Origin of the sequence: Rhodococcus sp. 06-1460-1B (genome assembly GCF_002258475.1) — a bacterium.
Classification (GTDB): domain Bacteria; phylum Actinomycetota; class Actinomycetes; order Mycobacteriales; family Mycobacteriaceae; genus Rhodococcoides; species Rhodococcoides fascians.
In genome coordinates this window covers 1-57,187 of the sequence record NZ_NOYS01000041.1, presented here as the reverse complement: position 1 = coordinate 57,187, position 57,187 = coordinate 1, and the positions used below count along the sequence as shown (strand labels likewise).

The 57,187-nt window shown below is 64.5% G+C and carries 53 protein-coding genes and 1 pseudogene; 23 read left to right on the top strand and 31 right to left on the bottom strand.

Going from position 1 to position 57,187, the window contains the following annotated elements:
• Positions 1–158: 158 nt before the first annotated feature.
• From CH268_RS23165 to CH268_RS23155, 3 genes and pseudogenes are all read right to left on the bottom strand, one after another.
• Positions 159–1,538, bottom strand: a pseudogene (locus tag CH268_RS23165) (LLM class flavin-dependent oxidoreductase); the annotation flags it as partial.
• A 69-nt stretch (positions 1,539–1,607) separates the two neighbouring features.
• Entirely contained in the window at positions 1,608–1,895 is a 288-nt protein-coding gene (locus tag CH268_RS23160; protein WP_032408129.1) for a hypothetical protein, read from the bottom strand.
• A gap of 101 nt (positions 1,896–1,996) precedes the next feature.
• A complete protein-coding gene (locus CH268_RS23155) occupies positions 1,997–4,597 on the bottom strand; it encodes an AMP-binding protein (protein WP_094666194.1) in 2,601 nt (866 codons plus the stop codon).
• Between the two features lie 134 nt (positions 4,598–4,731).
• Here CH268_RS23155 and CH268_RS23150 point away from each other — a divergent pair, with 134 nt between their 5' ends.
• The 4 genes from CH268_RS23150 (at position 4,732) to CH268_RS23135 (ending at position 9,260) form a co-directional block, all read left to right on the top strand.
• Positions 4,732–5,391 (top strand): response regulator transcription factor, encoded by a 660-nt coding sequence (locus CH268_RS23150; RefSeq protein ID WP_032385566.1) that lies wholly within the window; start codon positions 4,732–4,734, stop codon positions 5,389–5,391.
• Between the two features lies 1 nt (position 5,392).
• Positions 5,393–6,808 carry a sensor histidine kinase gene (locus CH268_RS23145; RefSeq protein WP_255182485.1) on the top strand — a complete coding sequence of 472 codons (1,416 nt, stop codon included), beginning with the start codon at positions 5,393–5,395 and terminating at the stop codon, positions 6,806–6,808.
• Between the two features lie 123 nt (positions 6,809–6,931).
• The gene (locus tag CH268_RS23140) at positions 6,932–8,296 is read left to right on the top strand and encodes an MFS transporter (RefSeq protein WP_032372988.1); all 1,365 of its coding nucleotides are present in this window, start codon (positions 6,932–6,934) and stop codon (positions 8,294–8,296) included.
• Between the two features lie 25 nt (positions 8,297–8,321).
• Positions 8,322–9,260, top strand: coding sequence for a TAXI family TRAP transporter solute-binding subunit (locus tag CH268_RS23135; protein ID WP_052068625.1), 939 nt, complete (start codon positions 8,322–8,324; stop codon positions 9,258–9,260).
• An 18-nt stretch (positions 9,261–9,278) separates the two neighbouring features.
• On the opposite strand, the gene araA is transcribed toward CH268_RS23135, so the two are convergent.
• The 9 genes from araA to CH268_RS23090 all read right to left on the bottom strand — a co-directional run bounded on the left by araA (position 9,279) and on the right by CH268_RS23090 (position 20,060).
• Entirely contained in the window at positions 9,279–10,763 is a 1,485-nt protein-coding gene (araA, locus tag CH268_RS23130; protein WP_027496160.1) for an L-arabinose isomerase, read from the bottom strand.
• Positions 10,764–10,799: 36 nt separating this feature from the next.
• Entirely contained in the window at positions 10,800–11,477 is a 678-nt protein-coding gene (locus CH268_RS23125; RefSeq protein WP_027496161.1) for an L-ribulose-5-phosphate 4-epimerase, read from the bottom strand.
• Positions 11,474–13,147 (bottom strand): ribulokinase, encoded by a 1,674-nt coding sequence (gene araB / locus CH268_RS23120; RefSeq protein ID WP_094666015.1) that lies wholly within the window; start codon positions 13,145–13,147, stop codon positions 11,474–11,476. Before araB ends, CH268_RS23125 begins: the two co-directional genes overlap by 4 nt.
• The gene (locus tag CH268_RS23115; RefSeq protein WP_255175832.1) at positions 13,137–14,198 is read right to left on the bottom strand and encodes a LacI family DNA-binding transcriptional regulator; all 1,062 of its coding nucleotides are present in this window, start codon (positions 14,196–14,198) and stop codon (positions 13,137–13,139) included. Before CH268_RS23115 ends, araB begins: the two co-directional genes overlap by 11 nt.
• Positions 14,195–15,232, bottom strand: coding sequence for a galactofuranose ABC transporter, permease protein YjfF (gene yjfF, locus CH268_RS23110; RefSeq protein ID WP_255182484.1), 1,038 nt, complete (start codon positions 15,230–15,232; stop codon positions 14,195–14,197). The genes CH268_RS23115 and yjfF overlap by 4 nt, the downstream gene beginning before the upstream one ends.
• A complete protein-coding gene (locus CH268_RS23105) occupies positions 15,229–16,293 on the bottom strand; it encodes an ABC transporter permease (RefSeq protein WP_094666014.1) in 1,065 nt (354 codons plus the stop codon). The genes yjfF and CH268_RS23105 overlap by 4 nt, the downstream gene beginning before the upstream one ends.
• The gene (locus tag CH268_RS23100) at positions 16,290–17,921 is read right to left on the bottom strand and encodes a sugar ABC transporter ATP-binding protein (RefSeq protein ID WP_094666013.1); all 1,632 of its coding nucleotides are present in this window, start codon (positions 17,919–17,921) and stop codon (positions 16,290–16,292) included. Before CH268_RS23100 ends, CH268_RS23105 begins: the two co-directional genes overlap by 4 nt.
• Before the next feature lie 10 nt (positions 17,922–17,931).
• Entirely contained in the window at positions 17,932–18,933 is a 1,002-nt protein-coding gene (locus CH268_RS23095; protein ID WP_032368885.1) for an ABC transporter substrate-binding protein, read from the bottom strand.
• 116 nt (positions 18,934–19,049) lie between these two features.
• The gene (locus tag CH268_RS23090; protein WP_176458034.1) at positions 19,050–20,060 is read right to left on the bottom strand and encodes an aldose epimerase family protein; all 1,011 of its coding nucleotides are present in this window, start codon (positions 20,058–20,060) and stop codon (positions 19,050–19,052) included.
• Between the two features lie 207 nt (positions 20,061–20,267).
• Between CH268_RS23090 and fdhA the strand changes: the two genes are divergently transcribed.
• Positions 20,268–21,485 carry a formaldehyde dehydrogenase, glutathione-independent gene (gene fdhA / locus CH268_RS23085; RefSeq protein WP_094666011.1) on the top strand — a complete coding sequence of 406 codons (1,218 nt, stop codon included), beginning with the start codon at positions 20,268–20,270 and terminating at the stop codon, positions 21,483–21,485.
• A gap of 105 nt (positions 21,486–21,590) precedes the next feature.
• Positions 21,591–21,797 (top strand): zinc-ribbon domain-containing protein, encoded by a 207-nt coding sequence (locus CH268_RS23080; protein WP_032368853.1) that lies wholly within the window; start codon positions 21,591–21,593, stop codon positions 21,795–21,797.
• Between the two features lie 56 nt (positions 21,798–21,853).
• Here the strand turns inward: CH268_RS23080 and CH268_RS23075 are convergent, their stop codons facing one another.
• A complete protein-coding gene (locus CH268_RS23075; protein WP_094666010.1) occupies positions 21,854–23,011 on the bottom strand; it encodes a beta-ketoacyl synthase N-terminal-like domain-containing protein in 1,158 nt (385 codons plus the stop codon).
• A 191-nt stretch (positions 23,012–23,202) separates the two neighbouring features.
• Between CH268_RS23075 and CH268_RS23070 the strand changes: the two genes are divergently transcribed.
• Positions 23,203–24,810 (top strand): diguanylate cyclase domain-containing protein, encoded by a 1,608-nt coding sequence (locus CH268_RS23070; RefSeq protein ID WP_094666009.1) that lies wholly within the window; start codon positions 23,203–23,205, stop codon positions 24,808–24,810.
• 112 nt (positions 24,811–24,922) lie between these two features.
• Positions 24,923–25,825, top strand: coding sequence for an arabinofuranosidase (locus CH268_RS23065; RefSeq protein ID WP_094666191.1), 903 nt, complete (start codon positions 24,923–24,925; stop codon positions 25,823–25,825).
• Positions 25,826–25,840: 15 nt separating this feature from the next.
• Here CH268_RS23065 and CH268_RS23060 read toward each other — a convergent pair whose 3' ends face one another.
• From CH268_RS23060 to CH268_RS23050, 3 genes are all read right to left on the bottom strand, one after another.
• A complete protein-coding gene (locus tag CH268_RS23060) occupies positions 25,841–26,860 on the bottom strand; it encodes a phosphotransferase family protein (RefSeq protein ID WP_094666008.1) in 1,020 nt (339 codons plus the stop codon).
• On the bottom strand, positions 26,857–28,065 hold the full coding sequence (locus CH268_RS23055; RefSeq protein ID WP_094666007.1) for an acyl-CoA dehydrogenase family protein: 1,209 nt from the start codon (positions 28,063–28,065) through the stop codon (positions 26,857–26,859). The genes CH268_RS23060 and CH268_RS23055 overlap by 4 nt, the downstream gene beginning before the upstream one ends.
• An 82-nt stretch (positions 28,066–28,147) precedes the next feature.
• Positions 28,148–28,777 carry a TetR/AcrR family transcriptional regulator gene (locus CH268_RS23050; RefSeq protein ID WP_048319697.1) on the bottom strand — a complete coding sequence of 210 codons (630 nt, stop codon included), beginning with the start codon at positions 28,775–28,777 and terminating at the stop codon, positions 28,148–28,150.
• A 153-nt stretch (positions 28,778–28,930) separates the two neighbouring features.
• Here CH268_RS23050 and CH268_RS23045 point away from each other — a divergent pair, with 153 nt between their 5' ends.
• The 4 genes from CH268_RS23045 to CH268_RS23030 all read left to right on the top strand — a co-directional run bounded on the left by CH268_RS23045 (position 28,931) and on the right by CH268_RS23030 (position 33,118).
• Complete coding sequence (locus CH268_RS23045) at positions 28,931–30,568, top strand: class I adenylate-forming enzyme family protein (protein ID WP_094666006.1); 1,638 nt, start codon at positions 28,931–28,933, stop codon at positions 30,566–30,568.
• Entirely contained in the window at positions 30,565–31,857 is a 1,293-nt protein-coding gene (locus CH268_RS23040; RefSeq protein WP_094666005.1) for an MFS transporter, read from the top strand. The genes CH268_RS23045 and CH268_RS23040 overlap by 4 nt, the downstream gene beginning before the upstream one ends.
• A 70-nt stretch (positions 31,858–31,927) precedes the next feature.
• Positions 31,928–32,263 (top strand): DUF2834 domain-containing protein, encoded by a 336-nt coding sequence (locus tag CH268_RS23035; RefSeq protein WP_135046238.1) that lies wholly within the window; start codon positions 31,928–31,930, stop codon positions 32,261–32,263.
• A 30-nt stretch (positions 32,264–32,293) separates the two neighbouring features.
• Positions 32,294–33,118 carry a dienelactone hydrolase family protein gene (locus CH268_RS23030; RefSeq protein WP_094666004.1) on the top strand — a complete coding sequence of 275 codons (825 nt, stop codon included), beginning with the start codon at positions 32,294–32,296 and terminating at the stop codon, positions 33,116–33,118.
• A 41-nt stretch (positions 33,119–33,159) separates the two neighbouring features.
• On the opposite strand, the gene CH268_RS23025 is transcribed toward CH268_RS23030, so the two are convergent.
• Positions 33,160–33,525, bottom strand: a complete 366-nt coding sequence (locus CH268_RS23025; protein ID WP_027496177.1) for a DUF1330 domain-containing protein — start codon at positions 33,523–33,525, stop codon at positions 33,160–33,162.
• Between the two features lie 159 nt (positions 33,526–33,684).
• Between CH268_RS23025 and CH268_RS23020 the strand changes: the two genes are divergently transcribed.
• A complete protein-coding gene (locus CH268_RS23020) occupies positions 33,685–34,584 on the top strand; it encodes a 3-hydroxyacyl-CoA dehydrogenase (RefSeq protein ID WP_094666003.1) in 900 nt (299 codons plus the stop codon).
• 113 nt (positions 34,585–34,697) lie between these two features.
• On the opposite strand, the gene CH268_RS23015 is transcribed toward CH268_RS23020, so the two are convergent.
• The gene (locus tag CH268_RS23015; RefSeq protein WP_094666002.1) at positions 34,698–35,915 is read right to left on the bottom strand and encodes a PucR family transcriptional regulator; all 1,218 of its coding nucleotides are present in this window, start codon (positions 35,913–35,915) and stop codon (positions 34,698–34,700) included.
• A gap of 113 nt (positions 35,916–36,028) precedes the next feature.
• Between CH268_RS23015 and CH268_RS23010 the strand changes: the two genes are divergently transcribed.
• The 6 genes from CH268_RS23010 (at position 36,029) to dctA (ending at position 43,196) form a co-directional block, all read left to right on the top strand.
• Positions 36,029–37,693, top strand: a complete 1,665-nt coding sequence (locus CH268_RS23010) for an FAD-binding dehydrogenase (RefSeq protein ID WP_027496180.1) — start codon at positions 36,029–36,031, stop codon at positions 37,691–37,693.
• Positions 37,690–38,625 carry an MBL fold metallo-hydrolase gene (locus CH268_RS23005; RefSeq protein ID WP_255182483.1) on the top strand — a complete coding sequence of 312 codons (936 nt, stop codon included), beginning with the start codon at positions 37,690–37,692 and terminating at the stop codon, positions 38,623–38,625. The genes CH268_RS23010 and CH268_RS23005 overlap by 4 nt, the downstream gene beginning before the upstream one ends.
• Before the next feature lie 126 nt (positions 38,626–38,751).
• Complete coding sequence (locus CH268_RS23000; RefSeq protein ID WP_094666001.1) at positions 38,752–39,786, top strand: ABC transporter substrate-binding protein; 1,035 nt, start codon at positions 38,752–38,754, stop codon at positions 39,784–39,786.
• A 59-nt stretch (positions 39,787–39,845) separates the two neighbouring features.
• Entirely contained in the window at positions 39,846–40,835 is a 990-nt protein-coding gene (locus CH268_RS22995; protein WP_080729059.1) for a FecCD family ABC transporter permease, read from the top strand.
• Positions 40,832–41,611 carry an ABC transporter ATP-binding protein gene (locus CH268_RS22990; RefSeq protein ID WP_027496184.1) on the top strand — a complete coding sequence of 260 codons (780 nt, stop codon included), beginning with the start codon at positions 40,832–40,834 and terminating at the stop codon, positions 41,609–41,611. The genes CH268_RS22995 and CH268_RS22990 overlap by 4 nt, the downstream gene beginning before the upstream one ends.
• Before the next feature lie 154 nt (positions 41,612–41,765).
• Entirely contained in the window at positions 41,766–43,196 is a 1,431-nt protein-coding gene (gene dctA, locus CH268_RS22985) for a C4-dicarboxylate transporter DctA (protein ID WP_048319612.1), read from the top strand.
• Here dctA and CH268_RS22980 read toward each other — a convergent pair.
• The 7 genes from CH268_RS22980 to CH268_RS22950 form a co-directional block, all read right to left on the bottom strand.
• On the bottom strand, positions 43,118–44,398 hold the full coding sequence (locus CH268_RS22980) for a PP2C family protein-serine/threonine phosphatase (RefSeq protein WP_072692246.1): 1,281 nt from the start codon (positions 44,396–44,398) through the stop codon (positions 43,118–43,120). The two genes, dctA and CH268_RS22980, sit on opposite strands and share 79 nt — an antisense overlap.
• A 17-nt stretch (positions 44,399–44,415) precedes the next feature.
• Positions 44,416–44,850, bottom strand: coding sequence for an ATP-binding protein (locus CH268_RS22975; protein ID WP_032368860.1), 435 nt, complete (start codon positions 44,848–44,850; stop codon positions 44,416–44,418).
• Positions 44,847–45,236 (bottom strand): STAS domain-containing protein, encoded by a 390-nt coding sequence (locus CH268_RS22970; RefSeq protein WP_027496186.1) that lies wholly within the window; start codon positions 45,234–45,236, stop codon positions 44,847–44,849. The genes CH268_RS22975 and CH268_RS22970 overlap by 4 nt, the downstream gene beginning before the upstream one ends.
• Positions 45,237–45,267: 31 nt before the next feature.
• Complete coding sequence (locus tag CH268_RS22965; protein WP_141214482.1) at positions 45,268–45,618, bottom strand: STAS domain-containing protein; 351 nt, start codon at positions 45,616–45,618, stop codon at positions 45,268–45,270.
• 157 nt (positions 45,619–45,775) lie between these two features.
• A complete protein-coding gene (locus tag CH268_RS22960; protein ID WP_094666000.1) occupies positions 45,776–47,368 on the bottom strand; it encodes a phytoene desaturase family protein in 1,593 nt (530 codons plus the stop codon).
• Entirely contained in the window at positions 47,365–48,735 is a 1,371-nt protein-coding gene (locus tag CH268_RS22955) for an APC family permease (protein ID WP_052053773.1), read from the bottom strand. Before CH268_RS22955 ends, CH268_RS22960 begins: the two co-directional genes overlap by 4 nt.
• A gap of 171 nt (positions 48,736–48,906) precedes the next feature.
• Complete coding sequence (locus tag CH268_RS22950) at positions 48,907–49,344, bottom strand: SRPBCC family protein (RefSeq protein WP_027496188.1); 438 nt, start codon at positions 49,342–49,344, stop codon at positions 48,907–48,909.
• Positions 49,345–49,581: 237 nt separating this feature from the next.
• On the opposite strand from CH268_RS22950, the gene thiD reads away from it, so the two are divergent.
• The 3 genes from thiD (at position 49,582) to CH268_RS22935 (ending at position 52,335) form a co-directional block, all read left to right on the top strand.
• Complete coding sequence (gene thiD / locus CH268_RS22945) at positions 49,582–50,373, top strand: bifunctional hydroxymethylpyrimidine kinase/phosphomethylpyrimidine kinase (protein ID WP_094665999.1); 792 nt, start codon at positions 49,582–49,584, stop codon at positions 50,371–50,373.
• A 154-nt stretch (positions 50,374–50,527) separates the two neighbouring features.
• Positions 50,528–50,833, top strand: a complete 306-nt coding sequence (locus CH268_RS22940) for a membrane protein (protein ID WP_027496190.1) — start codon at positions 50,528–50,530, stop codon at positions 50,831–50,833.
• A complete protein-coding gene (locus tag CH268_RS22935) occupies positions 50,830–52,335 on the top strand; it encodes a Mur ligase family protein (RefSeq protein WP_094665998.1) in 1,506 nt (501 codons plus the stop codon). Before CH268_RS22940 ends, CH268_RS22935 begins: the two co-directional genes overlap by 4 nt.
• An 11-nt stretch (positions 52,336–52,346) precedes the next feature.
• On the opposite strand, the gene CH268_RS22930 is transcribed toward CH268_RS22935, so the two are convergent.
• The 6 genes from CH268_RS22930 to CH268_RS22905 all read right to left on the bottom strand — a co-directional run bounded on the left by CH268_RS22930 (position 52,347) and on the right by CH268_RS22905 (position 55,795).
• A complete protein-coding gene (locus CH268_RS22930) occupies positions 52,347–52,562 on the bottom strand; it encodes a hypothetical protein (RefSeq protein WP_032364706.1) in 216 nt (71 codons plus the stop codon).
• A 28-nt stretch (positions 52,563–52,590) separates the two neighbouring features.
• On the bottom strand, positions 52,591–52,848 hold the full coding sequence (locus CH268_RS22925; protein WP_174557318.1) for a lipopolysaccharide assembly protein LapA domain-containing protein: 258 nt from the start codon (positions 52,846–52,848) through the stop codon (positions 52,591–52,593).
• An 88-nt stretch (positions 52,849–52,936) separates the two neighbouring features.
• A complete protein-coding gene (locus CH268_RS22920; RefSeq protein WP_008718579.1) occupies positions 52,937–53,107 on the bottom strand; it encodes a CsbD family protein in 171 nt (56 codons plus the stop codon).
• A 114-nt stretch (positions 53,108–53,221) separates the two neighbouring features.
• Complete coding sequence (locus tag CH268_RS22915) at positions 53,222–54,028, bottom strand: transglutaminase-like domain-containing protein (protein WP_027496193.1); 807 nt, start codon at positions 54,026–54,028, stop codon at positions 53,222–53,224.
• A gap of 84 nt (positions 54,029–54,112) precedes the next feature.
• Positions 54,113–55,132: an LLM class flavin-dependent oxidoreductase gene (locus CH268_RS22910; protein ID WP_027496194.1), complete on the bottom strand. Its 1,020-nt coding sequence runs from the start codon at positions 55,130–55,132 to the stop codon at positions 54,113–54,115.
• Positions 55,133–55,213: 81 nt separating this feature from the next.
• Positions 55,214–55,795 carry a TetR/AcrR family transcriptional regulator gene (locus CH268_RS22905; RefSeq protein WP_230074079.1) on the bottom strand — a complete coding sequence of 194 codons (582 nt, stop codon included), beginning with the start codon at positions 55,793–55,795 and terminating at the stop codon, positions 55,214–55,216.
• 93 nt (positions 55,796–55,888) lie between these two features.
• Here CH268_RS22905 and CH268_RS22900 point away from each other — a divergent pair, with 93 nt between their 5' ends.
• Complete coding sequence (locus CH268_RS22900; RefSeq protein WP_032383940.1) at positions 55,889–57,031, top strand: acyl-CoA dehydrogenase family protein; 1,143 nt, start codon at positions 55,889–55,891, stop codon at positions 57,029–57,031.
• Positions 57,032–57,187 lie beyond the last annotated feature (156 nt).

The window sequence follows — 57,187 nt, the reverse complement described above, 5'->3', positions numbered from 1 at the left end:
GGCTCGTCGAGTGCGTGGGCGTGCATCTCGGTGAGCCAGTTTTCCAGGGCGTCTGCCGTGTCGGGTTTGGCGGTGAGGGTGACCAGGAGTCCGACATTGCGGGGTGCGACGCGAATGGTCGTCGGCGGGGCCGGCCGGGGACCGGTCGTCGCGGTGGGCCGAAATGCCGCGCCGGGATGGTCGTCACGCAGCCGCGGCTGCCCCAGCACCAGTTCTCGCAGGGAGGTGGCCTCGGTTCGGTTGGTGTCGGGAATCAACCCGCGGCGACGGAGTTCGGGGGTGATCAATTCACCGAAGTCGCGGAACGTCTCGAAGTTGGTGACGCGAGCGATGTTGAAGCCGTCGACGTCGGCGATCTCGATCCACTCCTCGAAGTGATCGACGATCGTCTTCGGTGAGCCCACGATGCTCGCGCTCATGCCGCCCACGCACAGCCACTCCGCCAGTTTGCGCGGTGTCCATACCAATTCGCTGTCGACCCGAGTGAGCATGTCGCTGAACGCACGGATGCCGTCGCCTCGGAACTGGTCCAACGGCTTGTCGGGGTCGGCTCCCGAGAGATCGACTCCGGTCCATCCGCCCCACAGTGCCAGAGCGGCGTCGACCTGGGCGTGCTTCTGAACCTGCAGCAGTTTTTCGTGCGCGGCCTCGTCGGTCTCGGCGACGATGGGGGTGAGCATCATGATGATCTTCAGGCTTCGCGGATCGCGTCCCTGCTCGGCGGCCAACATGCGGTACTGGTCGACGATGGGGCGAACGTCGTGGGGGTTGACTCCGACGAGGAAGACCGCTTCGGCGTGCTTGGCGGCGAACTTGCGCCCCCGGGCCGACGCCCCGGCCTGGAACAGGAACGGCGTGCGTTGCGGGGACGGTTCGCCCAGATGCGCACCGGGAACGGTGAAGTACTTACCGGCATGGTCGATGTCGTGCACCTTGGACGGCTCGGTGTAGACGCCACGAGCGCGGTCGCGCACCACCGCGTCCTCTTCCCACGAGCCCTCCCACAGCTTGTAGCAGACCTCCATGAACTCGTCGGCGATCTCGTACCGCTCGTCGTGCGAGATCTGCTGCGTCAGGCCGAGATTGACTGCCGCGCTCTGCTGGTAGGACGTCACGACGTTCCACGCCACCCGGCCTTTGGTGAGGTGGTCGAGTGTCGTCATGGTCTTGGCGAACTTGTACGGCAGCTCGTAGGTGGACGAGACCGTCGCACCGTAACTCAGCGTCTTCGTCGCCGCGGCCATGGCCGAGATCGTCAACAGCGGATCGGCTACGGGCGCCTGCGCAGCGGTACGCAGTGCGGCGTCTCGGTTGCCGCCGTACACGTCGTAGAACCCCAGGACGTCGGCCAGGAAGAGGATGTCGAAACCCGCCGCTTCCAGCGTCTGGGCCAATTCCACCCAGTACTCGATGTCGGTGTAGCGGTGAGTCTGGTCATCGGCGTCGGTCCACATGCCGGGGTTCTGGTGCACCACGCACGCCATGTCGAAAGCGCTCAGTACCAGCTGCTTGCGTGCGGTGTCGGGCCCTGCGTTCATGTTCGGCTCTTTCGATCAGCGGGTCGGAGTACTGGGGTGAACCTGCTGCTCATCGCAGGTCGGTCGACATCAGACCTTGGAGGCGAGCACGTCGAACGACTGCACCGACGGCGCGTGCGCGAGCAGGTCGTCGGACAGTCGGGTGAGCACCCGATGGCCGTCCTGGCCGAGGGGCACCTTGCTTTCGGACGAACCGAAGATTCCGAACTCGGTGTTGGTGATTCGATACGCGTACCACGTCGCGGTCTGCGGATCCCGCGCCACCGATCCGAGTGCTTCGCCCAGGATCGCGGCGACCTCGTCCTGCTTTCCCTCTCGTGCGACCAGGTGGATCAGAGTTCCGTTGTTGAGCGCCATGCGGTGCGACTGTCCTCACTGTTGGGCAGACCGACGTCTACCACGGCTCGAGCATCGCCATCGAAGCTAACCCGTCCGAGTCCGTGCAGCGACGGTTCGAATCACCCTGATTCGAAGCCTGGCCAGCGGTCGCCGAGCGTGCGAAAGCGGCGACTCGAGTTGGCCGATGTCGCGGTGGGGCTCCTCTTGGCCTGTCGAGCGCGGTTCCTGACACGTCTGTGCAGAGCGAGTGCGAGGTCGACCGCCTGCCAGTACAGAATTCCGACGATGATCGACAGAACGAATGCCAGCACGGGGTGGTCGTCGCGGAGTGGCAGGTAGACCTGAAAGTGGGTCAGGTAGATGTAGAGCGAGGCGCTCGCCAACACTCCTGCCACCCGGCTCAGCATGATGGGGAATGGAATCGAAGACAGCCATACCAACATGCACAGGCCGACAGTGACGATGACTTCTCGTTGTGTGTCACCGAAGAAGAATCCGGGCACCGTGCCAACGATGGCCGCCGTCACCCACAGCTGCTGCCGGACAGTGTTCGCTTGCGCCGCAGCCCAACCCAAGGCGAACAACCAGAAGACCACCGACGCGGTCAGAATGCGGTTGGGGCTGTCGTCGATGTCGATCAGGCCATAGCGGGCGACGAGACCCAGGCCCACGAGTCCCATCGGGAACCAGAACGGTTGACAGCGCTCGAGACGATCGACGAACGGCACGAAAAGCAAAGCAGCTACGGCGAGAACGATGTACACGATCGCTTCGACGAACCAGTACCGCCATTCCGCAGACCACCCGTCCGGGCCGAGGATTCCGTTGAGCAGAAATGCACTGGTGATTCGATAGTCCCCGGTGAGGGCGATGACAGATCCGATCCAGAGCATGCTAGGAACGGCTATTCGGGCGACGCTGCGCAATACACGCCGCAAGCGCTCGTTGCGGTCGGCTGCGCCGAGGTGAAAGCGGGCGAAGTTGTAGCCGGCAATTCCGAGCAGTACGTGTGCTCCGCCGAGTACCGCGAACAGGTGGATGTGCGAGCCGACGATCAGAACGATCGCCAGGGCGCGCAGCAGGACGTTCGTCTCCACTCGGCGCCAACCGCGGCGCATGCGCGGGCCACGATCCAACTGCCGCACCGGTGTGGTGTGCCAATTCTCCGGGAGATGGCCCAGCATGGCCTCGAGGCGCAGGGACATACGGACGTAGGACAGGGAGTCGCCGCCCGAACTCACGAACGTACTGTCATCGTCCACCCGCGAGCAGTGCAGGATCTCGGCGAACAGCGCCTTCACGTCAGAGGTGGTCGAGACGGCGTCCGCAGGGTCGAGTTCGTGCCGGTTCGCGATGTCCGCGACCGCTCGCAGATCGGGTTTGCCGGTGGGCGTTCGCGGCAGTTCGTCGACGAGGCACACTCGGACCGCGGCGTCGGGGAGGCTGCTGGTCCGAGCGGCCGTGCGGCGGACCTTGTCGACTTCTCCGCCCTCCACGACGACGACCAGCTCGTCGACACCACCGGTGCAGCACGCCGTCAGCCCGTGCTGTGCGAGTGCGGACTCGACGTGCTGCAGGTCGATACGCAGGCCGAACACCTTCGCGAATCGACTTCGGCGCCCCACCACCTCGTAGAACCCGTCGTCCGTGAGCCGCGCGAGGTCGCCGGTGTGTAGTTCGCCCGCGAGGGTGTCACCGAGGCGAAGGTCGTCGGGACCCTCTGCGTAGCCGAGCATGACGTTCGGCCCGGAGTAGACGAGTTCGCCTGTCCCACTAGGGGAGTCGTCGACTGTCTCCAGGCGGAAGGAACCTCCGGGAATCGGACGGCCGATTGTGTGCGGGTGGGTGGCGGCGAGATCGGATGGCAGATAGGCCATTCGGGCGGTTGCCTCGGTCTGCCCGTACATGACGAACAGATCCCATCCCCGACGTCGACCCAGCTCGGCATATTTCCGGACGCGATCCGGCGGCATCTTGCCACCGGCCTGCGTGATGTAGCGCAGCTCGGGCAGATCCAGCCCTTCGAACCCCATCCGGTCGAGTAGATCGAAGGTGTACGGCACGCCGGCGAACGTTGTTCCGCGCTGAGTCCGCACGAGGTTCCAGAAGTTGGGATCGGTGACGGAAGAATCGGTCAGAATCAAGGCGGCACCGCGTAGAAGGTGGCTGTGCACGACCGATAACCCGTAGCAGTAGTGCATGGGCAGCGTCGTCACCGCTCGGTCGGTGGCGCGGATGCCGAGATACTCCGCGATCGACTCGGCGTTGGACTGCACGTTTCGGTGCGAGAGTCGGACGAGCTTGGGCGAACCGGTCGAGCCGGACGTGCTGAGCAGCAACGCGAGGTCGGGGTGCAGGTGATGCCCAGGTTGTCGGTCATCCTTCTCGATGACGCTGTGGCCGTCGACGGTGCGTACCACCACATCGGGCCGGTAGGCGTCGATCAGGCCGTCGAAGTGGCCGGAACTGTCGCCCGGAGCCAGCAGTACCGGATGCCCGGCCCGCAGCGCCGCCAGATAGGTGACAATCACGTCGATGTCGTTGGAACCGGCGATCATCACGAGACAACGCGTCGTCCCGAGTTCCGATACCCGACGCTCGACACGTTCGTCGAGGTCACGGTAGGTAAGCGTCTCGTGTGCCGCGATCAGGGCAGCTTCGTCACCGAAGCGGCCGAGGTCGCGCGCGAAGCGCACACCGGGTCGGTCGAGGTACGTCATCTCGCTGAGCACCGACGGAGTCTATATAAGGAATGCCGAACCTAACTAGAGGTCCTGTAGTGCTTACATCGCTCGGTATTGTCTTGGTCGCTCCACGGGGGCGAGGCGGCCGATCGTGGCCTAATCTCGAGGCGATGCGAATAGCGGTGGTGGAGGACGACGACGGCGTCGGCGACGCGTTGGTGGACGCGCTGACCGAGGTGGGGCACGACCCTGTCCGGATGCGCCGCGGTGCCGACCTGCTGCTCGGGTACCACGGCATGGGTGTCGTTCTCCTCGATCTCGGCTTGCCCGACATGGACGGCCTCGAGGCGCTTCGTAAGCTGCGGACCCTGAGTTCGGTGCCCGTGGTGGTGCTGACCGCGCGGGACGACGAGCGGTCGGTGGTCCGAGCGCTGCGCGCGGGCGCGGACGACTACGTCGTCAAGCCCGCTCGGTTGGGGGAGTTGCACGCGAGGCTGGAAGTGGCAGCGCGGCGACGGAGCGCAACGAGTGATGCGGCGGTGGATCGGCTCGAGTTGGGCGACGTGGTCGTCGATCTCGTCGGGCGCAGTGTCGAAGTCGACGGGCGAGACATCGGGCTGACCACCAAAGAGTTCGACCTGCTTGCGCACCTGGCGACTCGGCGTGGTGAAGCGGTGAGCCGCGAACAGCTGATGGATGCGATCTGGGGCGATGCGTACGTGGCGATCTCGCGATCGCTCGACGTGCACATGACGACGTTGCGTGCCAAGCTCGGCCGACCCGGGACCATCGCCACGATCCGCGGCTTCGGCTACCGCTGGGACGGCTGACGTGCGGCGCCGGGTTCTCGTGGTGCTTATGGTCTACTCGGCCGTCGTCGTTCTCGCGCTGTCGGTTCCGCTGGGATTGTTGCTGGGGCGCGAACGCGCCCAACGATTCGGTGAGAATCGAGCTGCCGCTGCAACGTACTTCGCGGAACTGAGCTCCCGGGAGGACGAGTCGGGTGATTCTCGAATCCGAGAGTCGGTGCAGCGCTACAACGATCTGTACGGCGAGGGGATCGTGGTGGTCGACCGCACCGGAGCGGTCCGTGCTGCATCGGGTCTGGATACGACGCGCACGGACGTTCAACAGGCGGTGGCCGGTGCCCTGCGCAATCAACGCGGTGGCCTTCCGTCGAGTGTGACGCCGTGGTCGCCGTCGTCGGTACTGGTGGCAGCACCGATCGGTGGGGGAACGCAGGTCGACGGTGCCGTGGTGATCGCAGCCTCCGCCGACGCGGCCCGCCGGGATGTGGCGATCGGGTGGGCGGTGATCGCTGTCGGTGCGCTGCTGATCTTGGCCACGGTGGCGCTGATCGCTGCTGCGTTGTCGCGCTGGGTCGTTCGTCCACTGACGTCGTTGTCGATGCGAGTCCAATCGTTCGGCGACGCCTTTCACGATCGCCGGCCTCTCGACGACTCGCCACGTCTCGAGTCGGACGCACACGTCGGTCCGCCCGAGGTTCGAGCGCTCTCGCGTGCGTTCGACGCGATGGCAGACGATGTGGAGAACGCGACCGCTGCGCAGCGTCGTCTCGTGGCCGACACCGCCCATGCATTGCGTAACCCGTTGGCGGCATTACGAATTCGACTGGACGTGTTGGGAATGCGGGTGCCCGAATCGGTCGCCGAAGCGCACCAGCGAACGACACTGGAGGTCGATCGGCTCGACTCCGTCGTCGAGGATCTTCTCGTTCTCGCTGCTGCCGAGACGCCGGTCCTGCATCGCGAGACCGCGTGCGACGTACTGTTCGTGCTCACCGACAGAGTCCGATTCTGGTCGAGCGCACTGACAGTGGCCGGGCTGACCGTCCATGTCGCGGATCCCGACCCGGGAGCCGATCACACTGCTGCGGTACCGGAGGAAGACCTGGTGCGCATGCTCGACGCGATCCTGAGCAACGCGACCAAGTACGCCGGTTCGGGAGCGGATGTCGACATCGACTGCCGAGCCGGCGACGATCACGTCGTGGTGTCGATCACCGACACCGGCCCAGGTGTATCCGCTGCCGAATTACCGATGATCGCGGACCGGTTCTTTCGGGCATCGAGTGCTCACGGGACCGGAACGGGGCTCGGCCTGGCAATAGTCGCGGCCCTGATCGAACGAGTGGGAGGACGCCTCGAGGTCGACGCTCATCGACCGTCCGGTTTGATCGTCCGAATGCTGCTCCCGCGTCACGGCTCGAGCGGGTCCTTGTCCTAAGGGAGTGTTAGGAAACGCGAAACAGCTTGGTTCTGGCTGTGCTGGGGGTCACAGTAGAAGGACTTCGGTTGCCGTCACGCGTTCGGCGACCCACCCGCAAGCTATCTGTGGAAGGACCTGCCCATGGCCAACGAGGCCACTTCGACCGCTGGTTCGTCTCGTGCGAACCCGCCGGTCTCGTCTCCCGCAGCCACCCGCCGCGCCGTCTACAACACACTGCGTGGGTCGTCGGGCAACCTCGTCGAGTGGTACGACGTGTACGTCTACACCGTCTTCGCGACGTATTTCGAGAATCAGTTCTTCGACTCGGCGGACAAGAATTCGACCATCTACGTCTACGGGATCTTCGCGGTCACGTTCCTGATGCGTCCGGTCGGTTCGTGGTTCTTCGGACGCTACGCAGACCGGAACGGTCGCCGAGCCGCACTGACATTCAGCGTCTCGCTGATGGCGGCCTGCTCGATGGTCATCGCGTTCACCCCCGGCCGGGAGAGCATCGGTGTATGGGCCGCGGTCATTCTGATTCTGTGCCGTCTGGTGCAGGGCTTCGCCACCGGTGGTGAGTACGGAGCGTCGGCGACATACATGTCCGAGGCCGCCACTCGTGAGCGTCGCGGATTCTTCTCCTCGTTCCAGTACGTCACGCTGATCGGTGGCCACGTTCTGGCGCAGGTCACGCTGCTGCTCATGCAGGTCTTCTTCGAGCGGGAGCAGATCGAGGACTTCGGTTGGCGCATAGCGTTCTTCATCGGTGGCGTCGCCGCAGTGGTTGTCTTCTGGCTGCGCCGCAGCATGGACGAGTCCCTGACGAAGGATCAGCTCGAGGCAGTTCGTAGCGGTGCTGATCAGGCGTCCGGATCTCTCAAGGAATTGGTCGGAAAGCACTGGCGCGCTCTGCTGATCTGTTTCATGGTGACCGCCGGTGGCACCATCGCGTTCTACACCTACAGCGTCAATGCACCCTCGATGATCAAGGCAGCGTACGAGGACCGCGGAATGACCGGGACCTGGATCAACCTGTTCGGGCTGATCTTCCTGATGTTGCTGCAGCCCATCGGCGGTTTGATCAGCGACAAGGTGGGACGTAAGCCTCTGCTGGTCTTCTTCGGCGTCGGCGGCGTGCTCTACACCTACGTGCTCATCACGTATCTGCCGTCGGCGACGTCGGTGGTGCAGTCCTTGGCGCTGGTCTGCGTCGGCTACGTCATCCTCACCGGCTACACCTCGATCAACGCGATCGTCAAAGCCGAATTGTTCCCCTCGCACATTCGCGCCTTGGGAGTCGGCCTCGGGTACGCGCTGGCGAACTCCGCGTTCGGTGGTACCGCTCCGTTGATCTACCAGGCCGCGAAGAACGGTGGGCACGTCGGGTGGTTCATCCTGTACGTGACCGTCGTCATCGGCATCTCGCTCCTGGTGTACATCTTCGTGCTGCGGAACAAGACCGAGACCGTCCTCGACAGGGAGCAGGGCAAGGCCTTCGCGTGACCTGTGACGACTTACAGTGAGTGACATGCTCCGGCCCGCTGCGTTGTTCTCTCGAAGAACAGCTCTGCGGGCCGGTGTCGTGTCGCTGACCGCAGTGGCCATGGGAGCCTGCGCCACGGACCCGCCGATGCAACTGCGCCTGGCGGCGGGCGAGGTGGGCGGCTTCTTCTGGGAGTTCTCCGGCTTGCTGTCCGACGCGGCTGCCGGACTGTCGGAGGTCGAGGTCGTGCCGCTCACGACATCCGGTTCTCTCGACAACCTCGACGCGTTGATCTCCGGTCGTGCCGAACTGGCGATGACACTGATCGACGCCGCATACAGCCACCCGAGTACCGACCTGGCTGCGGTCGGATGCGTCTACGAGAACTACTTCCAGGTCGCTGTGCGGGCGGACTCGACCATCCTCGCAGCGAGTGATCTACGGGGACGACGAGTGAGTACCGGCGCGCCCGGATCGGGGGCGACGGTTCTCTCGCATCGGATCCTCGACGCGGCCGGCGTCTCGGGACCGGATGCAGTTCGTGAAGTTCAATTGTCGATGAAGGCGGCTGCGACCGCGTTGTCCGACAACGAGATCGACGCGGTGATGTGGGCGGGTGGATTGCCGACCCCGGCTTTCGCCGACCCGAGTAGCGAGATCCGCTTGCTCGAATTGGGCAGTCTCGTTCCGAACCTGCGTCGGGCGTTCGGCACCGCGTACGAGGCGGTCCCGGTTCCGGCGAACGTGTACGGCTCGCACCCGGAGGTGACGACCGTCGGAATTCCGAATCTGCTGTTGGCCCACCCCGATGTGCCGAACCGAGTTGTCGCCGCACTGGTGAGCGTTCTGCTCGACCGATCGTCGGCCCTGGTCCCCGGGCAAGCGATCGGCAGCCAATTTCTCGACGCACGCTCACTGGTCATGACAGGCGGTATTCCTCTGCACCCGGGGGCCGAAGAGGAATACCGCGCTCGACACGGTTAGACGGCGGGCACTACCAGCTCACAACCTCGCTGCGAGTCGGTGGTACGCCGCGTTCCATCGGAGAGTCTGCTGAAACCCACGCGTCGTGGTGCCGGAATCGATGGCGAGCAGCTCGACACCGATCATGTCCGAGAATGCCTCCAGCACAGGCAGACCGATGGCGGTACTCAACACCGTGTGGTGGGGTGCGCCTGCGGTCAACCACGATTCGGCCGACACCGACAGTGAGGGCTGCGGTTCCCACACTGCGCATGCCACGGGTAGTTTCGGCAGCGCCTCGTCGGGCTCGACCACGTCGATCACGTTGGCCGTCAATCGGAATCGCTCACCGACGTCGGACAGTCCGACGACGACGCCATGCCCCGGATCGGCCGTGAATCGCAGCCGCACCGGATCCTCGCGGCCGCCGATCGAGAGTGGATGAATTTCCAGTGTCGGACGAGACGTCGTGATGGACGGGCACACCTCCAGCATGTGTGCACCGAGGATCTTCTCCTCACCGGGGACGAGGTGGTAGGTGTAGTCCTCCATGAAGGACGTACCGCCCTCCAGTCCCTCGGCCATGACCTTCATGCCGCGCAACAACATCGACGTCTTCCAGTCGCCCTCGCCGCCGAAGCCGTAACCGTCGGCCATCAGTCGCTGCACCGCCAATCCTGGCAACTGACGCAGGCCGCCGAGGTCCTCGAAATTGGTGGTGAACGCCTTGAACCCGCCGTCGGTGAGGAACTGCCGCATTCCCGCTTCGACGCGTGCGCCGTAGCGGAGGGAGTCGTGACGATCCCCGTCCTTGTCGAGGCTCGGTGAGAGGTCGTAGAGCGACCGATACTCGTCGACTAGTTCCGAGACGGCCGACTCGCTGACGCTGTCGACAACGTCCACGAGATCATTGACGCCGTAGGTGTTCACGGAGACGCCGAAGCGCAGCTGTGCCTCCACCTTGTCGCCTTCGGTCACTGCGACGTCGCGCATGTTGTCGCCGAAGCGGGCCAGTTTCAGCGAACGCAATTCGGCCCGGCCGAGTGCCGCGCGCGCCCACTGTTCCGCCCGCGTCCGTACCGACGGATTGTCGACGTGGCCCGCGATGGTGGTGCGCAGTACGCCGACCCTGGACTCGATGTGCCCGAACTCGCGATCACCGTGCGCAGCCTGGTTCAGATTCATGAACTCCATGTCGATCGTGGACCAGGGCAACGACATTCCGGCCTGCGTGTGCAGGTGCAGCAGTGGAACATCGAGCGCGTCCAGGCCTGCGATCCACATCTTGGCCGGCGAGAAAGTGTGCATCCAGGTGACGACGCCGATGCAGTCCTCGGCGGCGTTGGCCTCCCGCATGCACCGCAGGATCGCGGACGCGTCGAGCAGCACCGGCTTCCAGACGACGGATACCGGCAGTGCGCCGTCGAGTTTGTCTGCGATCTCCCGTGATTGGACTGCCACCTGCTCGAGCGTCTCGGGACCGTAGAGGCCTTGACTGCCGGTGAGAAACCATACTTCGGACATGGAGAATGTACCTTCCGTGGAAAAATGTGGCGCTGATCAGCGCTGGCCGTAGACGTTCTGGTAGCGGTCGTAGAGTGCGTCGACCGACGTGCGGGGGATGGGAAGCGGTTGTCCCAGTTGATATGACAGGTGCACCGATCGGGCCACGTCCTCGCACATGACCGCCGCTTTCACCGCAGATCGGGCCGACGAGCCAACCGCGAAGACGCCGTGGTTCTGCATGAGTACTGCCGGAGAGCGGCTGTCTGCGAGGGTGTCGACGATGCCGCGCCCGATCGAGTCGTCGCCGATCACGGCGAACGGACCCACCGGAATGTCGCCGCCGAATTCGTCGGCGCACATCGTGGTCACGACCGGAATGGGTTCTCCTCGTGCGGCCCACGCCACCGCGTAGGGCGAATGAGTGTGCACCACACCGTTGATATGGTCGAGGTGCCGATAGACGTATGCCTGCGCCTCGGTGTCCGAGGACGGCGCGTGGTCTCCTTCGACCACTCGACCGTGCAGATCGCACACCACCATGTTGCCCGGTGTCAGGTCGTCGTAGGAGACGCCGCTCGGCTTGATGACCATGAGGTCTCGACCGGGAACGCGCGCGGACACGTTGCCCGCCGTCCACACGACCAGTCCGTAGCGCACCAGTTCCGCATGCAGTGCGCACACGTCCTTGCGAATCTCCTCGACGACCTCGCGAACATCGTCGACAACTGTCATTTCGCTTCCAGCTTCCTCGTCAGGGCTGCGCGACGCAGTGATCGCAGCCGGCGCATCGTCGGTACGTCCCGACCGAAGCGATCGTGCAGTTCCAGGTAGATCTCGTACAGCGAGTCGTATGCCTCCGAGCGGGACTCGTCCGGATTGAATGCACCGCGGCGGACCTTGCCCATCGACTTCGACGCCACCGGCACGTCCGGGTAGCAGCCTGCGGCCACTGCCGCGTGGATGGCGGAGCCCAAGGCGGGGCCCTGCGCGGACGCGATGACGGACAACGGCATTCGTAGCACGTCGGCGTAGATCTGCATCAGCAGTGGGTTGCGGGCCAGCCCTCCCGCCACGACGAATTCGTCGACGGGAACGCCGCTGTCGCGGAACGTCTCGACGATGACGCGGGTGCCGAATGCCGTGGCCTCGAGCAGTGCGCGGTACGTGTCCTCGGGCCGCGTCGCAAGCGTCGATCCGATGACCAGACCGGACAGTTCGTGATCGACCAGGATCGACCGATTGCCGCTGTGCCAGTCGAGCGCGACCAGACCGTGCTCGCCCACCTCTTGGGCCGACGCGAGCCGCGTCAGGTATTCGTGCACGGACTCGCCTGCGGCAGTTGCCGCTTCACTGTAGGACGCGGGAACTCCGGTGCGGGTGAACCACCCGAAGATGTCGCCGACCCCGCTCTGGCCCGCCTCGTACCCGTACGACCCCGCGACGATGCCGCCGTCGACGACGCCGCACATACCCGGAACGTCGTTCAACACGGTCGAACTCATGACGTGGCAGGTGGATGTTCCCATGATGGCGACCATGCGGCCCGATTCGACGGCACCCGCAGCCGGGGCCGTGACGTGCGCATCCACGTTTCCGACCGCGACGGCTATGCCCTCGGGCAATCCCGTCCATGCCGCGGCCTCGGCGGTCAACGTGCCTGCACGCGAGCCCAATTCGCCCAGTGGTTGGTCGAGCTTCTCGGCTACGAACCCACCGAACCCGGGCGCGAGCTCGGTGAGGAAATCGACGGAAGGGTACTTGCCGTCCTGATAGATGCCCTTGTATCCCGCGGTGCAGGCATTACGCACGTAGTTTCCGCACAGTTGCCAGACGATCCAGTCGGCCGCCTCGACCCACCGGTCCATGGCCTCGTAGATCTCGGCGTCCTCCTCGTGAATCTGCAGCGCCTTGGCGAATTCCCATTCCGAGGAGATCAAGCCGCCGTAGCGGGGGAGCCAGCTCTCACCGCGACGGGCGGCCAGTTCGTTGATCCGGTCGGCCTGTCCCTGCGCCGCATGGTGTTTCCACAGTTTGACGTATGCGTGTGGGCGATCGACGAACCGCGGGTCTTCGCTGAGCGGCGTGCCGTCCGCGTAGGTCGGCACCATGGTGCATGCGGTGAAGTCGGTCCCGATGCCCACCACCTGCTCCGGCGCGATGCCCGCGGCGGCCATCGCAGCGGGGACGGCGCGGCGTAGGACGTCGCGATAGTCGTCCGGCACCTGCAGAGCCCACGCGTCGGGAAGTCGCACGGTACTGCCGGGCAGGGTCTCCTCGAGTACGGCGTGGCTGTATTCGTGTACGGCAGATGCAATTTCGGCACCATCGGACACACGGACGACTACGGCACGGCCGGAGAGAGTGCCGTAGTCCACTCCTACCGTGTAGCGGTCATTGGACATGCGATTCTCCTTGTTGCGGTGCAACGGTTGTGGACGGTTTCGGTGCAGTGGTGCTGGACGATCGAACGACGAGTTCAGGATCGATGGACGCCTCGGGTGCGGCAGTGTTGTCCAGTGCCGCGCGCAGGACGTCGATTGCGCGTCTGCCGACTTCGGTGAAGTCCTGGCGGACCGTCGTCAGTGGTGGGATCAGGAAAGCAGCCTCGGGGATGTCGTCGAATCCGACGACGGCGAAGTCCTCGGGCACACGGCGGCCGCTCTCGTGGAAGGCGCGCAGCAAGCCGAGGGCCATCTGGTCGTTGGCGCAGAACGCGGCCGTGACGGTGTGGTCCTCGGCGAGGCGGAGCCCGTTCTCGTAGCCGCTGCGTGCGGACCAGTCGCCGCGGAGGACCGGTGTCCACGCCAGCCCGGCCTCGTCGAGCGCATCCTGCCACCCTTGTTCACGGCCGCGGGATTCGGTCCATCCCTGCGGGCCGGACAGATGCACGATGCGTTGGTGACCTGCCTCGATCAGGTGTCGGGTGGCCAACCGAGCGCCGCCGATCTGATCGATGCCCACAGTCCAGGTCGAGGTGGAGGGGTCACCTTCGACGACCACGACGGGAACGACGGACTCCTCCGATCGAGCCGCCGCCACAGCGTCGTCGGTGGCGGCGATCAACACGATGCCCTCGACGCCCTGGTCGTGCAGGTGATGCAGTGCGCCGACGAGTTCGTCGTGTGTCAGCGTTGCGAGACTGACTGCGCTGACGGAGAATCCGGCATCACGTGCCGCGCTCTGCACGGTGCGATGCGTGGTGCTCGGCCCCCAGAACCCGCCTTTGGAGCCGATGATTCCGATCGACGCGGAGCGTTTGGTGGCCAGTGCCCTGGCGGCACGGTTGGGACGATAGCCCAGTTGGTCGATGGCATTCTGTACCCGGTCGCGGGTTTCGGGGCGTAAGTTGTTCTGACCGTTGATGACCCGCGAGACCGTCTGATGGGATACCCCGGCCAATCGGGCGACGTCGGTCATGACGGGTGCCTTACCGTCGATCCCTGTGTTGGTCACCTCTTTCTCGCCGTCAGCAGACGTTGGGCGAGAACGAACACCAGGAGCAGCACTCCGATCGTGATTCGCGTCCACCACGAGCTCAGGGTTCCGTCGAAGGCGATGAAAGTCTGTATGGCACCGAGGATCAGGACCCCCACCAGCGAGCCGAGGACGTACCCGCGCCCACCGGTGAGCAACGTTCCGCCGATCACCACCGCAGCGATGGCGTCGAGCTCCATGCCGACGGCGTTGAGGCTGTAGCCCGACAGTGCGTAGAAGGAGAACAGTAGGCCGGCGAGCGCCGCGCAGAATCCGCTGATCGTGTAGACGCCGACTTTCACGGCCGCCACCTTGAGCCCCATCAGCAGCGCGGACGCCTCGTTGCCACCGATGCCGTAGACCGAACGTCCGAAACGAGTGCAGGCCAACACGTATGCAGCAATCGCCACCGTGACCAGCGCGATCACCACGCTCCAGGTGATGGTGTAGCCGCCGGGTAGTTCGATGACGGCGAATGCGATGGAGGAGAACGTGTCGTCGGTGATCGGGATCGACTCGACACCGATCATGTAGCACAGGCCCCGGGCGAGGAACATCCCCGCGAGTGTGGCGACGAACGGCTGAATCTGCAGGTAGTGGATGAGGGCACCCATGACGGTGCCGAGCACGGCACCGCACAGCAACACCACGGCCATGACCAGCAGCGGTGGCCAGCCCAATTGCAGTGTGCGCGCGGCGATCATCGTCGACAGTGCGACGACGGACCCAACGGAGAGATCGATTCCGCCGGTGAGGATGACGAAGGTCATCCCTACCGCGAGGACGATGAGGAACGAGTTGTCGATCAGCAGTGACAGGAACACCTGTGGATCGGCGAAGCCGCTGTAGCGGAATTCGCCGAGTCCGAACAGACCGACGAACAGCGCGAACGTGGCGATGACCGGCAGAAACCGAGACGGTGGGGAGTACCGTTTCACGCGGTCCCAGGTCGAGGGCGCGGTGCTCGGTGCTGCCGCGGTAGTCGTGGGGGGAGCAGTCATGAGGTCGCTCACGGTCGTACCGCCTTGGTGGAGTCGGTGCGGAACCACGTCCGCAGTGATGCGCGGGCTCGTGGTGACTGCAACAGGCAGACCACGATGATGACGACCGCTTTGAACAGGTAGTTGGCCTCGGAGGGGATACCGACATTGGTGATGGTGCGCGTGAGTGTGCCGATGAGCAGGGCACCGACGACGGTGCCGGCGATGGAGAATCGACCACCGGTCAGAGCAGTGCCGCCGATGACGACAGCGAGGATGGCGTCGAGCTCGATCCACTGGCCCAGACTGTTCGCGTTCACCGAGTTGGTGTTCGCAGCGATGATCAGACCGGCCATTCCCGAGCACACCGCGGCGAACACATAGACCGTCCAGACGATCGTCCGCGACTGGACGCCTGCCAATCTGCTTGCCTCCGGGTTGATTCCGACGGCTTCGACGAGCATCCCCAGTGCGGTCCGCCGGGTCAACAGTGCGGTTGCTGCCACGACCACGAGGGCGATGATCAGTGCCAGTGGAAGTCCGAGAAGCGTGCCCGACGCGAGCGTGCTGAAGGCCGGGTTGTTGACTGTCGTGATGTTTCCGTCGGTGATCAACATGGCCAGGCCACGTCCGGCGACCATCAGAATGAGCGTCGCGATGATGGGTTGAATCCCGAAGACCGACACCAGAAGGCCGTTCCACAGACCCAGCAGCAGACATACTCCCAGTGCCCAGACGACAGCCATGATCATCGTCGTGGTGGCACCCTCGTCCGATGCCGCGACGATGCGAGTACACGCAACGGCGGCAGCGATGACTGCCACTGCGCCCACGGAGAGGTCGATGCCGCGGGTTGCCACCACCAGCGTCATGCCGACGGCCACCAGAATGAGTGGCGCGGAGTTGCGTGCGATATCGACGATATTTCCGAACAGGCCACCGTTTTCGATTCGAATGTCGAGGAAATCCGGTGTCACAACGACATTGACGACGATCAGAGCTATCAGAGCCAGCAGCGGCCAGACGACCGGCTGGGCGAGGGCGGCACGTGCGCGAGCGGGCGCGCCGGCCGATGGTTCGAGGGTTTCGGTCATGATGCGACATTCCTGTCGGTGGTCGAAGTGGCGGCCGCGACGGGTTCGTCGGTGCGCACCCCGGCTGCGATGGTGGCGAGCACGTCGCCGACCGACACACCGTCGTTGATACGTTCGTCGATCTTGCGGTGATCTCGCATGACCACGATGCGGTCACTGAGGCGCAGGATCTCTTCGAGCTCGGCGGAGATGAACACCACCGACATTCCGCGCGCGGCCAGATCGGCCACCAGGGTTTGGATCTGCGCTTTGGCACCGATGTCGATTCCGCGTGTCGGTTCGTCCAGAATCAGAAGTTCGGGTTCGGTGATGAGCCAGCGGGCGAGGAGCACCTTCTGTTGGTTGCCGCCGGACAGGTTGCGCATCAACGCGTTCGGATCGGCGGGCCTGATGTCGAGTGCAGCGATGTACTCCTTGACGAGCTTGGTGCGGGTGGCACGGGGGATGGGACGAAGCCATCCACGCTTGGCCTGCAGAGCGAGCAGCATGTTGTCGGCCACCGTCAGATCGGCCACCACACCGTCGGCCTTGCGATCCTCGCTGGTGAGGGCGATGCGCTGATCGGCGGCCTGGCGTGGACTGCGAATGCGGTGCTTGGTCGCATGCACTTCGATCGATCCCGAGTCCGATCGATCGGCTCCACCGAGCAGGCGAGCAAGCTCGGTACGGCCGGACCCGAGCAGACCGGCGATGCCGACGACCTGTCCCGCATGCAGACGCAGATCGGTTGCTTCCAGTGCGCCCTTGCGTCCGATGCCCAACACTTCCACGACGGGCGTCTGTTCGTCGGAAACCATCACCGGCTCGCGGCTGTCGGGTTCGCGCAAGGTGTCCAGTTCCCGACCGATCATCAATTCGACCAACTCGAACTGCGGAGTGTCGGCGACCAGGCGCTCGGAGACGAGCTTTCCGTTGCGCAGGATCGTCATTCGGTCGGAGATCCGGTAGATCTGGTCGAGGAAGTGCGACACGAAGACGATCGAGGTTCCGTCTTCCCTCAGCCGTTCGATGACGGAGTACAGGGTTTCGACCTCGTCCTTGTCCAGGCTCGAGGTCGGCTCGTCCAGGATGAGGACGCGGGCGTCGACATCGACTGCACGGGCGATGGCGACGAGCTGTTGCACGGCGATCGGATGGTCCCCGAGGACCGACGACGGCTCGATGTCGAGGCCCAGCCGGTCGAGAGTCGTTCTGGCACGGCGGTTCATCGCTCGCGTGTCGATACCGCCGATGGCCCCCAACAGTTTTCCGGGTAGGCGTCGGGGCTCGCGGCCCAGGAGCATGTTCTCTGCGACAGTCAGATTTGGAAGTAGGTTCACTTCCTGGTAGACGGTGCTGATACCTGCAGCCTGGGCCGCGCTCGGCGTCGCGAACTCGTGTTCGGTTCCGTCGATCGTGACCGTTCCGCTGTCGATCGAGTAGACCCCGGTCAGTGCCTTGATCAACGTCGACTTACCGGCACCGTTCTCTCCCATCAGCGAATGCACCTCGCCGGGGAAGAGCCGCAACGACACCCCGTCGAGGGCTCGGACGGCACCGAAGGTGATCGAGATGTCTTTCATCTCCACGAGCGGAGTCGGCTCTGTGCTGGAGATCGGCTCCGCGGTGGGAACGGTGTCGGTATGCATGCGTCGACTTTCAGTACTGGCGGTCGGCGAGTACTGCTGCCGCCTGGTCGGGCGTGAAGGTGGTCTCCTCGGTGACGACCCTCTTGGGAACGTCCTCGCCCTTGACGACCTTGTCCGTGAGCTCCATCAGCTGCGGTCCGAGAAGTGGGTTGCACTCGACGATGAAGTCGATCTTCTTGTCCGCCAGTGCTTGCATTCCGTCCTTGACGGCGTCGACGGTGATGATCTTGATGTCTTTTCCGGGTACCAGCCCGGCTGCTTCGATGGCTTGGATTGCGCCCAGGCCCATGTCGTCGTTCTGGGCGAAGACGACGTCGATCTGGCCTCGATTGGAGTTGAGGAACGACTCCATCACCTGCTTGCCGCCGTCACGAGTGAAATCGCCGGTCTGCGACGCGGTGATCGCGATGTTCGACTGGCCGCCGATGGCGTCGCGGAATCCCTCGGCCCGGTCGATGGCGGGAGCGGCTCCGGTGGTTCCCTGCAGCTCGACCACGTTGATCTTGCCGTCGCCGGTGGTGTCCGCAGTGGCGCTGTTCTGCACCAGCCAATCGCCTGCCTTCTTGCCCTCCTCGACGAAATCGGAGCCGAGGAACGTGGCATACAGCGAATCGTCGGTGGTGTCGACGGAGCGGTCGGTGAGGATCACCGGGATGTTCGCGCGCTTGGCTTCCTGGAGGACCGGCTCCCATCCCGTCTCGACGACGGGGCTGAAAGCGATGACGTCGACCTTCTGCTGGATGTACGTGCGAATCGCCTTGATCTGGTTTTCCTGCTTCTGCTGCGCGTCGGAGAACTTCAACTCCATGCCGGCAGCGCTGGCCGCGTCCTGGATGGAGGTGGTGTTGGCCGTGCGCCATCCGCTCTCGGCACCCACCTGGGAAAAGCCCAGCACCGTTGCGCCGTCACCGCCGCCGGACGCGTCGCCGCCGCCTCCGCTACTGCACGCACTCAGGACGATCGCACCACTCAGAATGAGCGCGCTCGCCGCAAAAATTGTCTTCGACGCCATGGTGATCTCCTCAATGTCGCCACTCCACTGTGACGCGTGCAACACAGTGTGAGCGTTAACATCGGGCCGCGTCAAGACTTGAAACGTTTGAAATCCAAAAATTTGTGAGCGTTCACTCAAGCGTGAAGTGCAGAAAATCTCCACTCGATCACGGACCGGTACGTCTGGCCCGGTCGCAGCACCGCAGAGGGAAAGTTCGGGTGATTCGGTGAATCGGGGAACAGTTGGGGTTCGAGTGCGATGCCGTCGCCTTGGCGCAGCATCGAGCCGCGTCGGGACACATCGCTGCCGTTCAGGAAGTTGCCTGTGTAGACCTGCACTCCGGGCTGATCGGTCCACAATTCCAGTGTCGTTCGACTGCGCTCGGAGCTCAGGATCGCCGCACGCCGATGCCCCGTACCGTCGACGACGAAGTTGTGGTCGACACCCCGGGCGGTCAGCAACTGCGGATGAGTGGCTCGGGCCAGGTCTCCGACTCGTCCGGGCCTGCGCAGATCCAGCGCGGTGCCGTCGACGGATTCGATGGCACCGGTCGGGATTCCCTCGGTGTCGACCGGGGTGTACGTCGAGGCGAACACCTGCAGGGTGTGATCGTCGATGCCATGGCCGTCGAGGTCGAAATATGCGTGCGACGTCAGGTTCACCACCGTCGGCGCGGTGGTCGTTGCCGTCGACTCCAACCGCACGCGATCGGTCGTGACGGAGAACTGGGCCCGCGCACGGACTTCGCCCGGGTAGCCCTGATCGCCGTCGTGGCTGAGCAACTCGAATTCGACCGAATCCGGTGATCGGCCGACCACGGTCCAGTGTCGTGAGTCGAAGCCGTCGGTTCCGCCGTGCAGGTGGTTGGTGCCGTCGTTGATCGTCAGTTGCACCGCCTGCCCGTCGATCTCGAACCGGCCGTCCTTGATCCGGTTCGCGTACCGGCCGACTGTAGAGCCGAAATAGGCAGTGGACGAACGAAGCTCACGCTCGCCCGCCACGCCGACGAGAACGTCGCGGCGCTCGCCGTCTCCTCCGGTCACCGACATTCGTTGCAGGGTCGCGCCGTAGGGGAGTACCTCCACCTCTACCCCGGGCGAACGTCCGATGGTGATGGTCTCGTTGTGAGCGTCGTCGGTAGGCACCGGTCGACGATAGCGCCGAGGAGTAGCGGTGGTCCGCCGATTGCTCCGTACGACGGGCGGCGCACCCGGTATTCGTAGGTGCGCATACTATGGTGTGATGCAGGCCACATCACTGCGCGTTGGTCGTCTCGATGAGATGAAAATAGCTATCGCGCAGGCGATCTCGGTCTGTCGAACGCAGCCGGACACCGTCGAACAGGAGAAATCGTGGCAGACAACAGAGCAGTGACGTACGCCGGACCAGGCAAAGTCGAGGTTCAGGACATTGCTTTTCCAGGCCTGGAATTGACCGACGGACCCGGCGTGAATCCGGCCAACGTCGGCCGCAAATGCGAACACGGCGTGATCCTGAAGGTCGTCTCGACGAACATCTGCGGCAGCGACCAGCACATGGTCCGTGGACGCACGACGGCACCCGAGGGTCTGGTGTTGGGCCACGAGATCACCGGCGAGATCGTCGAGGTCGGACGAGACGTCGAATTCTTGAAGGTCGGCGACATCTGCTCGGTACCGTTCAACATCGCCTGCGGACGGTGCCGAAATTGCAAGGAGCGCAAGACCGGCATCTGCCTCAACGTCAACCCGGATCGACCCGGTTCTGCGTTCGGTTACGTGGACATGGGCGGATGGGTGGGCGGTCAGGCCGAATACGTCATGGCACCGTACGCGGACTTCAATCTGCTGAAGTTCCCCGACCGGGATCAGGCGATGGAGAAGATCCTGGACTTGACCATGCTCTCCGACATCTTCCCGACCGGATATCACGGCGCGGTCACCGCGGGAGTGAAACCCGGTGCGACGGTGTACATCGCGGGTGCCGGTCCGGTCGGTCTGGCGGCCGCGGTCGGCGCACAATTGCTGGGCGCGTCGGTGGTGATCGTCGGCGACATGAACGCCGACAGGCTGGCGCAGGCACGAACGTTCGGCTGCGAGACCGTCGACGTGGGCAAGGGCGCGCCGCAAGATCAGATCGAACAGATCCTCGGTGTCCCGGAGGTCGACGCTGCGGTGGACGCGGTGGGATTCGAGGCTCGCGGCCACGGCGGAGACTCGTCCCACGAAGCACCGGCCACGGTGCTCAACTCGCTGATGGACATCACCACCGCGGGCGGTGGCATCGGAATTCCCGGGCTCTACGTCACCGGCGATCCGGGCGGCGTCGACGAGGCCGCACAACGCGGCGCTCTCTCGCTCAGCCTCGGCACCGGTTGGGCGAAGTCGCTCTCGTTCGCCACCGGGCAGTGCCCGGTGATGAGCTATCACCGAGAACTGATGAATGCCATTGTCAAAGAACGAGTCTCGATTGCGAAAGCGGTGAACGCAACGGTCATCACTCTCGACGACGCCCCCCGCGGCTACCGTGAATTCGACAGCGGAGTCGCACAGAAATTCGTCATCGACCCGCACGGCATGATCGCGAGCTGACAGCGTTCGGCCCAGCACTCGTTCGAGCCACCGCCTCGGAACGCGAGGGTGGCTCGAACGACTGCTGCGCCGAGTCCGGCAGCAGTTCGAGCCACCTATGCTGGGATGATGTTCCTACTTTTCGGTTTCGGCAGCAAACGCAAACACGTCGGCCCTGGCGCAACGCGAAACTGCCCGCGGTGCCACAACACGACCCAGTGGGCGAGAATGAAGCAGTACCAGCAATTCACGCTGTTCTTCGTCCCGGTTGCGCGGTGGAAACGCGTCGAGTTCGAGGAATGCGGAATCTGCGGGGCCGGGGTGTCGATCTGAACGGGCTCGCGCGCCCGTGACGGTGCGGGCGCGCGAACCATCCGGCAGACCGTCGCTCACGCAGGAGCCAGCACCACTACCGAATTGTGTCCTCCCATTCCCAGTGAGGATTTCATCGTCAGACCTGGCTCGGCCGCGGTGAATCCGTCGAGCAACAGCGGGTGTCCGTCGGAGACCTGTGGGGCCGCAGGAACCAGTCCGCGATCGAATCCCATGACGGCAGAGATGGTTTCGACGGCCGACGCCGCGCCTTGGCAATGCCCGGTGAGCGGCTTCACCGAATACACCTGCGCGTGTGAGCCGAGCACCGTCTCCAGCATCTCCGTTTCCGCGGCATCGCACTGAGCGGTGCCTGGCCCGTGCGCATTGAGGTAGCGCACCTGGCGCGCCGTGGCACCGGCGTCCGTCAGGGCGGCTTCGAAGCAGTCCCGTACCTGCGTCAGGGCCGGGTCGATGGACGTCGCGTGGAACGCGTCGTGAGTCATCGAACCGCCCAGTACCCGCGCGTACGCAGCATCGCTACGGTTGGTGAGTACGAAAGCTGTTGCTGCTTCGCCCATTCCGAACCCACGACTACCTTCCTGGAACGGTCGGCAGCCCTCCTGAGGTTCCACGTCGACCACCCCGACGCCGAGCGCGACGAAATGGTCGATGTTCTCCGGCGTCAGAGACAGGTCGGTGGCGACGAAGACGACGTCGTCGACGAAGCCGGTATCGAGCCACATCTTGGCGGTGAGAAGGCCGGCGTTGCCCGACGCGCACATGGCCGAGACGTTCATCGCCGGGCCGTGAAAGCCGTGCTCCTGCATCAGCAGTGATACCGGGGTCGACGGCATCAGCGTCAGGTAGTCGCGCACCCGCCGCACACCGCCGTCCTCCATATAGAAGTTGCGCCACTCGTCCACTTCACCCAGGACGACCGCATGCACCAGACCGACCCGCCGACCGGGCCGCCAGCCCCGAGCGAGTGCGTCGTCGATGGCCTCGCGTGCGGCGCCGCGCAGTGCGCGGCCGAAGCGGCTGGTGCCGTCGTCGGTCTGTCCGCCGTCGGGCACTTTGGCAAGCCACACCGGGTTGCGGCCCGGGTGTGACCGGTTGTGGTGCAAGGTGGCGGCAGCCTTACCGCTGGCCAGACCGGTCCACAATGCGGCCGTACCCCAGCCGTAGCCGGACACTGCGCCGATCCCACTGATGTCGATGCCGTGAGATGTCATGATCGATTCCCGTTCCTTCTCGAGTTGTACGAGCCGTTTTCGGCTGGTTCCTCGATTTAGCCCCGCAAACAAGCACTGGGTCCAGTCGGAAAACGGACATAAGCATCGAACCGTGCAGAAGATTCCGGCTCGGCCCACAAAAGTGGTTGAATCGAGTGTCGACAGACCGCCTACGAACGCGAGGACCACAGATGGCCCCAGGGGAGCGCGACGTCGTCGGCGACCCCGAAGCCGATCCCGGGTCGCCCGGTCTCGCAGATCGTTATCGGGTTCTGATCGAACACTCGCCCGACGCGATCGTCGTCCACAGGCGAGGCAACCTTGTCTACGTCAACCCTGCGGGGCTCCGGTATCTGCGCGCCGACAGTCTCGGTGCGGTGGTGGGCCGTCCGATCACCGACTTCATCGCGGCCGCGTCGATCGGGCCGATGCTCGAGCGCATCGCCGCCCTGGACGTGCACGGAACCGCCAGTTCGGCCTCCGAGGCGGAGGTACTCGCCCTCGATGGATCGACTCTGACCATGGAGGCGGTCTCGGTCCGCACGGTGTGGAACGGAGAACCTGCATTTCAGGTCATCCTTCGCGACCTCACCGAACACAAGGCCGCACAGAAGGCGCTGCACTACCAAGCCGCGTTGGTCGAGCACGTCAGCGACGCCATCGTGGGGGTGTCCTCCGACGGGGTCGTGTCCAGTTGGAATCCTGCCGCGGAGTCGGTCTACCGACGGCGCGCAGCAGATGTGCTCGGCCTCTCCGTATCGAATGCGGTGGGGGTGCCCTGCGACCCGGTGGCCATTCTCGCGGCCGGCGGTCGGCTGTGGGACTCGCATCTGCGCGCGGACGGGACGGCGTTGGCGATGGTGGTCTCCGCGGCCCAGATGCCCGACGGGTGGGTGTTGGTCTGCGCCGACCAGAGTGCCGTCCGCCGGGCCGAGGAGCATTACACCGCCGTGGTGGAATCGCTGGAGGCAGGTGTCGTCGTACTCGACCACGCCGGTCGCATCACGTCGGCGAACCTCGCGGCGAAGACGATCCTCGACATCAAGGTGGGATCGGCGACGACGGGACAGTCCGCTGTGCTGCCGTTCCGGGTGTACGGCACCGATCAGCAACCCATTCGGCGACTCGAGCACCCCGTGGCCGTCACCGGCAGAACCGGGAAGCCGAGCCAGTCGGTGATCGGAGTCGAACGTCGTCGGGACGGACGACATTTCTGGCTGTCTCTGACTGCGACCATGCTCAACTTCGGCGGCCCGTCACCCTCGATCGTGGCAACGTTCGTCGACGTCACCGATGCCTATCGGACGAGCATGAAGCTCGAACACGCGGCAACACACGACGACCTCACCGGGCTTCCCAATCGCCCGCTGATTCTGGCGCGGCTCGACCAGGAGCTGTCCCGGTCGAGTCGGGAGGATGCCATGGCGGTGTTGTTCATCGACCTCGACAACTTCAAGACCATCAACGACCTGCACGGACATACGGTCGGTGATGCCGTACTCGGTATCGTGGCCGCGCGGTTGACGCGGGCTCTGCCCGACGACGCATTCGTCGGACGCATCGGCGGTGACGAATTCGTGGCTGTGGTGCCGTGCTGTGTGGGGTCGGAGGCGGACGACGTCCGGGCGGAACTCGCAACCCCGATCACGACGGCAGACCGAGAACTGACGGTGACCGCCAGTATCGGCTGCGTGACCGTCGACAGTGGTGATCCTCGCACTGCCTTGGACATTCTCGACGATGCCGACCACGAGATGTATCAGGCCAAGCCGGTGTCGCAATACTCGGCGCAGTCGTAGCGTTCGGTAACGAACAGGCACGATTGTGCACTGTTGTTACTCGTGGGGCTCGTGCGTCGTCCATACTTCAGCGGTGATCAGTACCCTGCGCAAGCACGCCCTCGCCATTCCCATGACGCTCGTCGCCGCCGTCGGGCTGTTGTTCGGCGCAGCGGGGTCGGGTAGCGCTGCGCCTGCGGTCACGTACACCATGGTGGCCTTCAGTAACGACAGTGATCGCAACATGGACGTGTACCAGTCCAGCAACGGAACGGACTTCACCACGGTCGCGACCGCCGCGTACACGCCGCCCTCCGGTGTGGTTCGTGACTCCAGCATCTTCCGAGCCGCCGACGGTATGTACTACGTGACTTATACGACGGGCGGCGGCGCGGAGATCGGCTTTGCGCGCAGCGCGAATCGGGTGGACTGGGAATTCTTGCAGAACCTTCCGATCCCGTTCTGCTGCCTGCTTCTGCCCGGGACCGGGGCGGGTACCGGCTCGGCGGGGTCCTCGGAACTCCCGTCACTGTCCCCGTTCACCACCAAGGCGTGGGCACCGGAGTGGTTCGTCGAGGGCGACCGCGTCAGCATCATCGTGTCGTTGTCTGCCGGCGGAGGGTTCGTGCCGTATCTCATGACGGCGACCGATCCCGGCCTGACGACGTGGAGCTCGCCGGTTCCGTTGGCGGGAATCCTCAACGACCACATCGACACCACGGTGGTGAAGGCCGGGTCGACCTACCACGCCTTCACCAAAGGTGAGAGCAACAAGGTCATCGAACACTGGATCGCGCCCGCTCTGGGTGGTCCCTACGTTCGGGACCTCACCTTCCGCGATTTCGGTCCATTGAAGGAAGGGCCCGCCGTCGTCGAGTTGCCCGACGGCACCTGGCGGTTGTACTACGACGACTACACGAACCAGAAGTACTTCTACTCCGACAGCGCCGACCTGAACGGCTGGTCCACACCTCAGGAGCTTCCGGCACTGTCCGGAATCGTTCGCCACATCGGCATCATGAGAGAAGCTGCCTAGCAACAGCTTCTGCGGTCAGCCCGCCGACAATGCTCGAAGGCCGGCCGCGATGAATTCTCCAGTTGCTTCGGCGGCGTTGCGTGCTCCGGCACCGGTATCGGAGCCCGACAGTGCCCGGTGGGTGATGCCCTCGCCGATCACACCGAGCTTGAAGTTGGCCAACGCCATATAGAAGCCCCAGTTGTCCACCTCACGGCCCGATCGAACGGCGTACTGCTGCACCAGATCCGCCGCCGATGGGTAGCGGCCGCTCGTCCAGGCTGCGTCGGCACCGAGAACGGCATCGAACACGGGTTGCCGGTACACGCACATCAGCGCGACATCGGTCAACGGATCGCCGAGTGTGGACATCTCCCAGTCCACCACGGCTGCAACAGAACTTACGTCCTGGGCATCGAGAATCGTGTTGTCGACCCGGAAATCGCCGTGCACGATGGACGCCGCCGATCGGGTGGGCGCCGCGGCTTCGAGGGCGCGGTGAAGTCGGTCGACGTCGGGTAGTTCCCGTGTCTTCACCGTCTGCCACTGACGCGCCCACGTGGCGACTTGGCGAGCAACGAAACCATCGGGGCGACCGAACTTTTCGAGACCCACGGCCGCAGGATCGACGGCATGCAGCTCGGCGAGCACTCGCACCAATTCGGCGGCGTTGTCGGCGACCTGCTCGTCGGTCAGATCGCGCAGATCCTCGCGTGTGCGCACGACGCGCCCGGGAACGAAACGGACCACCGTCATCGGAGCACCGAGTACGGCACCTTCTCGGTCGAAGGCCACGGTCTCGGCCACCGGCACCGCGGTGGACGCGAGCGCGTCGGTCACCGCCCACTCCCTGGCCATGTCGTGCGCCGACGGGGTCAGGCCACTGGTCGGGGGCCGACGAACCACCCACGTCGAGGTGTCGTCGTACACCTTGTACGTCAGATTGGAGCGACCGCCGCTGATCATCTCGACCGTCAGCTCACCGTCGACATCGATGCCCTCGGCATGCAGGAATCGTTCCAGAGCAACGCGGTTCATGCCCGGTAGGTCGCTCATGACTGCTCCTGTGCGGCGCGCTTCGCTGCCCCGACCGCTCGTTTGGCGATAGCCCAGCGATGCACTTCCGACGGTCCGTCGTAGACCCGGAACGGACGTACTTCGCGCGAAAGCCGTGCCAGTGGCAGGTCGTCCGATACCCCGAGCCCGCCGCACATCTGGATGCTGCGGTCCACGATGCGAAAGATGGCCTCGGCTGCGAACGTCTTGGCGATGGAGGTTTCGTTGCTCGCGTGGCCGCCGCGATCCAGCTCGAAGCAGGCCTTGATCAACAGGGCACGGGATGCGGCGATGTCGATCTCGTTGTCGGCGACCATCTTCTGGATCATGCCGAGATCGCCGAGCTTGCCGCCGAACCCTTCGCGCTTAGCCACCTGGGCGACGGCGATGTCGTGCGCCCGTCTCGAGGCTCCGAGCCACCGCATCACGTGGGTCATACGGGCGGGCCCCAATCGCACCTGGGCGTAGGCGAAGCCCTCGTCGACGGCCCCGAGAACGTTCTCGTCGGGCACGAAGACGTTCTCGAAGAACACCTCGCAGTGCCCGCCGATCATGGCTTTGTCCAGGGTGCCGATATGACGGCCGACCGTGATGCCCGGTGTGTCGGCCGGGGCCAGGAACATCGTGGCTCCGCCTCGGTAACCCGGCTTTCCGGATGTACGGGCCATGATGATGAAGAACCCTGCGCCGTCGGCTCCGGTGATGAACCACTTGTGTCCGTTGATCTTCCATCCGCCGTCGGTCCGTTCGGCCGCAGTGGTGAGGGCCGAGGGATCGGAGCCGGCACCCGGTGCCGGCTCGGTCATCGCGAATGCAGATCGTCGATCGCCGCGGGCGAGAGGGGCGAGGAATTGATCCTTCTGTGCCGGCGATGCGATGTGCGCCAGCATGTGGACGTTGCCCTCGTCGGGTGCACCGAGATTGAGTGCGATGGGGCCGAACAGGGAGTAGCCCGCTTCCTCGAACACCGGTGCGCGGTCGCTCATCGACAGACCGTGCCCGCCGTATTCGACGGGTGCGTGCGGTGCGAACACGCCCGCTTCCTTGGCTGCGGACTGCATCTCGACCCGGAGGCCGTCGCCGCCTGCGTCGGCGATATTGCCCAGAAACCGATCCTCGATCGGGAGCACGTATTCGCGAGTGAACGTACGTGTTCGGTCGATCAGCTTCTCGACGTCTGCGTCGAAGGTGAGGTCGATGGCCATTCTGCACTCCCTGGTCGATACCGACCGAACACTCGCTCGGTCTCTCGAAGACTGGCATACATGCAGGTTTCGGTCAAGGAACTCACGTCCTGTGTGCAGTGCCTCGGCCGGTAGCAGCACCGACCGTTCGGCGTGCGATATCGAGGTACACCTCGACCAGTTCGGCCGGCGTCAGCGGGCCATCGGGTCGGTACCAGGTGGCCACTCCGATGCACATCGTGGTGACGGCCCGGCCGGCATCCGCGGGGTGCGGGGTGTCGAAGACCCCGGACTCGACTCCGTCGGTGACGATGGCGTCGAGCAGTCGTTGCTCTTCGTCGCGCTTGGCGATGTAGGCGGCGCGGTTGGCCGGCTCGAGACTGCGAATCTCGGTGGAGCACACGAACGCGGCATCGCGGCGATGGATATGGAACAGCAGCAAGGACTCCACGACCGCGTCGAATCGGTACTTCGGCGACGAACCCGCCCCGTCCATGGCCGATCGAGTCCGGTGTAACAGTTCGTCCATCGACGCATTCATGATGCCGACCAGGAGGGCCTGCTTCGACGGAAAGTGGTGATACAGACCGGGAACCGACAAGCCGGCACCCGCGGCGATCTGCCGCACCGACGTGCCGTGGTAGCCCTGCTCGACGAAGATGCGCAAGGCCGACGCCAGCGCTGGGGACAGTGCCGCGCCCTCGTATGTTCGCCAGTCGCCGATCGAGGTCATGCGATCACCGTAGAGGGCGCAGCGAACTGGGCCGGGCGTTCGCACCGGGTTGACACCAAAGTTGTGATCCGCAACACTATCGAGACAGCAGACCGAACGAGTGTTCGGTCGGTCCGCATGGGCCGAAAGTCTGCTTGAGCGGAAGGGCCGTTCATGACCCTCGACAGCGCGACCGGGCCTGCAACTGTTCTCGACGCCTGGCGTAGCCGAGTCGCCGACACCCCGGACCGGCCGGCGCTGGCGTACTTCGACGCCGTGCTCACGGTGCGCGAGGTGGACGAGGCGTCCGATGCACTTGCCGCCGCACTGTTCGATCGAGGAGTGTCACAGGGCGATCGCGTCGGCATCTATCTGCAGAACATTCCGCAGTACGCCTTGACGTTCCTCGCGCTGTGGAAGATCGGGGCGGTCGCGTTGATCCTCAACCCGATGTACCGCAACCGTGAACTTCGCACCTTGATCGACGATGCAGAACCTGTCGCGCTCGTCTGCGACGAACACGATCTCGATTCTGTGGGGGCGACGTTGCGCGGCAGTTCGATTCGACTGCTCGTGAGCACCAGCGGACTGGACCTGCAGACACGCGACGACCCACGAGTCTTTGCGTCGACGTCACGCGTGACACCCCGGCCCGACGACGATCTGATGGGTCTGATCGACCGCTACCGTGGTCGATCTTTCCCCGAATTCGATCCCAGGCCGGACGATCTCGCGCTACTGGCCTACACGTCAGGAACCACGGGTCCGCCGAAAGGCGCGCAGATCTCGCACGCGAACGCCTTCGCGACTGCCCTCGATTTCGGGGAACGGGCCGGTCTCGACGACGGCGACGTCGTGTTTGCCGTCGCGCCGCTGTTTCACATCACCGGCGCAATGCTCGACGCAGCGGTGGCCCTGATCCGCGACTGCATGCTCGTGTTCGCGCATCGTTTCGACGCGGCAGTCACTCTCGACGCTGTCGTCGAGCATCGTGTCACCTACACCATCGGTTCGATCACGGTGTTCAACGCGATCTCCGCAACCGAGGGTGCGACGAGGGCCCACTTCGAGTCGGTGAAGGCGTTGTATTCCGGAGGCGCACCTATTCCGCCCGCCACCGTCGCCGCGTTCGAGTCCCAATTCGGTTGCTACATCCACAACGCATACGGGATGACCGAAACCACGGCGGGAGTCATTGCCGTGCCACCCGGCGTGCGCGCGCCGGTGGACGCGGCCAGCGGTTCACTCTCCGTCGGGTTGCCTCTTCCGCGCGTGACGTTACGAACGCTCGATCCTTCGGGCCGGCCGACACCCCCGGGACTTCCAGGGGAACTGGAGATCTCGGGTCCGCAGGTGGTTTCGGGCTACTGGCGAAATCCGGACGCGTCCGAGTCGACGATGCCAGACGGCCGTCTTCGCACGGGAGATGTGGCAATCATCGACGACCACGGCTGGGTGTATCTCGTCGACCGACTCAAGGATCAGATCAACGTGTCGGGATACAAGGTCTGGCCCAGGGAAGTCGAGGACACCCTCTACGAACATTCAGCGGTGTTCGAGGCCGCTGTGGTGGGCAGGCCGGATGACTATCAAGGGGAATCGGTGGTGGCGTACGTGTCACTCCGGCGCGACGCCACCACGACGCCGGATGAACTGATGGCCTTCGCGCGTGAACGACTGGCCGCGTACAAGCGTCCGAAATCCATCCACATCATCGACGAACTTCCCAAAACCCAGACCGGGAAGATTCGACGTGCAGCACTCAAACCTGTTCCTGTGAAAAATAATTCGATCGAAAGTGGCACTCCATGACTGTCGGATCATCGCACGACACCCGCTCGGCACCGGATATTTCCTCACGGAAGAAATCGTTGTTCGCCAGCACGATAGGCAACGTACTCGAATGGTACGAGTGGAGTGCCTATGCAGTGTTCGCGCCGTTCATCGCGGCGGCCATGTTCAGCCAGGCCGATCCTGTCTCGGCATTGCTGTCCACGCTTGCGGTGTTCGCCGTCGGATTCCTGATGCGGCCTCTCGGCGGCATCGTGTTCGGACGAATCGCGGACAAGAAGGGCCGTAAGTTCGTCCTTGTCACCACGATGCTGATGATGGCAACCGGCAGCTTGCTGATCGGCATCATGCCCACCTACGGTGCGATCGGGGCCTGGGCCTCGGTACTGCTGTTACTCGCACGCGTCATGCAGGGTTTCGCGCACGGCGGCGAGTCGGCAACGGCGTACTCCTACGTCGGCGAGATCGCACCACCGAACCGACGTGGCATGTGGGGCAGCGTCGCGTTCGTCGCCATCTTCGGTGGATCGGCTCTGGCATACACCGTGGGTGGCGTCATCACCTCCACCCTGTCGGACTCTGCTGTCGGGCAATGGGGTTGGCGCATCCCCTTCCTCCTCGGCGCGCTCCTCGCGCTGTTCGCTCTCTACCTGCGCAAGAACATGGACGAGAGCGAGGTGTTCGACTCGGGGCAGAACAAGGTCGAACAAGAACCGATCGCGCGTAAGACCGTCGTCAAAGCGATCGTGTTGATGATCGGAATGACGTCGGGAATCACGGCGGCGCACTACACCTGGACCTCCTACGTGTCGACGTTCGCCATCACGCAGCGCGGGATGAACCCGGACACCGCCTACTGGATGCTCGTCGTCGCGCAGTTGATAGCGCTGGTGTCGCTACCGTTCTTCGGTCGCCTTTCGGATTCGATCGGTCGGCGGCCGATGCTGGCGGCATTCGCCGTGCTGATGTTCGTGCTGCAGATCCCGCTGACGATGCTGATCTCGACGCAGTGGTGGTCATTGCTGCTGCCGTCGACGGTGGCGTTGCTCGTCATCGCCGTCCCGGCCTCGATTCTGTCGTCGACGTTGTCGGAGAGCTTTCCCACCCGACTCCGCACGCAGGCAATCGGATTCGCCTATTCTTTCTCGGTTGCGGTGTTCGGCGGAACGGCACCGTATCTCAACCAGCTGTTCCTCGGGTTGGATCTGGGCTGGGTCTTCGGCGTGTACATCATGTTCCTCGCTGCCCTGACCGGAGTCGCTTGCTTCTACATGAAGGAGACCAAAGGCATCCGGCTCGAGGACGTCTGACTCGGACCGGCCGACTCGGTCGAATCGAACGACACGCCGGTGGTGTTGCGCGGTGCTCTACGTTGAGGTCATGAGAACCGCAGACGCCACTCGTCGACGCCTCCTGCTGCTGCTGACCGTCATCGGCTTCGTCGTCCCCAATGCCTACGTCGTCGGCTACTTTCGCGAGCACGGGGTGAGCGCGGGCAGCGCAGCGAAGTTCTTCTCCGAATGGGTGGCGTCCACGCCGACGCGAGCCTTGACCGCCGATCTCGGTATCACCAGTATCGCTTTCGGGATCTGGTCCAGAGGGGATGCCAAAGATCACGGAGTCAAACACTGGTGGCTGGTTCCCGTCGGTACCGGCTCGGTGGGAATCTGCTTCGCGCTTCCGCTGTATCTGTTGCTGCGTGAGTATTCGCAGTGATGTCGCCGATCGAGAAAGAGGACCGCTTCGATGACAGATGACGCCCTTGCCGACTTCGAGCGAACCGAGTTCACCGCGGACGGGCGCACGGCGCCTGTCTATCGAATCGGCACCGGGCCGGCGGTCATCGTGATGTCCGAAATGCCGGGCATCACGCCGAGAGTGGCGGATTTCGCGCGCACCGTCGCCGGGATCGGATGCACCGCGATCGTGCCGCACCTGTTCGGCGTCGACGGTAAAGATCCTTCGACCGCGCCCCTGGGTGTGCTCGGGACGGTGGCGACGATCTCTCGCGCCATCGTGCCGGCGTGTATCAGTCGAGAGTTCACCATCCTGGCCACCGGCAAGTCGTCGCGAGTCGTGGTGTGGCTGCGTGCTCTGGCGGCCGAAGAACACGAGCGGTGCGGCGGACCGGGCGTCGGTGCCATCGGAATGTGCTTCACGGGCGGGTTCGCCCTGGCCATGGCCGCCGACGATCGATTGATCGCACCGGTGCTGTCGCAACCGTCACTTCCGTTCGCGGCATCGACGTCACGCAGTCGTTCCATCGACATCAGTGCCGGCGACCTTTCGAAGGTGAAAAGCCGTTGTGCTGCGGGAGATCTCACTGTTCTCGGTATGCGGTTCCAGGGCGACACGATGTGTCCCCCTACACGGTTCGAGTTTCTGAGGGAACAACTCGGCGACGCATTCGTCTCCGTGGAATTGCCCGACTCCTCGTTCAATCCGGAAGCCTTCGGACCGCCGCACTCCGTCGTGACGGAAGGACTCATCGACGAGCCGGGTCAGCCGACGCGGCAGGCACTGGACCAGGTACTCGATCTGTTCCGCAGTAAGTTGCTCGCAACGCCGTGAAGCCCCGCGGCGCGAACACGATGCGAAGCCGAAGGTCGAATTCACGACCACGGAATCGTGGCCTGCAGAACCGCCTCCTTCAACGCGGCGGTCCGTAACGCCGTCACCGTCTGATATTCGGGATCGGCCACCATCTCGCTGAACGCCTTACGTGACGGGTACTGGACCAGGAGTACTGCATCCCAGGCCTGCCCGTCCTCCGCGGCAAGTGCGGTCGAACCGTCGCCCGCGTACAGCACCGTGGCGCCGTAGCGCGGGAGGAAAGTCTCGTCCAGTGCTTTCGCGTATTCTGCGTAGGAGTCGCGACCACCCTCGGCGAACCGAAGCAGGTTGAGCATCACCACCGGACCGCCGGGATCTTCTTCGAGGTAGCGCTTCAGGTCTCTTCCGCGGGGATCGACAGCCACAGTTCGAGTATGCGTGAGCCGTCGATCCTGTGGAGTGCAAAGCGCCGTTGTCGGTCGAGTCGATCCGCTGTCGGCCCCCACGAGACGGTGGCTCCGCGCTCAGCGGTAGAACTGGGGGAGCGGGAAACCAGTAACTCGATAAAGGGAAGTGTGTCGTCAATGTCCGATGTTGAGAACGTGACCGTATTCGGAACCGGAGTGCTCGGTTCACAGATCATGATGCAGGCTGCCTACCACGGAAAAACCGTTGTGGGATACGACATTTCCGACGAACTTCTGGCCAAGCTGCCGGACCGCTGGGAATGGATGCGCGGATACTACAAGCGTGACCTGAAGACTTTCGACGAGGCGCGCTTCGACAAGGCCATCGAATCCATCACGACCACCACCAGCGTCGCGGAGGCTGTTTCGGACGCCGACCTGGTGATCGAAGCAGTTCCGGAGGATCTCGACCTGAAGAAGAAGGTCTGGTCGGATATCGGCGCGTCCGCCCCGCCGAAAACTATCTTCGTGACCAACTCGTCGTCGCTACTGCCCAGCAGTTTCGCCGAGGCCACCGGGCGGCCGGAAAAGTTTCTCGCATTGCACTTCGCCAACCTCGTGTGGCGATACAACACCGGTGAGGTGATGGCAACTGCTGCAACAGATCCTGTCTACTTCGATGTCGTCCTGAGCTTTGCTTCGGAGATCGGTCTCGTTCCCGTTCCGGTCCGAAAGGAAATTCCTGGATACGTGCTGAACAGTCTTCTGATCCCGCTGCTGCAGGCGGGAGCCAACCTCTACGTCGGCGGGGTTGCCAATCCGGCGGACATCGACAACGTGTGGCGCATAGCCACCGGGGCACCCGCCGGTCCGTTCCAGATATACGACACTGTCGGCTTCAACGTCGCAGCACGTATCGCGCGCGCACACGGTGGCGAGGAGCAGGTCGAATTTGCCGACATACTGCAAAAGGGTATCGACGCGGGAAAGACCGGTCTCGGGGACGGTGAAGGCTTTTACACGTACGACTCCGACGGCCGGCGACTCGATGCTGTCGAGTCGTGGAACATCAACTGAATCACTCGATCCCGCCTGTCGGTGATCCTGGGATCGACGACCCGGGCTCGAGTAATCGGTCATGGGCGCATGTGCGCATGACCACCGGCGACGCCGAATTCAGCCGAGCCGGGTCAACCGAGTTGGCGTAGTTGTATCGCGGTGTCCAGCGCCAACCGATGCCACGCCGAACGCGGATCCCGTCCGGTCAGTTCCTGAGCCCGGCGCAGTCGATAGCGCAAAGTCTGCGGGTGCACCTGCAGTCGGGCGGCTGCAGCCGTTGCTGTGCCGGTGGAGATGAAGGCCGAAAGACCCAGCAGGATATGCTCGTTCGCTGCCTCGGTCAGCGGGCCGAGCACGCTACGCACCACCTCGCTCGTGTCGGCGGTCGGGCGCGCTGTCAACAGTGCCAACAGCTGACCGTCGCCCTGATCGAGCAGTGCCCGGCCGTCGAACGCGTGATCCGGTGCGGTCTCGAGCGCTTCCGAGGCGAGTCGCCACGAACTGCTGATATCGGTAACGGTCGATCTCTCCACGAGGCATCCGCGCAGCCGCAGATCCCGACACGCGAGGTCGACCTCGGCGCGATGGATCGACGGCGGCAGCAGCGCGATCGCGCGTTGTTCGCGCCGAGTGCACAAGTGTGTCCGTTGATCCGCCGTTGTGGTGCGGTCCGGAGGGACGAGGCCCATCGCAAGCACCAGAGACTCGACGGTGTCGTCGGACATGGGTCGGCCCGGATCGGTGGACTGCACCACGAGCAGGTTCGGGTGCGTGGGCAGCTTCAGGTCGAGTTCGCGAGTACGGTCCGACACCGTCCCGGGTGAGTTGTGTCTGTCAGCCAGCAAGTCGTCGAGGAACGCGGCGTGCGCCTGCGCACGGTTGGATGTGAGCTGTTCGCTCGCAATGACATACGCACCGATGATCTCCTCGGATATGGCGTCGATCGCGTCGAGCACGCCCAGGCCGAGTTCGGCGATGTCCGGCGGGTCGAGTACTTCCAGATACTCCGTTGTCACGTGCCGAACGAACACGCTCGACGCGACTCGATACGCGCGCAGCACATCGCCCAGCGGCCGCCCGTCTGCCGCGCGTGCGGAACCTATGGCTCGGAATCTCTTGTGGTCGCGGTCGTCGATCGTCCGATCGCCGTGCGCCCACAGGGCCATCAGCCGCCTCAGTGACCAATACGCGATGGCCTCGACATCGGCCAATTGTGCACCCTGCAGTGATCGGTAGACCGGGATCGCGTCGCGAATCGCGTGTACTGCGGATGCGACGACGGGGCCCAGATCCGATTCGATCTTCGCGACCACGGCGACCCGCGCCGGGTACATCGATCTACCTCGCACTCTTTATCAGCACCTGATAAATCCTATACTCATTCGACTCGATTCCCTTGAGTTCCGACGCCGACGACAGCACAGTCGAGGGAGACACCCGGGTCGAGCAGAAGAGTGGGGCAATGGACGCAGACGTGATCGTGGTGGGGGCCGGCTTGGCCGGACTGGTGGCAACCGCCGAACTGGCCGACGCGGGAAAGCGCGTGCTGCTCCTCGACCAGGAACCCGAGCAGAACCTGGGTGGTCAGGCCTTCTGGTCCCTCGGCGGACTGTTCATGGTCGACACGCCCGAACAGCGTCGAATGGGCATCAAGGATTCGGCGGATCTGGCGTGGCAGGACTGGCTCGGCACAGCGACGTTCGATCGCGGCATCGACGACCCTGCAGGGGAAGACTACTGGGGTCATCGGTGGGCCAGGGCATACCTCGATTTCGCGGCAGGTGAGAAGCGGTCGTGGCTCCACGCTCAGGGAATGCGATGGGTCCCCATCGTCGGATGGGCCGAGCGCGGCGGTTACCTGGCCGAGGGGCACGGAAATTCGGTTCCGCGATTCCACCTGACGTGGGGCACCGGGCCGGGTGTCGTCGCGCCGTTCGAGCGTCGCGTACGTGAGGCTGCCGACAAAGGGTTGGTGCGCTTCGGTTTTCGGCATCGGGTCGACGGATTCGTCGTCGACGGGGGAGCGGTGGTCGGAGTTCGCGGTGCGATGCTCGAAGCCAGTGCCGCGGAGCGAGGGGCAGGAAGTACCCGCGTCGAAGTGGGTGAGTTCGAGCTCCGCGCCGGAGCCGTGCTGGTGACGGCAGGAGGAATCGGGGCCAATCACGATCTGGTGCGCGAGAATTGGCCGGCGCGGCTCGGGACGCCGCCGAAGTCGTTGATCTCCGGAGTGCCGGAACACGTCGACGGCCGAATGCTCGGCATCACCGAGAAGGCCGGAGGCCGGCTGGTCAACAAGGACCGCATGTGGCACTACACCGAAGGCATCAAAAACTGGAATCCGATCTGGAAGAACCACGGCATCAGAATCATTCCGGGCCCGTCGTCGATGTGGTTCGATGCCCGCGGGCAACGGTTTCCGGTTCCGAACTTCCCCGGATTCGATACGCTGGGAACGCTGAAAGCGATCCAGGACAGCGGTTTCGAGTACTCGTGGTTCGTATTGACCCAGAAGATCATCGAGAAGGAATTCGCGTTGTCCGGGTCGGAACAGAACCCGGACATCACCGGCAAGAACCTCAAGCTCGTTCTCGGGCGGGTATTGCCCGGTGCCAGCGAACCGGTGGAGGCATTCAAGAAGAACGGCGAGGACTTCGTCGTCGCAGATTCTCTCGAAGAATTGGTCCAGGGCATGAACCGAATCACCGGCGAGGACTTGATCGACGGTGTCGACCTCAGGCGTCAGATCGAGTCGCGAGACCGTGAGGTGGACAATCCTTTCACCAAGGATCTGCAGATCTCTGCCATCCACAATTCCCGGCGCTCGCGCGGTGAACGCATCGCGCGGACCGCTGCACTTCACAAGATTCTCGATCCCAAGTCGGGTCCGCTCATCGCGGTGCGGTTGAACATCATCACCCGAAAGACGTTGGGCGGCATTCAGACCGATCTCGACGGTCGCGTTCTCGACTCGATGGGCACTGCCGTCGAGGGGCTGTGGGCTGCCGGTGAGATCGCCGGATTCGGCGGCGGCGGTGTGCACGGCTACCGGTCCTTGGAAGGAACCTTCCTCGGTGGATGCATCTTCGGCGGACGACAGGCAGGGCGAGCCCTGGCGGCGCAGGCGTGAGAGCGCCGCGTTCGCTCGGTAGACCCCCACTGCCCGATGCGGCCGAGATCGCCATCACAGCATCGGCGAATCCCCGATCCCCGGTCTCGGTCTCGTTTCTCGGGGTGAGCACGCTGCTGTTCGACGACGGCGAGTCGGCGATCCTGACCGACGGCTTCTTCTCGCGTCCGTCCCTACCGAAAACCCTTCTGCTGCCTCTACGTTCGGACGGCCCGAGAATAGACAGTGCGTTGGGTAGAGCCGGCATCGGGACGCTCGACGCGGTGGTGTGCGCCCATTCTCATTTCGATCATGCCCTCGACTCCGCAGCGGTGGCGCTGCGCACCGGCGCGGCCCTGGTCGGTGGTTCCTCGACTGCACAGATCGGGCGGGGCGCGCAGATGCCCGAGGGTCGCATCACCGTCGTCGCCGACGGTTCCGCGGTCGAACTGGGTCATTTCACTGTCACGTTCGTCGAGTCGGTTCACTCGTATCCGGACCGAGCTCACGGGGCGATCGACCGGCCACTGCGGCAGCCTGCTCGGGTGCGAGCGTTCCGGTGCGGTGAGGCGTGGTCGATGGCAGTCGAGCACCGTCCGAGCGGCAGGCGGGCTCTCGTCCACAGCAGCGCCGGGTTCCGAGCGGGCATGCTCGACGGCCTTTCCGCCGAGGTGGTGTACCTGTCCATCGGTCAGCTGGGGCGCCGAACACGCGAGTACATCGACGAGTATTGGCGGGAAACGGTGTTGTCGGTGGGGGCTCGGCGCGTCGTGCTGACGCATTGGGACGACTTCTTCCGGCCCCTCGACAGGCCGTTGCGACCGCTGCCCTACGCCTTCGACGACATGTGCACCTCGCTCGACGTATTGACCGCCTGTGCACGCAGAGATGGGGTCGAACTGCAGTTGCCGACGCTGTGGCGGCGTGCGGACCCCTGGGCAGACATGGTCTGAGGCACCGAACGGGAGCGACCGAAATGCGCGGCGGTCGTCGAGCAAGATAGGGCAGGGTATCCTCTCCTCTTGTTCGTCCTCCCGCTCAGTACGTCGAGAAAGTTCGGTCACCCCGTGAAAAAAGGTATGAGGCGCGTCGCTGCCCTCTCGTCGCTGGTTCTTGCTGCAGGTCTGATCACCGCATGTGGTGAGTCCGAGGAGGTGTCGCAGACCGCGGCCACGGGCGGCGACGGCAAGACCGTCTATCCGCTCGCACTCGACAACTGTGGCCAGTCGGTGACCGTCGACGCTCCGCCGCAGCGAGTGGTGTCTCTCGATCAGGATTCCACCGAGATCCTGCTGTCGCTCGGTCTGCAGGATCGCATGGTCGGGACAGCGTCGTGGACGGATCCGATCCGCGAGAATCTCGCCGAGGCGAACGCATCCGTTCCGCGGTTGGCAGACAACGCGCCGACCTACGAGGTGGTGCTCGACACCGACCCGGATTTCGTGACCGCGTCGTTCGGCCGCCATTACAAGCAGGGCGGTGTCGCAGACCGTAGCCGCTTCGCCGAATCGAACATCGAGACGTATCTCGCACCCACCGACTGTGACAACGGCCTGAGCGTCAACGGTGGCAATCCCCGGACGACCCCGTTGACCATGGACGCGCTGTATCAGACCATTCGCGAAACGGCCGAGGTGTTCGACGTCCAGGAACGCGGTGAGAGCTTGATCAGCGAACTGCAAGGCCGTCTGGACGCGGCCACATCGGGCAACGACAAGACCAGTGAGAGCATCGCGTTCTGGTTCGCAGACACCAAGAGCCCGTACTTCGCCGGCCGCTCCGGAGCGCCTGCCCTCCTCGCCGATCAGGTCGGTGCCACCAACGTCTACTCCGATCTGCAGGACGACTGGGAAGCGGTCGGGTGGGAAACAGTGGTGGACCGCGATCCGTCCGTACTGGTGCTCGGAGACCTACTCCGCAATCGCTTCCCCGGGGACAAGCTGGAGGACAAGATTGCGTTCCTCGAATCGGACCCGGTCACCAGCACGATGGACGCGGTGAAGAACAAGCGGTACATCTCGCTGCACGGCGCCGAGATGAACCCCTCGATTCGGCTGGTCGACGCCGTCGAGAAGCTGACCGCAGGCCTCAACCAGATCGGGCCTCGGTCCTGAGCGCCACCACGGCCGAGCCGAGCGTCTCGGCGAAACGACAGGTCGGCCTGCCCGCCGTCATGATCGGCGGGGTTCTCCTTCTGGTCGTCTCCGTGGCGATAGCGATGACGCTCGGGCCGGCGCAGATCTCGCTGGTCAACGTGCGTGACGTCGTGCTCAACCACCTGGGACTGGCGGACATCCCCGTCCGGGTGTCCAAGAACGCGATCGTGTGGGAAGAACGGCTCCCACGCAGCCTCGTGGCAGCTGCATGCGGCAGCGGCCTCGGGATCTGCGGGGTCATCATGCAGTCGCTGCTCCGCAACCCGCTCGCCGACCCGTTCGTGCTCGGCATCAGTTCCGGCGCGTCCACGGGAGCGGTGCTGGTCGGGATCCTCGGAGTCGGTGGGGCCGCGCTCGGACTGTCCGGTGGCGCGTTCATCGGGGCCCTGGTGGCATTCGGACTGGTGCTGCTGCTCGCTCAACTCTCCGGTGGCAACAACGACCGCGTGATTCTGGCCGGAGTGGCGTCGACCCAGTTGTTCTCGGCATTGACATCGTTGGTGATCTTCGCGTTCGCCGATTCCGACGAGACCCGCGGCGTCATGTTCTGGCTGCTGGGCTCGCTCGAGGGTGTTCGCTGGGACGACGTGATTCTGTGCGCCGCAGTCGTCGCGGTCGGGACAGCCGTCTGCTTCTACTACGCATTCGTGCTCGACGCGTTCTCGTTCGGCAACGAGGTCGCGTCCTCACTGGGCATCCCGGTACGCAAGGCTCGCATCGCACTTCTGGTCGTGACCGCCCTCATCACGGCCACCTTGGTGAGTGTGGCAGGGGCGATCGGATTCCTCGGGCTCGTGTTACCGCATGCAGCGCGGTTCCTCGTCGGCTCGAGGCACGGTCGGCTCGTTCCGGTCACGGCGTTGATCGGAGCGGTCTTCATGGTCTGGGTGGACGCGGTGTCACGCGTCGCGTTCGCGCCGACGCCGCTGCCGGTCGGCGTGGGCACCGCACTGGTGGGCGTCCCGGCATTCATCGCCATCCTGTCCAGACGGAAGAAGGCGTCATGACACTCTCGGCAACCGATGTCACGTGGCGTCGCGGCGGTGCGCTGGTCGTCGACGGGGTGTCCCTCGAGCCCGGCCCGGGCGATACCGTCGGGCTGCTCGGGCCCAACGGATCCGGCAAGTCCTCGCTGCTGCATCTGATGAACGGTGCCGTCAGGCCGACGTCGGGCGTGGTGACCCTCGACGGAACCGAGCTGTCCGCGATGCGGCGCAAGGACGTCGCGAAGATCGTGGCCGTGGTGAGTCAGCACGCCGACACCGACTTCGACATCACCGTCGCCGACGTCGTACGGCTCGGCCGCATTCCCCATCGAGGAGCGTTCGGCGGAGACGCAGCTGCAGATGCGGCGGCCGTGGATTCTGCACTGCGGCATACGGGTCTGGCAGGAAAGGCTCATTGTCTGTGGCATCAGCTGTCCGGCGGAGAACGGCAGCGCGCGCAGATCGCGCGCGCCCTGGCTCAGGAGCCGCGGGAACTGCTGCTCGACGAACCGACCAACCATCTCGACATCCATCATCAGCTCGAATTGCTGGCGCTGGTCGCACGGTTACCCATCACGAGCGTCATCGCACTGCACGATCTGAACCTGGCGGCGATGTTCTGCACGCAACTCGTGGTGTTGTCCGAGGGCCGGGTGGTGGCAGCAGGCGCACCCGCCGACGTACTCACCGAGGAGTTGATCGCGCGGGTGTACCGCGTGCGTGCCCATGTGACCCTCGATGGACCGAACAACAGTCCGTCGATCCGATTCGAGCCCGGCCTCGGGGCGCACGTGTAACTCGACCTGCCGATCGAGTCGACTGGTTTCACCATCGACCATCACCGTCAACATCGCCGAAACATTTCTCGCGCACGATGGTCGCGCCGAAACATGGTGCGATGCGACGGAGATGTCGCCGAGCACGACGGAAACTCGATCGAACGGTGAGCGCATGACAGAACGACCGACCGCAACGGACCGGGAAGCCGAACCCGGTGTACGCCGAAAGCCTTGGTATGCATCGCTTTTCGTGCAGTTACTGATCGGCATAGTCGGAGGCATTGCGATCGGGTGGCTCTGGCCGGGCCTGGGTGCAGACCTCAAACCACTGGCCGACGGCTTCATCAAGCTCATCAAGATGCTGATCGCCCCGATCATCTTCTGCACCGTCGTCATCGGCATCGCCCATGTGGGCGACCTCAAGTCCGTCGGCCGCATCGGCGTCAAGGCCCTGGTCTACTTCGAGTTGATCACGACGTTCGCGCTCGTGTTCGGCCTGGTGGTCGGCAACATCGTCAAGCCGGGCTCCGGGTTCTCCATCGACCCGCAGACCTTGGCCACCGGTGCCGAGGCCGTCGACCAGAAGACCGGCAGCGGCGAGTTGCCGCACACCGTGGACTTCTTGCTGAACATCATTCCGACCTCCGTGGTGTCGGCATTCGCGGAGAACGCGCTACTGCAGGTGCTGTTCTTCGCCGTGCTGTTCGGCTTGGCCTTGGCGAAGTTCGGTGAGAAGGGCCCGCCGATCGTGCTCGAACTCGTCGATCACATCAGCCACATCTTCTTCACGATCATCGGTTGGATCATGCGCCTGGCACCCATCGGTGCCTTCGGGGCGATGGCATACATCGTCGGCCAGTACGGCATTTCGTCGCTCGGTAGCTACGGGAAACTGATCGCGTGCTGCTACCTGGCTGCCGTGTTGTTCATTCTCGTTCTCGCGGCCGTCGCGCGGTACTTCGCCGGAGTCAACCTCTGGAAGTTCTTGCGGTACATCAAGGACGAGTTGTTCCTCGCCCTCGGAACGGCGTCGACGGAGGTGGTACTGCCGCGCATCATGGTCAAGCTGACCGAGGCAGGGTGCTCCCGCACGACCACCGGTCTGGTGGTTCCGACGGGATATTCGTTCAACCTCGACGGAGCAACCCTCTATCTGTCGATCTGCATTCTCTTTCTCGCGCAGGCTCTCGGCGTCGACCTGACACTCGGAGAGCAGATCGCTGCGGTGTTGATCCTGATGCTGACCTCCAAAGGCATGGCCGGAGTACCGGGTTCGTCGTTCCTCGCATTGTCGGCGACCGTTGCGGCCATCGGGCACGGGTCCATCCCGGTTGCAGCCGTGGCGTTGCTGCTCGGTGCCGACCGGATCATGGACTCCATGCGAGTATCGGTGAACCTTCTCGGCAACTGCGTCGCGACATTCGTCGTGGCGAACTGGGAGGGCCAACTCGACAAAGAGCGAATGCGCAGAGTGCTCGACGGTGAGGAGGTACCGCCGTTGGAGGCGATCGAGGAGTCGAAGGACTACGAACCGGTCGGATCGGAGCCGGAATCGGTATCGATCGGGGGAACCTCGAAGGCGAGCAACGCCACGTCGTCCTGAAGTCCGTCACCGAACGAGGCCAACAATTCGGTCAGATCGTCGACGATCTTTGCCGCGGAGGTCCGGCCTCGTTCGGCGGCGAATGCGTGCAGACTGCCGTCGTCGTCGAAACGAGTTCGGCCCGGGCCGACGATCGCCTCGGTCAGCCCGTCGGTGTAGAACGCCAACACGTCACCGGGCTGCATCGTCACCGTCGCCGAGGCGAAGTGCGGTTCGGTGAGGGCTCCGACCAACTGCCCCCCGGTGGTGTCCACGAATTCGACGACGCCGTCGTGCGCGATACGAAGAGCCGGCGGGTGGCCTCCGCTGGCGAGGTGCACCACGGCACCGTCGGGTCCCGGCGCGACGGTACCGAAGACCACGGTGCAGAAACGCGGATCGTCGCCGTGAAACTCGTGGTGGAGCACCGTGTTGAGGTTCTCGAGTACGGCGATCGGATCCCGATCGAAGACCGCTGCGGCCCGCAGCGTGTATCGAGTCAGGGACGTGACGGCAGCCGCGCCCGCTCCTTTTCCGCTCACGTCGCCGAGGAAGAAACCCCACGTCGCGTTGTCGAGGGGAAACACGTCGTAGAAGTCGCCGCCCACTTCGTCGATGGACGCGGGGTGGTAATGGGCCGCCACCTGCATGCCCGTCGGCGCGGACAGGATCGGCGGCAACAGTGTGCGTTGCAGAGTCGACGCCAGAATCTGTACCTGAGTCTTCTCGGCTTCCGCCAACTTGCGGGCTTCTTCCGACGCGCCCAATGCATCCTGAGATCGGTCGAGAGCTGCTTCGGCGTCGTCCTGAGCTGCCTCGGCATATATCCGCGCATCCATCAGGTGCTGCTCGCGGACTCGGCGCTCGGTCTCGTTGTGCAGCGTCATGGTCACCGTCGTCGCACCGGACACCGCTCGCAAACTGTTGGCGAGCATCGACACCGCCGTCTGCGAGCCCGATGCGGGTGCGCCGGTGAGTTGCGCCGTCACTCCGATGGGCGAGTCGGAGTCGGACGACGTGGCTGCCGCGAGCAGTTCGCGCAAAACCGGTGCGAACTCGGGGCTGAAAAGATCCGTGACTGCGGTGCCGACCAGATCGTCCCGACTCAGTGCCGTGATGCGAGCGGCCGCCGCGTTGGCGTAAAGGATGTCGCCGGACGCAACGTCGATCGAAAAAACCCCGCACGGTGCGGAGTCGAGTAGTTCGGCAGCCGAGGCGGTCATGGCTTCTCCTACCAAGATTACGAGGGGCGGCCGGTTGATTCGGCCGTGACTGGGTTCCGCCACACTGCGGTGACCACGGTGCCCAGACCTGGACGGTGGTCGACGGTGAGGTCGTCGGACACTGCCTCGGCGAGCTGAAGCCCGTGGCTTCGTGTGGTCGTCGGTGCCGGCGGACGCCACGTGCCGGTGTCCGAGACGGTGACGGTCAGTGTCTCGCGTTCGTACGCTGCCGTGATCGTCATCGTCCCCGGTTCGGGCGCGGAGCTGTAGGCGTGTTCGACGACGTTGGCCAGGGCTTCGTAGGCCCCGAGAGCGATGTCGTCCACGAGAGTCCGATGCACTCCCAGGTCGAGCGCCCAACCCTGGAGTCGGCGCCGAGCGGCGCTGGCAGCAGCAGCCTCAGCGGTCGCAGTGTGACTCCACCGACTGGCGGGCTGTGAGTGGGACGTCATCGGCCACCCTCACTGTCGACCGCGCTCGACTGCACGTGCGCCACAGCCTCGGGAACGGTGGTGAACGTGGCCATCACCCGGTCGATTCCGCTGAGTTGAACCGGGCGAACGACCACCCCGTCGACGGCGACCAGTGCCATCCGTGACGATTCGGGCAGCCGGTCGGACACCCGGACCAACACGGTGATGGCGCTCGACGACAGAAAGCTCACATCGGTCATGTCGACCACCAGTCCGCGTTCCGCGGCGTCGGCCGCAGGGAACGCAGCGGCGGACAAGTGGGGGATGGTATCCAGGTCGAGTTCGCCTCTGACTGTGATGACGGTTGTCGCGTCGTGCACATCCGAAACGATCTCGAACTGTCCTCCGGTCGGGTCGTCAGACATACGGCCGAGGTTACCTGTCATCGTGTCCGATTCACGATCCAGGCGCGTCGACGAACAGGTCGCCTGCACCCAGTACGTCGAGGACCATGCGCACCGAACGGGCCGGTGCGTGGATGACGATCTTGCCCGGGTGGGTGTATGTCGCGTCGACGATGGCATTCGCGACTCCCGAGTAGACGAACGACACCTCGGACAAGTCGATCGTGACCACGGAGGAAACGGCGGCCAGGCGATCGAGGCCGTGGACGAACTCGGCCCGGGTCGACATGTCGAGTTCACCGAAGGCGCGCAGGATGTTGTTCCCGTCGGAACGGACGATGGTGTCGAGTCGGAACTCGGCTTCGTCGTCGCGAACGGCGTTGTCCATGGTGGCAATGCTCATCGACATGTCGAGACCTCTTCCGGAGAAGTGCGCGGCCGGCTGGTGTCTCCGCCTGCTCGCTGGTTTGTTGTGTAGTCAACGATGCCAGTGCGAGATGTCGGACGGTGATGTCGACGATCTCGAGTCGGTAACGAAAGATCTCGTTTCGATAACGCCGTCATCGGGTCAGGAATTCGATCAGTGCACTGGTGACTTTCTTTCGCGCCCATCCGCGCGCCCCTTGCTGGCCGAGTGCGGCCCGAGCGGCGTTGGCCCCGGCCGCACCGTGGACTCCGCCCCCGGGGTGGGCGGACGCGGACCCGAGGAACAATCCTTCCACCGGGGTCTCCGCGCGCCCCAATCCTGGCGTGGGACGAAAGATCAACTGCTGCTGCAGTTGTGCGGTACCACCGTTGACCGCACCGCCGTGCAGGTTGGCATCGGCGCCGTGCAGATCACTCGGTCTCTGCACCACCCGTCCCACCACCGAATCGGCGAATCCCGGGGCGTGCTGTTCCAACACCTGATCGACGCGGTCGGCGACGGTCTCGGCGGCCGAGTCGTCGACGACGCCGCGCGGCAGATGTGTGTAGGCCCAAGCGCTTTCGGTGCCCTCGGGCGATCTGGACCGGTCCGCTGTGGTCATCTGGCCGAACAACATGAACGGGCTCTGCGGGAGAACCCCGGTCGTGAGATCGGCCGCCCAATGGACCAGGCCGTTGTCGTCCGCACCGAGGTGGACGGTGCCTGCGTCGGCCAAAGATGCCGAGCGCCAAGGTATTCGACGGTCGAGAGCGTAGTTGAGCTTGACCACCGGGGTGTCCCACTCGAACGTACGTAAGTCGTCGTGCACGCGACGCGGGACCGCATCGAAGGGCAGCAACGACCCGTACAGCGCGGGGGCCGACACGTCGGCAACGATCGCTCGACGAGCGCGGAACGTCTCGCCACCTGTCGTGTGCACGGCGCGTGCACGACCGCCCCGCACGTCGATGGACTCGACGGGTCGACTGCACGTCAGCACAGCACCCGAGGCCTGGGCCCGGCGAATCAACGCGTCGGTCAATGCCGACGATCCACCTACGGGCGCCGGATACCCGACGTCCTGCGCGAGCATCGTCAGCAGATATCCCATCATTCCGCTCACCGGCGCGTCGGTGGGAACGTCGCCGTGCATCGCATTGCCCAGGAGCAGGCACCGCGCGGCCTCGCTGTGGAACAGCTCGTGGGCCATCACCCGTGCAGGCAACGCAGCGAACCGGACGAAGCGCAGTGTCTCGGAGACGCCGAGAGTGCGCGCCAATCGTGCTGCCGGCAGTACCGGTGGAAACGGCCCGAAGAGCGAACCGAGCAGGGGAGTGCGAACACGTTCCCACTGCTCGAACAGGCGCAGCCACGTGTCACCGTCGCGTACGTCGTGCTCACGCAACAGAGCAGCGGTCGCCTCGACGTCGTGATGGACGACCGGAGCGTCGGTGTCCTCCGGGGATCGCGCGTGGCCGTAGACCGTCGGCGAGTGAGACCACGTCAGTCCGTGACGCTCGAGCTCGAGTGCCGTCATGGCGGGCGAGGACACAGCCAGCGGATAGAACGCGCTGAACAGGTCGCTGGTGAATCCAGGAACCAGTTCGGTACTCCGGACGGCACCGCCGGGTAGTTCGGCCGCCTCGAGAATCACGACGTCCCACCCCGCGTCGGCCATCGCCGCAGCGGCGACCAATCCGTTGTGACCGCTGCCTATGACGACTGCGTCGACCTCTGTGGTGGTCATCGGGTGATGCTCCTGGGTTCGGTCGCGGTCTTGTTGCTCACAACCCTACCGACGTAGTACAGCGCGATTCCGACTGCGAGCAGCAGCCCGGCGCGGAGCCACGTGGCTGCGGACTGCTGAGTGAGCAGCACGGCGCACGTGATCAACGCCAGGACGGGAAGCGCCGTCGGCGTTCGAAAGTGGTCGGTGTCGGATCGGTCCCGACGCAGCACGAGCACGGCAATGTTGGTACTGATGAAGACGAACAACAGAAGCAGCACCACCGTTTCGGCGAGTGCGGCCACGGAGCCGGTGGTGCACAACACCATTGCGACCGCAGTGGTCGCGACAATGGCCGCCCACGGAGTCTTGCGGCCGGGCAGCACCTTGGCCAGGGCGACCGGAAGCAGTCCGTCGCGGGCCATGCCGAAGGTCAGTCTCGACGCCATGATCATCGTCAGCAAGGCGCCGTTGGCGACGGCCACAAGGGCGACCAGACTGAAGACCCATGGTGGGATTCCGGCGTCGGCGGCGTCGACGACCTCGAGCAGCGGACCGGTGGACTGGGCCAGCGTATCCGCCGGAACGACCGTCGAGACTGCCAGACCGACCAGCACATAGACCGCTCCGGCCGTCGTGACGGCTCCGAGCAGAGCCCGGGGATACACCCGCCGCACATCCTCGACCTCCTCGGCGATATTGGCCGAAGTCTCGAACCCCACGAACGAGTAGAAGGCGAGCAGAGCCGCCCCCAGCACTGCCAGCGTCGGCGTGGTGTCGTCGGTGAATTCGAGCACCCGTGACGGCGCGCCGTCGCCGCGGCTCAGAACGAGCCCGGCCAGGGCGATGATCACGACGAGACCGGACACCTCGATCACCGTCATACCGAGGTTGGCCCGAAGAGATTCGGTGATCCCGCGGGCATTGAGAAGTCCGACGAGAAGTAGGAAGACCACCGCCGCAGGCACGGCGGGCACATCGAGGAACACTGCGAGATAGTCGCCCGAGAAGGCCAGCGCCAGACCTCCCGCGCTCGTCACGCCAGCCGCGAGCATCGAGAATCCGACGAGGAACGACACTATCGGTCGCCCGAAGGCTCGCTGCGCGAACACCGCCGCCCCGCCTGCTCGCGGGTACTTGGTCACCAATTCGGCGTATGACGCCGCAGTGAGCAAGGCCATCAGGAGAGCGAGCAGCATCGGCAGCCAGATCGCTCCGCCGACCTCACCCGCGATTTCCCCGACGAGAGCGTAGATCCCGGCACCCAGCACGTCACCGAGAATGAAGACGAACAACAACTTGCCCGAGATCGCCCGGCGCAGTGGCGTCGACGACCCGTCGGACTCGGAGCCGTCCGGGTGGACGCTCGGACTGTGGTCGGACGCCATCAGTGCCGGTTCCCGCTTCGGGGGCCGGTGCTGGAGACAGATCGAATCGATCGACGAAGTGGGGGAGTCATGTGAATCGCATGCCCGCTGCATTCGGTCTTCAACCGTGTTCGGCCGTTCCGTTGCGGCACAGAGGTTTCGGTGAGCGGGCCGTGCCCGACCCGGCAGGTTCTACGGGTTCGATGCGCGCTCCGCCAACAGTGCGAGACGCCTGAGTGCCTCGGAATTTCGGGGGTGAGACAGCGCATGTTGAACCCGGTTGGGCACGAGCTCGAACGGCGGTGTGCTCGCGTGCTCGATCATTTCGATCGTGCAGCCGGTCGCGGTCGGGTGCAGCCGGACGGTGATGGAGGCGCGTCCGAACGGCATGGCCCGGGCTTCCAGCTGTAATTCGCGGTTCTCGTGAACGGCGACCGAGCGCGTGACGTCGCTGAGCACGAGCGGCCAGGCCCCGACCGAATGGTGGATGACACTGCCGGGAGCAGGCCACGCCGCGTCGACCGCTCTGATTCGGGATGCACCGACCACCCACATTGCGTAGGACCAGCCATCGGCAAGAACGTTCCACACGTCCTCGCATCGAGCTGTGGTGTCGCGTTTCGTCGTCACGCTCGGACCTCCGTCGTCATCTCGGTACGCCGCTACGCCGAACGAAAAGCGTTGGTATGCCGCCGTTCTCGGGGCACACGTACGGCGGTTGCGCAGTGGGGGACCGGCCTGGACTCGACTCGGATATCGGTGACGCTACCTGCCGCTGAGCCGGGGCACAACGCGGCAGCGGGCCCGGCGCACGCGGCTTCTCGACCACCCGGCGCGGTATGGGGCGTCGGTTGCCATAATGGGCCGATGTCGACAATCGCGTACGTGATCGCAGGTTCGGAAGCCACCGGCGGGGCCGGTCTGCAAGCAGATCTCAAGACGTTCGAGCGGTTGGGGGTCTACGGGGTCGGCACCATCACGTGCATCGTGTCCTTCGATCCGAAGGCCGAATGGGGCCACCGCTTCGTGCCGATCGACAGTTCGGTGATCGCAGATCAAATCGAAGTGGCCACCGCCGCTCACGATCTCGATGTCGTCAAGATCGGCATGCTGGGCACCCCCGCCACCGTCGCCACGGTCGCGGAATCACTGCGCCTGCAGCCGTGGCGTCATGTCGTGGTCGATCCCGTGCTGATCTGCAAGGGCCAGGAACCCGGTGCGGCTCTCGACACCGACAATGCGCTCCGTCGCGACATTCTTCCGCTGGCCACCGTCATCACACCCAACCTGTTCGAGGCGACGACGTTGTCCGGAATGGACTCCATCGACACCGTCGAGGATCTCGGTGAGGCAGCCAAGAGGATCGCCGACCTCGGCCCCCAGTACGTCGTGGTCAAGGGTGGTGCCGGCCTACCCGGAGACGAAGCCGTCGACGTCGTGTTCGACGGAAAGGACCTCACCGTCCTGCGTGCCCCGAAGATCGGCGACGAGAGGGTGTCCGGCGCTGGATGCGTGTTCGCAGCTGCCATCACCGCCGAGCTGGCCAAGGGATCCGGCGTGCTCGACGCAGTGGCCACGGCAAAGGACTTCGCGCATGCCGGCATCGTCGGCCGGTTGTCGAGTCACGCTCCGTTCGCTGCCGTCGCCTGGCAGAACTGAGCCCGCCGGCCCGGATATCGATCACGGGTCTGCCTCGAGTGCTGCGAGGCTTCATGTTTGGACGGGTTCGCCGCGGGGACACTGACGTAATCGACGTGTTCCTGTAGGCCCGGAATGCGTCGCCGGTGAAGCGAACAGCAGTCGAGGAGACACCATGGCCCAACATGACCCCGCCGGCTCCGGTGCCGAAGCGAACGACGACGACCGCACGATGCGCGGGCACGCCGGGGAAGCGATCGTCGACGCGCGCAACTGGCCCGGCTACATCTGTATCGGTCTCGCGCTGGTCAGCCTCGGACTGACCTTGACTGCGGCCGGCTACGGTTTCGAGGGGTGGGCGTGGACGGGCGCGGTCCTCGCGCCCGTTCTGCTCGTCGCAGGCACGGTTCTGGTGTTGCTCGAGCGTCGCCGGGTCAAGGCACAGGAAGGCAAGAGCCTCACCGACCCTGCGGGGCATTGATCGAGCCCGATCTCGGCAGGGGTGGCACGTCGTCGATCGGCGTCGGCGTGGAACTGAACGAGCTGGCACTCTCGATCGGCGCTGCGCCGCCGATTCGTTCCGTGCGAGTGACCGGGGCAAGCGACGACTCGCGAACGGTTCGTCCCGGTGACCTGTACGTGGCGTTGCCCGGCCGCCGAGCGCACGGCCTCGACTTCGAGCTCGAGGCCAAGGCCCGAGGGGCAGTGGCGGCGTTGTCGGACCGGGCCTCGACGGTTCTGCCGACACTGGTCGTGCCGAACCCGCGCCGCCGGGTCGGGGAGGTGTGCGCTCGAATTCATCGGTTCGCGCACCGAGACCTGGATCTGTACGGGGTCACCGGGACCAACGGCAAGACGAGCACCACCCTGCTGCTCGGAGCCGGGCTCGCTGCGGCGGGCGACTCCGTGGCGACCATGACCGGAATCGGTTTGGCGGGCCCGCGCGGCGCGGAAGAATCGGCCAGAACCACACCCGAGGCCGCCACCGTGCATCGGACTCTGCGCCGTTTCCGGGACGAGGGTGCCACGGCGGTTGCCCTCGAGGTGTCCTCTCACGCCGTCACCGAGCACCGCGTCGACGGTCTCCGTTTCGCGGTGATGGGGTTCCTCAATCTCACGCCGGATCACCTGGATTACCACGGAGACATGGACAGTTACTTCGCCGCGAAGGCCGAGCTGTTCTCGGCGCACCGATCGACACGCGCTGTGGTCAACGTCGGCGATCCGCACGGCAGAATCCTGGCGAGACGCCTCGATATTCCCTGTTGGACGTGGTCCACGGCCGATCGCGATGCCGATGTTCGCGGCGAGAACATCGAGTGCACCGACGTCGGAACGTCCCTGACAGCGCGAACCCCGATGGGCGATGTCGAAATCCGCCTACCTCTGCTGGGTCCGCACCAGGCCGAGAACGCTCTGGCCGCACTGACCATGGCGTTGGCGGCCGGCCGCGACATCGCAGCAGTCGCGGCAGGACTCGAACGCCTCGACGCCGTTCCCGGCCGCCTCGAACGTGTCGACGTCGGTCAGCCTTTCCTGGCCGTCGTGGACTACATGCACAACACTGCAGGTCAGCGGGCGCTGCTGCCGTTCGTCCGCAGCGTGGTCTCGGGTCGACTGATCGTCGTCGTCGGGGCGACGGGCGAACGTGACCCGGGTAAGCGCTTCCCGCTCGGGCGAACGGCAGCCGTGTTGGCAGATGTGGTGATCGTCAGCGATGAAAGTCCGCTGTCGGAGGACCCCGGCACCATCCGAGCCGCAGTGGAAGAGGGCGCTCGGGCTGCACGCTCAGCGGTGGTGGTAGTGGAAGCCGACCGGCGGCGTGCCGTGGAGCACGCTGTGGCCATTGCGCAGCCCGGGGATGCCGTGGTCGTGGCGGGCCGGGGTTGCGATGCCGAACAGGTGTACGGCGACCACATCGTGCGATTCGACGACCGTGAGGTGTTGCGTGACGTCCTCGCCGCCCACGTGGCGCGGAGTTGAACGCGCTACCGCTACTGCGCCGCGGACGTACGTTTTCGAGCGGATTTGTCTGCTCGACGCTGCGCGAACCTGCCGGCGGACTTCAGGGCCTTGGATACGACATTGGCTCTGCCCGTTCGCTTTTCGAGGCTCACGCCGGCAAATGCCAGGAGCCGGGCAATGACGGGCAAGCCGATCGCGACGACGAGGTAGCGGTAAAGATACTTGCGGGCCAGCAGCGGGATCATTCGGGAAGTCCTGTCGTGGGGGAGGTTGTCAGCGGACTGCCCGTCGAACCTTGACTGCTGCTGTTGCCGTCAGCGCGATGATCGCTCCGACGACGGCTGCACCGAGCATTGCGACGCCCTGCCCGAGATCGAAGTTCCAGCCGAGGAAGTTGATCGTGCTGTGAACGGTGTTCTGCAGCACGAAGATGACCAGTGCTGCAACGAGCACGACCGTGACGAGGAGGGCCAACTTCGAGGCGAATCCGCCGCGGCGCTTGGTGGTTGTGGTGTCCGATGTTGCAATCATGAGGGTTCCGTTCTGAGAAGTGGAGGGTGAGCAGAAACCGAGTGCCGCCGATCGCGGTGACCGGCGGCACTCGATGCGGGGCTGCTGGCTACTTGAAGGTGTCCTTGATGTTCTCGCCGACCTTCTTGACGCCGGCCGAACCCTGATCCTTCTTGCCCTCGGCTTCGAGGTCCTTGTTGTCGGTTGCGTCGCCGACAACTTCCTTCGCCTTGCCGATGGCGTCTTCTGCTGCGTTCTTGGCCTTGTCGATGAAGCTCATGGTGTGCACCTTTCGGGTGGCTGTGATTGTTGGTAACGGATAGATAGTCGGTTTTCGAGGCCGAAAGCAAACGTCGCAGGAAAGTGATCTGCATCACTCGAGCGACCGCGGCGGTCAGGTGAGGGAGACCAGCTCGGTGATGTCGTCGTGCGGGAGTTCGCCGTCGACCACGGCTGTGACGACGGAGCTGTTCAGCGTGATGGCACCCTTGTGGTTGTCCAGGAATGCGGTATCGGCGGCATCGCGGCCTACCGAAATGCGAACCAGAGTGGACCGCGGTGCCAGGCACGTGGCGTCGACGACACGCCACTGGCCGCCGACGAACGCCTCGGCGACGGCATGGAAATCCATCGGATCGCATCCGGGCGCGTACACGGCCACGAGGCGGGCAGGAACATTGACAGCGCGGAGCATCGCGACGACCAGATGCGAGTAGTCGCGGCACACTCCCTGGCCTGCTAGCAGCGTGTCGACGGCTCCGTCGATCGGATCACTGCTTCCTGGAACGTAATTCAGGCGTGCGCCCACCCAGGCGGAAATCTTGGCCAGCAGTTCCTCGGAATCGGCGTAATCGCCGAATTCTGTTGCGGCGAAACCGTAGAACTTGTCTGCTTCGGCGTAGCGGCTGGGCCGAAGGTAGAGCGACATGTCGTAGTCGGTGACGGGGGCCGGGGTGGTGTTGCCCAGGATGGTGGCGTCGTACGAGACCTGCAAGTTGCCGACGTCGGCGGGCATGACGTGAATGCGGTTGCCGTGCGGTCCGCTGACCTCCTTCGCCTCGACGGGATTACCGTCGAGAACGAAGGAGAGCGATTCGGTGACCGTCGTACCGGGGTGCGGTGCGATGGCGATCTGGAATTCGAGAGTGGTGGCGGCGGTGATGTCTACATCGAGGCGCGCGGATACGTCGCGTTTGAGCATGAGGACTCCTGGCAGGTGGGGGCGGGTGAACCTGCTGCCAGTACCCGTATCCGCCGAAACCAATCGCCCCTGGTCACCGAGTGATCAACGCCACCCCAGTGCGGGGGCCACGTCGCGCAGCAGCGTCTCCAGAACGTGTGCGCAGTACTCCACACCCAACTGGTTCGGGACGGTGAGCAGCAGAGTATCCGCGGCGGCGATCGCCTCGTCCGCTGCCAGTTCTTCGATCAGCCGATCGGGCTCACCCGCGTAGGTCTTGCCGAAACGAGCCTTGCCGCCGTCGAGGTAGCCGACTTGGTCGTCGCCGCTGCCCTCTCGGCCGAAGTAGGCGCGGTCGAGATCGTTGACGATCGGAAAGATGCTGCGGCTCACGGATGTTCGAGGAGCGAAGTCGTGGCCCGCGTCGCTCCACGTCTTGTGGAAGCGTTCGATCTGTTCGGCTTGCAACTGATGGAAAGGCACCCCGGTGTCTTCGCTGAGAAGTGTGGAGCTCATCAGATTCATGCCCTGGCGCGCCGTCCACTCGGCCGTCTCGCGGGTGCCTGCGCCCCACCAGATTCGTTGGCGCAGACCCGGTGCGTGAGGTTCGAGGCGCAGCAGGCCAGGCGGGTTGGGGAACATCGGCCGCGGGTTCGGCTGAGCGAAGCCCTTGCCTTCCAGCAGATCGAGGTAGATGCGGGTGTGCTCGCGAGCCATGTCCGCATGGTCGGAGCCCTCCGCGGGGGAGTATCCGAAGTGGCGGTACCCCTCGATGACCTGCTCGGGCGATCCCCGGCTCACGCCGAGTTGCAACCGCCCGCCCGAGATGAGGTCGGCAGAGCCGGAATCCTCGGCCATGTAGAAGGGATTCTCGTACCGCATGTCGATGACGCCGGTACCGATTTCGATGGTGCTCGTCCTGGCTCCGACGGCGGCGAGCAGCGGAAACGGTGACGAGAGCTGATTGGCGAAGTGATGGACGCGGTAGTACGCACCATCGGCTCCGAGTTCCTCGGCCGCGACCGCGAGGTCGATCGACTGCAACAGCACATCCGATGCCGATCGGGTCTGCGACTGCGGGGACGGTGACCAGTGTCCGAAGGACAGAAATCCGATCTTCTTCATCGTGCGCTCTTTCGTTGAAGGATCAACTATGTTCGTACGACTCAGCGCTCAGCCGGGTGGATTCATTCCCCGGTGCCGGCACTACGCCCCGATACCCGCCGTCAACAACTTCGCCAGTTCGAGGTAGGCGTCGCCGTCACTCAGGCCGGTCAGGCGGAACACCTCGCGCGTCTGAATGCGCACCATGACCGAGGATGCGACGTCACCGACGAATGCCGCATGGACGTCGCGTACCTCGCCACTGGCCACACCCTCGCTGATCAGCTCCTGGACCCGTCGTGCCGCGATTGCGGTGTTGCGTTCGTACACCGAACGGGCCGATTCGAGCGACGCGAGATCGGTCATGAATTGCTCGGACGCAGATTCCAGAGCGGCACCGACTGCGGTGAGATACGTGGTGATGCGGTTGCGGGTTCCGTCGACCTCGGCGACCGCATTCTCGACCTGGGTGGTCATGGACTTGAAGTAGTGCACGGTTGCGCCGCCCACCAGCTGATCCTTGCTCGACGCCAACGTGTACAAGGTGGATTTGGAGCAGCGGAGGCGAGCCGCGATGGTGTCGAGCGTCAGGTGAGCGAACCCCTCGGCCAGGAACAGGCTGACGAGTTGGTCGAACAATTCCGAACGGCGAGCCGTGGCATGCGAGGTCACGGGTGCGTTCACATCCAGGATGGTACTGCATCGTCTTGTGCAGTACTGTGCATCAGTACTGCGGATCATTCTTCAGTACTGATGCCGAACATCCCGGAGGTTCTAGTGCCCGTCGCTCGTCTGTTGCCCACCGCCGAAGCGCGCGACCTTCTCGCGCTGACCCGCGATGTGGCAGACAAGGTGCTCGACCCGATCGTCGACGAACACGAGCGCAACGAGACCTATCCGACGGGAGTGTTCGCCACTCTCGGCGAAGCCGGACTGTTGAGCCTGCCGTACGCGGAGGAATGGGGCGGCGGAGGCCAACCGTACGAGGTGTACCTCCAAGTACTCGAGGAATTGGCATCACGATGGGCGGCCGTTGCAGTCGCGGTGAGCGTGCACGGTTTGGCCTGCTATCCCGTGATGGCGTTCGGTACCGACCAGCAGAAGGCCGACAAGCTTCCCGACATGCTCGGCGGATCGCAGATCGGTGCCTATTCGCTGTCCGAGGCGCAGGCCGGTTCCGACGCAGCGGCCCTGAGTTGCAAGGCGAGCGCGGCCGACGGTGGGTACACGGTCAACGGGTCCAAAGCATGGATCACCCACGGCGGTGTTGCTGATTTCTACAACCTGTTCGCCCGCACCGGCGAAGGCTCCAAAGGGATCTCGTGTTTTCTCGTTCCCGACGGGACCGAAGGCCTCAGTTTCGGCAAGCCCGAGGAGAAGATGGGGTTGCATGCGATCCCGACCACGTCGGCGCACTACGACAACGTGCACGTTCCCACCGAATGGCGCATCGGAGCGGAAGGCCAAGGACTGCAGATCGCCTTCAGTGCGCTGGACGCCGGAAGGCTCGGAATCGCCGCTGTCGCAGTCGGAATCGCGCAAGCTGCGCTCGACGATGCCGTGAAGTACGCGCAGGAACGCACTGCGTTCGGCAAGAAGATCATCGACCATCAGGGTCTGGGATTCGTGCTGGCGGACATGGCCGCCGCAGTCGACTCCGCACGCGCGACCTATCTCGACGCGGCTCGTCGTCGGGACGCCGGACTTCCCTACTCCCGCAACGCTTCTGTGGCCAAGCTGATCGCTACCGATGCGGCCATGAAGGTGACGACCGACGCCGTGCAGGTGTTCGGCGGGTACGGCTACACCAGAGACTTCCGCGTCGAGCGCTATATGCGCGACGCCAAGATCACGCAGATCTTCGAGGGCACCAACCAGATTCAGCGTCTCGTCATCGCCCGATCACTCGCGACCAACTGACCATCCGCACCTTGCTTTCCACACACACGTAGGGGACATCTGCATGACGACAACCGAACCCGATATCCATACCACTGCGGGTAAATTGGCCGATCTTCGTAAACGTCTGGGGGCTGCGGAGATGCCGTCGGGTGAGGCGGCGGTGGAGCGGGTCCA

What these genes read in the sequence shown, in the direction of transcription:
- CH268_RS23035 (WP_135046238.1), top strand. Translation starts at nt 31,928, where the DNA reads ATGAGAACCGCAGACGCCACTCGTCGACGCCTCCTGCTGCTGCTGACC.
- CH268_RS23105 (WP_094666014.1), bottom strand. Translation starts at nt 16,293, where the DNA reads ATGACCGAAACCCTCGAACCATCGGCCGGCGCGCCCGCTCGCGCACGT.
- CH268_RS23135 (WP_052068625.1), top strand. Translation starts at nt 8,322, where the DNA reads ATGCTCCGGCCCGCTGCGTTGTTCTCTCGAAGAACAGCTCTGCGGGCC.
- CH268_RS23075 (WP_094666010.1), bottom strand. Translation starts at nt 23,011, where the DNA reads ATGACATCTCACGGCATCGACATCAGTGGGATCGGCGCAGTGTCCGGC.
- CH268_RS23010 (WP_027496180.1), top strand. Translation starts at nt 36,029, where the DNA reads ATGGACGCAGACGTGATCGTGGTGGGGGCCGGCTTGGCCGGACTGGTG.
- CH268_RS23050 (WP_048319697.1), bottom strand. Translation starts at nt 28,777, where the DNA reads ATGACCTCGATCGGCGACTGGCGAACATACGAGGGCGCGGCACTGTCC.
- CH268_RS23155 (WP_094666194.1), bottom strand. Translation starts at nt 4,597, where the DNA reads ATGACGTACCTCGACCGACCCGGTGTGCGCTTCGCGCGCGACCTCGGC.
- CH268_RS22920 (WP_008718579.1), bottom strand. Translation starts at nt 53,107, where the DNA reads ATGAGCTTCATCGACAAGGCCAAGAACGCAGCAGAAGACGCCATCGGC.
- CH268_RS23160 (WP_032408129.1), bottom strand. Translation starts at nt 1,895, where the DNA reads ATGGCGCTCAACAACGGAACTCTGATCCACCTGGTCGCACGAGAGGGA.
- CH268_RS23095 (WP_032368885.1), bottom strand. Translation starts at nt 18,933, where the DNA reads ATGGCGTCGAAGACAATTTTTGCGGCGAGCGCGCTCATTCTGAGTGGT.
- CH268_RS22960 (WP_094666000.1), bottom strand. Translation starts at nt 47,368, where the DNA reads ATGACCACCACAGAGGTCGACGCAGTCGTCATAGGCAGCGGTCACAAC.
- CH268_RS23070 (WP_094666009.1), top strand. Translation starts at nt 23,203, where the DNA reads ATGGCCCCAGGGGAGCGCGACGTCGTCGGCGACCCCGAAGCCGATCCC.
- CH268_RS23100 (WP_094666013.1), bottom strand. Translation starts at nt 17,921, where the DNA reads ATGCATACCGACACCGTTCCCACCGCGGAGCCGATCTCCAGCACAGAG.
- CH268_RS23065 (WP_094666191.1), top strand. Translation starts at nt 24,923, where the DNA reads ATGACGCTCGTCGCCGCCGTCGGGCTGTTGTTCGGCGCAGCGGGGTCG.
- CH268_RS22940 (WP_027496190.1), top strand. Translation starts at nt 50,528, where the DNA reads ATGGCCCAACATGACCCCGCCGGCTCCGGTGCCGAAGCGAACGACGAC.
- CH268_RS23055 (WP_094666007.1), bottom strand. Translation starts at nt 28,065, where the DNA reads ATGGCCATCGACCTCACCTTCGACGCAGACGTCGAGAAGCTGATCGAC.
- CH268_RS23125 (WP_027496161.1), bottom strand. Translation starts at nt 11,477, where the DNA reads ATGACAGTTGTCGACGATGTTCGCGAGGTCGTCGAGGAGATTCGCAAG.
- CH268_RS23080 (WP_032368853.1), top strand. Translation starts at nt 21,591, where the DNA reads ATGATGTTCCTACTTTTCGGTTTCGGCAGCAAACGCAAACACGTCGGC.
- CH268_RS22925 (WP_174557318.1), bottom strand. Translation starts at nt 52,848, where the DNA reads ATGATTGCAACATCGGACACCACAACCACCAAGCGCCGCGGCGGATTC.
- CH268_RS22955 (WP_052053773.1), bottom strand. Translation starts at nt 48,735, where the DNA reads ATGGCGTCCGACCACAGTCCGAGCGTCCACCCGGACGGCTCCGAGTCC.
- CH268_RS23140 (WP_032372988.1), top strand. Translation starts at nt 6,932, where the DNA reads ATGGCCAACGAGGCCACTTCGACCGCTGGTTCGTCTCGTGCGAACCCG.
- CH268_RS23150 (WP_032385566.1), top strand. Translation starts at nt 4,732, where the DNA reads ATGCGAATAGCGGTGGTGGAGGACGACGACGGCGTCGGCGACGCGTTG.
- CH268_RS22915 (WP_027496193.1), bottom strand. Translation starts at nt 54,028, where the DNA reads ATGCTCAAACGCGACGTATCCGCGCGCCTCGATGTAGACATCACCGCC.
- CH268_RS22980 (WP_072692246.1), bottom strand. Translation starts at nt 44,398, where the DNA reads ATGACCGCCTCGGCTGCCGAACTACTCGACTCCGCACCGTGCGGGGTT.
- CH268_RS23000 (WP_094666001.1), top strand. Translation starts at nt 38,752, where the DNA reads ATGAGGCGCGTCGCTGCCCTCTCGTCGCTGGTTCTTGCTGCAGGTCTG.
- CH268_RS22990 (WP_027496184.1), top strand. Translation starts at nt 40,832, where the DNA reads ATGACACTCTCGGCAACCGATGTCACGTGGCGTCGCGGCGGTGCGCTG.
- CH268_RS23040 (WP_094666005.1), top strand. Translation starts at nt 30,565, where the DNA reads ATGACTGTCGGATCATCGCACGACACCCGCTCGGCACCGGATATTTCC.
- CH268_RS22995 (WP_080729059.1), top strand. Translation starts at nt 39,846, where the DNA reads ATGATCGGCGGGGTTCTCCTTCTGGTCGTCTCCGTGGCGATAGCGATG.
- CH268_RS22910 (WP_027496194.1), bottom strand. Translation starts at nt 55,132, where the DNA reads ATGAAGAAGATCGGATTTCTGTCCTTCGGACACTGGTCACCGTCCCCG.
- CH268_RS22965 (WP_141214482.1), bottom strand. Translation starts at nt 45,618, where the DNA reads ATGAGCATTGCCACCATGGACAACGCCGTTCGCGACGACGAAGCCGAG.
- araB (WP_094666015.1), bottom strand. Translation starts at nt 13,147, where the DNA reads ATGTCCAATGACCGCTACACGGTAGGAGTGGACTACGGCACTCTCTCC.
- CH268_RS22930 (WP_032364706.1), bottom strand. Translation starts at nt 52,562, where the DNA reads ATGATCCCGCTGCTGGCCCGCAAGTATCTTTACCGCTACCTCGTCGTC.
- araA (WP_027496160.1), bottom strand. Translation starts at nt 10,763, where the DNA reads ATGTCCGAAGTATGGTTTCTCACCGGCAGTCAAGGCCTCTACGGTCCC.
- CH268_RS23060 (WP_094666008.1), bottom strand. Translation starts at nt 26,860, where the DNA reads ATGAGCGACCTACCGGGCATGAACCGCGTTGCTCTGGAACGATTCCTG.
- CH268_RS22970 (WP_027496186.1), bottom strand. Translation starts at nt 45,236, where the DNA reads ATGTCTGACGACCCGACCGGAGGACAGTTCGAGATCGTTTCGGATGTG.
- CH268_RS23045 (WP_094666006.1), top strand. Translation starts at nt 28,931, where the DNA reads ATGACCCTCGACAGCGCGACCGGGCCTGCAACTGTTCTCGACGCCTGG.
- thiD (WP_094665999.1), top strand. Translation starts at nt 49,582, where the DNA reads ATGTCGACAATCGCGTACGTGATCGCAGGTTCGGAAGCCACCGGCGGG.
- dctA (WP_048319612.1), top strand. Translation starts at nt 41,766, where the DNA reads ATGACAGAACGACCGACCGCAACGGACCGGGAAGCCGAACCCGGTGTA.
- CH268_RS22975 (WP_032368860.1), bottom strand. Translation starts at nt 44,850, where the DNA reads ATGACGTCCCACTCACAGCCCGCCAGTCGGTGGAGTCACACTGCGACC.
- CH268_RS23020 (WP_094666003.1), top strand. Translation starts at nt 33,685, where the DNA reads ATGTCCGATGTTGAGAACGTGACCGTATTCGGAACCGGAGTGCTCGGT.
- CH268_RS23030 (WP_094666004.1), top strand. Translation starts at nt 32,294, where the DNA reads ATGACAGATGACGCCCTTGCCGACTTCGAGCGAACCGAGTTCACCGCG.